Genomic DNA, 52,246 nt, shown 5'->3' on the forward strand with positions numbered 1-52,246 from the left:
CCGGTTTCGTACTGATAACGGATGGAGTTATGCAGCGTTACGACAGAACCGATATCGTCCGTTTCGCCGGAGAGACCATCGTCCCACCAGGAGTAGAAGAGACCAGCGCGGAAGCCCGCGACGTCGAGGTAAGCGGAGTCGAGGATCGTTTCCTGGCTGGATGCGTTGTCGGCATTGGCCTGGAGAACGATAACGCCGGTGAGCGGACCGTACTCGGTGTCGCTCTTAGCCGTGAACTGAACCTGACCACGGGTTACAGCATCCCAGCTCGAATCGTTGGTGGCAGGAGTGCCGCCAGCGTTCGGGCCAACGTTAACCTGGAAACGAATGTAGCCTTCGATCTTCAGGCAGGTTTCCGTGCCCGGGATGTAGAAGTAGCCAGTGCCGTAAGCGTCGCAGACGCGAACGTACTCAACCGGCTCCGGCTCGGCAGCAACGATTGCGTCTGCTGCAAGTACCGGGGTCGATGCAGCAAATGCTGCTGCCGACGCAAGCAATACCATCTTGATGTTCATTGTAGAATTCCACTCCTTTGTCGATCGGGGCTTTACCCTGTCTCCGAAGATCCAAAGCCGACCCGTTTGAACAGCCTCACGGCGTGCGGATCGATCGAACCGCCGAACGTTCATCCCACAGACATCTGAGTGTAGCAATTCGTGAAGGGCGCCAACTCACAGCCGGAGCATGCTTTCTGCGCCAAGCGTGGTTTTTATACAACAATTTCAAGGGGGTAAATAGTTAACGCAGAAATGCCGCCGCGGTAGCTATGGGCTATCGCAAGCGGCAAAAATAATCCTCCCAAAGCGCCGCGAAAAGGGAGCAGAGCTCAAACGCTTTTTGCGATGCAGCCAAACACTAGCGCCGGCTAACGACTATATAAAGGTCGGAGATTAGGACATAGTGTCCTGAAATCGAACCTAATGGTGCAGATAACGACCATTAGTCGATTTGAAGCCCACTTTTCGTTGCGAAAACAACCGAAAGCAAGGGTTTTGGCGCCGCTCAAGCGTTTCGCCAACCGCACAAAAAATCGTGTACAGCGCGATACTACACTGCACGGACATTATAATAAGTGCTCCAGATGCCCCCGGACCACCTCCTGAACCTGCTCCCGTGCCTCCCAACGGCTGAGCTGATTCATGACCTGCGTGAATTCGCATGGTTCCATGACAGGAAGATTACAATTTGGAAAGGTTTCGCGCTGCCGTCAAGTGGCTCCCGCTTCGGGATCACTGTCAGAAGTCACTGATGAACTCCTGATTCTCGCTGTGCAGCCTGTCTCCCGAGGAGCTTGTGCCTCCTCGCCGGGTGGGCGCGATTCGCTCGCGCCTGCCTTAAATCATATGCGCCGTCGCGAAGCGCCTGCCTTGCTCAGTCCTCGTTGGACTTCGCGTTTTCCAGAAGCATGTAGTCGAGCGGCAGTTGCGTCGAATACTTGATCTGCTCCATCGCGAAGGCCGAGGAGACGTCGCGAATCTCGATCTTGGCGATCATTCGCTTGTAGAAGGCGTCATAGGCAGCGATATCGGGCACGACGACGCGCAGCAGATAATCCACGTCGCCGCTCATGCGGTAGAATTCGACCACTTCGGGGAATTCCGCCACGACCTCGGAGAAGCGGCGCAGCCATTCGATGGAATGGGTCGCCGTGCGGATCGACACGAAGACCGTAACCTTGGTGTTGACCTTTTCCGGATCGAGAATCGCCACCCGGCGCTTGATGACGCCGTCTTCCTCCATTTTCTGGATACGCCTCCAGCACGGCGTCGTCGAAAGCCCGACCTTCTTGGCGAGGTCGGCCACGGCGAGCGTCGAATCTTCCTGGAGCAGGCGCAGTATCTTTCGGTCGAGGCGATCCATACGAAAACAAGTCCCTTTCGAATTATTTTCTTTGTATAGCGCGATTCCGGCCGACGAAAAGAATTTTGTTTCAGAATGCCAGCATTTTGATTCGCCGGCGAAGCTCGGGAAGCAGTTCCTCTTCAAACCATGGATGGCGCTTGATCCAGCCCGTATTGCGCCAGCTTGGATGCGGCAGAGGAAGAATCAAAGGCTTTCCCGGCGCGGCGAGGCTGTCACGCCAGGCCCGCACCGTCTCGGTCATGTTCTCGCGTCTGAAAGCGCCCATATGCCAGGTCTGCGCATAACCGCCGACGGCAAGCACCAGTTCGATCTGCGGCATGGCCGAGAGCACGCGATCCTGCCAGACCGGCGCGCATTCGCGCCGCGGCGGCAGGTCGCTGCCTGCAGTATCATAACCCGGAAAACAGAAACCCATCGGCACGATCGCGAATCGATCCCGGTCGTAGAAGGTCGGCCGATCCACCTCCAGCCATTGCCGCAACCGGTCACCGGAGGCATCGTCGAATGGCAGTCCGCTTTCATGCACGCGCAGCCCAGGCGCCTGGCCCGCGATCAGCACACGGGCGCGGGTCGAAAGCACGGCAACCGGACGCGACTCGTGCGGCAGCCGGTCCTCGATCCCGCGCAGCGGCGCGTCGCGACAGATCCGGCAGGCAGCGATCTCGGCCCGCAGTCCGTCCAATTGCTCCTCGTTCAATGCACTCTTGATTACCATCCCGTCCATCCGCCGATCAGCCGCCGGAGCCCGGAACTCTCATGCCGGGCCTGATCCCTGACATCGCGTGGCATCTCGAAATGACCGGCCCAGAGCCCAAGCTTTTGGCCCCTCGCCTTACCTTCCTCCTGCTGATAACCGCCATAGGAAACCGCCATCCCGCTAGCAACCATGCGTGCATTGATATTGCCAGTCTTGTTGCGGCAGGTGACAAGCAGCCTGTCGTAGCGATCGCGCTCGTTTCCGCCGCATTGGGTGGCCTCGTCAGAAACCAGTTGCTGCAGCGCATGTTGCGCCTGCCTGCCACAGGCCCAGTCCTGCCCCTGCCGCTCGCAAGTCTGCGACAGTTCCGGCGCGTCGATGCCATCAAGCCGCATGCGCTCGCCATCGAGAACGAGGCTGTCGCCGTCGGCGGCGCGAAAGGCGCCCTGGTGCCGGATGTCGGGCCTATCGTTTAGCTTGGCCGCGATTAATGCAACGAGAACAAGAAAAGCCAGAGCGGTTGCACCGTCCCGGGTCAAGACCAGAAGCCGTGCCACGCTTTTGCCTCCTTGAAAAACAAACCCTTGGCAAAGATGGCAAACATCTTCTTAAGAATTTCCGGTTAAGCTCTTATTCATCTGTGGGACAAGTTTCAACGTGCACATGAGTACCGGCGTCAGCACATCAACCGACAAGATCATTGTCGACAAATCGCGCGGCCACCGCAACAAGGCGGTTTCCAAGGCCGTCCGGCAGACGCGCGAACGCTTGCAGTCCGGCCATGCCTCCAGCTCCGCCTTTGATCGCGACGTGCTGCAGATGTATGTTGCAGCTGCCCTGCAGGGCGCGGCGATCATGCCGCCCTTCGTCATTATCGTTGCAGCACTCGGCACCTATTTCGCCGAGGATGCGAGCCTGTTCTTCTGGGCGTTGCTGACGCTGACTTGTCATGCTGCCAATATCCTCCTGGCCCGCCGTGCCAGAAAGCAGGAGATTACTGCCGATACGGTGCGCCGCTGGCGCAACCTGTTGCTGGCGGGCCAGTTCCTGATCGGTTGCTGCTGGGCGGTGTTCGCCTTGCAAGAGTGTTCGGCCTGCGAACCTTCGAGCTTCACGCTCTATAAGGGCGCTACACTCTTGATCGCGCTGTCGGTCGCGACCATGTCGAATTTCATGCTGACGCCCGCTGTGCTTGTCGGTTTTGCGCCTGCTGTCGTAGCGCTCGCGGCAAAAAGTGGCATTTCGCGCGATATTCTCGAACTTTGCCTGACCGGCGTCTTCACCACGACGGTCGTCTTCTTCAATTACATCAGCGACCGGCTCTTCCAGTCCAGCCTGAAGATTCTCTCCTTCCAGTCGGAAAAGGATGATCTGATTGCCGAACTGGAAGTGGCGAAATCCATGTCCGACGAGGCCCGCCGCCGTGCGGAGGAGGCAAACCTCGCCAAGTCGCGCTTCCTTGCCTCCATGTCGCATGAACTGCGCACGCCGCTGAATGCCATTCTCGGTTTCTCCGAGGTCATGTCGGCGGAAGTCATGGGGCCGCTCGCCAATCCGACCTACAAGGAATATGCCGGCGACATCCATCGCTCCGGCCAGCATCTGCTCGATTTGATCAACGAGATCCTCGACCTTTCCCGTATCGAAGCCGGCCGATACGAGCTCAGCGAAGAGGCGATCTCGCTGCTCGATATCACCGAAGACTGCATCGGCATGGTGCAACTTCGCGCCCGCGCCAAGAACATCACGATCCACGATCAGGTCGAGCGCCAGCTCCCGTCGATCTGGGCAGATGAGAAATCCATGCGCCAGGTCGTGCTCAATCTTCTTTCCAATGCCGTGAAATTCACGCCTCAAGGTGGAGAAATCAACGTCAAGGTCGGCTGGACTGCCGGCGGTGGTCAATACATCTCGATCAAGGATAACGGCCCCGGCATCCCCGAAGAAGAAATCCCGGTCGTGCTGTCGGCTTTCGGCCAGGGATCGATCGCCATAAAGAGCGCCGAACAGGGCACCGGCCTGGGCCTGCCGATTGTCCAGGCGATCCTTGCCAAGCATGACGGCCAGTTCATCCTGAAATCCAGGCTGCGCGAAGGCACCGAAGTCATCGCCATCCTGCCGGCCAAGCGCGTGCTGCAGAGCATCCCGGCCGTGGAAGAAGCGCAGCCCGTCACCAAGAAGCGCAAGAGCTTCGCCTAGTCATCTTATTCTTTTAGAAGAATAGATGCTTGATCACGACGAAGCCGAGATAGAGGCAGCAGGCGGCGATCATGCAGCTCACGGCAAAAGAGCCGAGATCCTTGGCATGTTTGCCAACGATGGAGATCTCGGGTGATATCCGGTCGATCACTTCCTCGACCGCTGTATTCATCGCCTCGATTGAAAAGAGTCCGAGGAACAGTACCGTCGTGATGACGAACTCTGTGGCATCCGCGCCGATCAGGAAAAGCAGGATCAGTGCCGCGACGAAAAAGCCGATCTCCTGCCGAAAAGCCGATTCCTTCAGAACCCGCTGCAAGCCGGCCAGTGAATAACCGGCCGCTGCCAGGAAATGGCGAAATCCTGTCTCCTTGGTCACCGCAGGTTTGGTCAACGGCCCCTCGTTTTCCCCGCGCCGATCCCCGAACCGGCGCTCTGTTTTTAAGCGAATACGCAGATACCGTGTCGCTGGCTCGCGTGCAAGCAATGTGCAAGCCGCCTTGACGGTTCCAGCCCTAGTGTTTTCCGGAGACACCGGCCTGGGCGAAGGTCGCCATGCCGGAATGGCAGGCGGCGGCCGCCTTGACGATGCCGGCGGCGAGGGCTGCTCCCGTACCTTCGCCGAGCCGCATGCCGAGCGCCAGAAGCGGCGTCTTGCCGAGCTGCTCGATGGCGCGCAGATGCCCCGGTTCGGCCGAGACATGGCCGATCAGGCAATGGTCGAGCGCCGACGGATTGGCCGCCCGGAGGATCGCGCCGGCCGCTGTCGCCGTATAACCGTCGATCAGCACCGGAATGCGCTCCATGCGCGCCGCAAGAATTGCACCTGCCATCGCTGCGATCTCGCGACCGCCGAGCCGGCGCATGATTTCCAGGGGATCGTCGAGGTGATCGCTGTGCAGCTCCACCGCACGCTCGACGGCATCGATCTTGCGTTCAAGCATCTCGCCTTCCGAGCCCGTTCCGGGGCCGACCCAGTCGCGTGCGGTGCCGCCGTAAAGCGCATAGTTGATCGCGGCCGCAATCGTCGTATTGCCGATACCCATTTCGCCAATGCAGAGCAGGTCGGTCCCGCCGGCGATCGCTTCCATGCCGAAGGCCATGGTGGCCGCACAGTCGCGCTCGGAAAGAGCGGCTTCCTCGGTGATGTCGCCGGTCGGATAATCGAGCGCCAGGTCGAAAACCTTGAGGCCGAGATCGTTGGCCACACAGATCTGGTTGATCGCCGCCCCGCCGGCTGCGAAATTCTCCACCATCTGCTGCGTCACCTCAGGCGGGAAAGGCGTGATGCCCTGCCGCACCACACCGTGATTGCCGGCAAAGATCGCCACCAGCGGCCGGTTGACGGCGGGCGCCCTGCCCGTCCAGGCCGCGAGCCAGAAGGCGATTTCTTCAAGTCGTCCAAGAGCGCCCGGCGGCTTCGTCAGTTGCGCGTCGCGTTCGCGGGCGGCGACCAGTGCACGGGCATCCGGTCCCGGCAGGTCGCGGATTAGGGCGCGAAAATCGTCGAACGGCAGGCCTGAAACGCTCATCTGGATGGCTTTCCTTGTATTCTTGTCTTTTCCCGGCAAATCGGGTTCTTTGCGTGGCGACTCTCTTAAAGCGACGGGCCAAGAGGAACAACCTCAAAAGCCGCAGCAAGACAAAGACGCCGGGAGAGACAGGGGACCGCAGGAATGATCCGGAAATGATAAAAGCCATCGTGGTCGATGCCGCGCGTGCCGTAGCTTTCCTGAGCCGTATTCCGATGCCGCCATGGCTCTTTGCCGGCTATGACGGCAAGCTTGGCCGGCTGGTGCGCGTCTTCCCGCTCGCCGGTCTCCTCATCGGTGCCTTGCCCGCGCTCGTCTTCCTGCTGATGCTGGCCTTCCGCGCCGACCGCCTGATGGCGGCGCTCGTCGCCCTCGCCGTGCTGACGATCCTCACCGGAGCGCTGCATGAAGACGGGCTTGCCGATACGGCCGACGGCATCGGCGGCGGCAAGTTGCGCGAGCAGAGCCTGATCATCATGAAGGACAGCCGCATCGGCAGCTATGGGGCGATCGCCCTGATCCTCTCCTTCGCTCTCCGGGCCTCCGCACTTGCCGCCATTGCCCGCGAGGCAGCACCCTTTGCTGCTGCCCTTGCCATTCCGGCCGTTGCCGCGCTCAGTCGCGGTGCAATTGCCTGGCACTGGCAGCGCCTTCCCGCTGCAAAGCCGGATGGCCTTGCAGCTTCGGCTGGCAGCCCCGTCGAGGCGACGATGCAGATCGCGCTCGTCGTGGCAGGCTTTATCACTGCCATGCTCGTCTGGCCCGCGCTCGGTCTGCTTCCCTTCGTCTCGGCTCTCCTCGCCGCCGGCCTCTCGACGCTTGTCTTCACCTGGTTTATCCGCCGCAGGCTCGGCGGCCATACCGGCGACACGCTCGGCGCCACCCAGCAGATTTGCGAGGTCGCAGCTTTCTGCGCCCTTGCCATGGCCCTCTGAAATCACGATATGACGCTCATGCGAACACCCTGCATCCGCATATGCTCCCTGGATCCTCTCACCGGTCTCTGCGCCGGATGTGGCCGCACAACGGATGAAATCGCCGGCTGGATGCGCTTTTCCGACGAGGAACGCGAAACCATCATGAACAGCCTGCCCGCCAGGCTCGCAGCACATGTTCCCGAATCGGCGAAACCTCTGGAGGCGACGGCCTGATGCGCCTCATCATCCTGCTTGCCGTCATCGGCATCGGCCTTGCCGTCCTGCTCTTCAACAGTGATCAGACTCGTATTTTTGGACTGGCAAGCGACGATTTCGGCCGCTTCGTCTACCTGCTGCCGATCGCCCTGATGCTGGCTGCCGGTATCTTGGGCAGCCGTCGAAACATAGGCCAGACCATGCGGCAGTTGATGATCTGGCTGGTCATCATCCTGGCGCTCGCCACTGCCTATCTCTACCGGCAGGATGCGCTCGGTGTCGGCAACCGCCTGCTTGCCGGCCTCGTGCCCGGGCGTGCTGTCGTCGTCACAACGAGCGAAGGCGGGCAGGAAGTCATCGTGCATAAGATGCTGAACGGCCATTTCGAGGCCGAGGTTTCCGTCAACGGTCAGTCCGTGCCGATGCTGGTCGATACCGGCGCCAGCATGGTGGCGCTCTCGCACGCCGATGCGTTGCGCATCGGCATCGATCCGAAGCAGCTCACCTACTCCATGACCGTCATGACTGCCAACGGCCGCGCTCGCGCCGCGCCCATCACCCTCGATCAGGTGGCGATCGGCCCCATCGTGCGTCACAACGTTGCCGCCACTGTCGCCGAAGATGGCAGGCTCGACCAGAGCCTGCTCGGCATGAGTTTCCTCGAAACGCTGGGCTCCCTGCAGATGCAGACGGATGAGCTGAGGATGCGGGACTAGCGGTCAATGGTGGCCATGATCCAGTCCGCATAACGGTTCCCGGATATCGTCCCGGTCACCAGTGCTGCATCGAGCCTCCGCATCTCCTCAGCGTCCAGGCGGATAGAGGCAGCAGCAACATTCTCTTCCAGATAGGATCTGCGCTTGGTGCCGGGAATCGGCACGATATCGTCGCCCTTGTGCAGCAGCCAGGCGAGCGCGATCTGACCGGGCTTCACGCCCTTGTTCGCGGCTATGTCGAAGACGATCTGCGCCGCCTGCATGTTGGAATCGTAGTTTGCGCCCTGATATCGCGGGTCGATCCGCCGCGTATCGCCTTCCGGATAGTCCTCGGCCCGCTTCACGCCACCGGCGAGGAAACCGCGTCCCAGAGGGCAGAACGGTACAAGACCGATCCCAAGCTCGCGCAGAACCGGAATGATCTCAGGTTCCAGGTTCCGCTCCCAGAGCGAATATTCGCTCTGCAGCGCAGAAACAGGATGGACGGCATGGGCGCGACGAAGATTGGCGATACCGACCTCCGAAAGCCCGAAGAAGCGCACCTTGCCTGCAATGACCAGATCCCTGACCGTGCCGGCCACGTCCTCGATCGGGACGCTCCTGTCGAGGCGGTGCTGGTAAAGCAGGTCAATATGATCGGTCTGCAGCCGGCTGAGGCAACCCTCGACAACCCGGATGATGTTCTCCGGCCTGCTATCTGTGCCGACGATCCTGTCACCGTCGAAGCGTGAGCCGAATTTGGTCGCGATCACCACCTTTTCCCGCCGATCCCTGAACGCCTTGCCAAGTAGAGCCTCGTTCTTGAATGGGCCGTAATTCTCGGCCGTGTCGAAGAAATCGCAACCCAGCTCGATGGCGCGGTGCAGGGTCGCGATCGATTCCGCCTCGTCGGCTGGCCCGTAGGACTGGCTCATGCCCATACAACCGAGGCCGATTGCTCCGACTTCCAGTCCCTGACTGCCAAGTTTTCGTCTGCTCAATGTCATGAAGCTTCTCTCTGTCCAACACCGCCAGTCCGGCGGCATGGATCAAAGTTAGAACTGTCAGGTCGGATTATGAATGCTTGAACGTGTGGAATACTTGCGCGATAGTGCGAGAATGCCTTCCGATCCCTTCTCCGATATCCTGAAATTCACCAATGCCGAAACGCTTGTCACGGGTGGGTTCACGGCTGGAGGTCCCTGGGCAATCCGGTTTCCGGTGCCGAAGACGATCAAGTTCTTTGCCGTGGTTAAAGGCAGCTGCTGGGTTGATATCGATGGTGAGCCGAAGCCGATGCTGTTCGAAGCCGGCGATGTCGGCCTTCTTTCGGCGCGGCGCTCCTTCGTGCTGTCGAGCGCACTTGATGTTCCCGCGGTCGATGCGATGAGCCTGTTTTCAGGTGCCGGCCGCTCGACCGCGCAGCTTGGCGATGGCGACGACTTTGCCCATATCGGCGGCCATGTGCTGCTCGATCCCGTCAGCGGCCGCTTGCTGGCCGATGTTCTGCCGCCTTGGATACACATCGGCGCAGCGTCCCGGCAGGCTTCGACTATCAGATGGATTCTCGACCAGCTCGTCAACGAGCGGGCTTCCGCAGAGCCTGGCGCTCGTCTTGCCTGCGAGCAACTTGCCCAGCTTCTCTTCATCCAGATCCTTCGCGCCCATCTGAAAACGGCGGCGCTCATGCCTCCCGGCTGGCTACGCGCGTTGTCGCATCCCCGCCTCGCACCCGCACTGCGCCTCATGCATGGTGACCCGACCCGTTCCTGGCATCTGGATGAGCTTGCCAGTGCCTGCGCCATGTCGCGCACGACCTTTGCTTTTCATTTCCGCACGATCTCGGGTGCGGCCCCTCTGACCTATCTCGCAGGATGGCGTATGCATCTTGCCGAACGGGCGCTCAGGGAGGAAACCACCCCTGTCGCCGTTATCGCCCGCTCGCTCGGCTATACGTCCGAGAGTGCCTTCAGCAATGCCTTCAAGCGCATGACGGGTAGCTCGCCGAGGGCCTGTCGCGATGCTGCGCGTTCACAGTCCGGCTTAAACCGGACCAATAGAGAGGCTGAGGAGATAACGAGCCTTTGAGACGCGGACCGAAGGCCGCACCCGCCTTGCGGCATCGGCCGTCCCGCCCTAATCTCAGTCCATCCCGCCAATGAGGTCTCTCCGCAATGTCCACCACAATCGCATTGTTCGGTGCCGGCGCCATGGGCAGTGCCGTCGGCCGCCGCCTCGCCGAGTCAGGCGCGAGCGTCATCACGTTTCTGGAGGGCCGCACTGAAGCCACAGTCGAGCGCGCCCGAGCCGCTGGCCTCATCGCCGCTCCGCTTTCGGCATTCGCCGAGGCCGATATCATCCTCTCCATCGTTCCCCCGGCAGAAGCGCAGAAGGTCGCGGCTCTCATCGCTCCGGTGCTGCGCGACAGCGGCAAAAAGCCATCCTTTGTCGATCTCAATGCCATCAGCCCGAAGACCATGGAAAAGCTGGCCGCAGGCCTCGCTTCCTCTGGCGCCAAGGTTATCGACGGCTCGATCATCGGCGGCCCGCCGGTTCCCGGTAAGGCCGGCCCGGTCGTCTGCCTCAGCGGTGATCTCGCCGGCGAACCCGATCTCCTCTCCCGCTTCGGCCTGAAGATCCGCCGCGTGAAAGGCCCCGTTGGAGCCGCCTCCGCGTTGAAGATGTGTTACGCCGGCATCAACAAAGGCATCACCGGGCTCTCCGCCGCCATGCTGCTTGCGGCCGGACGCTCTGGTGCCAGCGACGCATTGAAGGTGGAACTGGCCGAAAGCCAGAGCGAGCATCTGAAGCGGTTGCGCCAGTCCATTCCGGACATGTTTCCGAAGGCCTATCGCTGGGTGGCGGAAATGGAAGAGATTGCCGAGTTCCTGGGCGAAGACGATCCCGCCGCCCTCATCTTCAAAGGCATGGCCGGCGTCTTCCAGACAATCGCCGATGACCGCACCGGCAGCCGGGAACTGATCGCCACCCTCGAGCGGATGCTCGAAGACGGGCATTAATCTGGTCACAGGCCCCGCACGAAGTCGATGATCGCGCGGCTGACGATCTCCGGCCGCTCCTGCGGCAGCCAGTGGCCGGCGCCGGGAACGAACTGCGTCGCCCTGAGGTCGGGCGCGAGCTGCGGCATCGCGCCGATAATTTCCCGCATTCCGGGGATGGCAAGGCCCGTATCGCGTTCGCCGGCTATGAACAGCGCGGGGATCTCGATCTTCAGCCCCGCAAAAGCCTTCTGCAATTCCCAGTTCCGGTCGAGGTTGCGATAGTAGTTCAGGCCGCCGCGAAAGCCCGATGCCTTGAATGCGTCGACGAAAGTATCGAGATCGGATTTCGGAAGCCAGGCGGGAAGTGTATCGCATTCCGGCAGATCGGCGAGCAATCCGGAAGCGCGCGAGACCATGCCGAAGGGATTGGGCGTTCCGTCGCCCGGCAGCCGCGGGCCTGCTTCGCCGCTGGCAGAGCCATAGATCTTGCGAAGCGTGACCTCCACATTCCGCTCGAACTCGGCCTCGGCCAATCCCGGCTGCTGGAAGTAGAGCACATACAGCAGATGATCTGCCGTTGCCGGAAAGATCTTCGTAGGCGGTATCGGCGGCTGACCCATGAGAGGCACGCTCATCGCGACAACACCCCGGAACCTGTCCGGACGCATCAGCGCGGCTTGCCAGGCAACTGTTGAACCCCAGTCATTGCCAACGATGACAGCCTGTTCCGCACCAAGCGCATCGACAAGCGCCACCATGTCGGCCACGAGATCGACGACCGTATAGGCGCCGGCCTCATCAGGGCTTTCCGTTCGACCATAACCGCGCATGTCGGGCGCCACGGCATGGAAGCCCGCCCCTGCAAGTGCGGTGATCTGATGACGCCATGCATGCGATGTCTCGGGAAACCCGTGGCACAGCAGTACCAGCGGCCCCTCGCCCGCTTCGGCAATGTTCATCCTCAAGGTTGCTGTTTCGATCATGCGCTGCTGCATCGCTGCCTCCTCGACAATAGGCCCGTCGCCCTCGGAAAAATCGCATCCGGGCGACATCGAATCTTTAATTCCGTATCTTTTTACGTTACAGAAAATGGGAGTCAATAGACCGTAACACTATTTGTTACGCTATGGAGAGGCGCAGATGCGGCAAGACGGAAGACTGGCGCGAATGATCCATGTTCTCGTCCATATGGGATTGCTGGGCGGCAGGGAAACGAGCGAGCGCATCGCCCAGATGCTCAACACCAACCCTGTCGTCGTCCGCCGCACCATGGCCTCGCTGCGCCAATACGGCATCGTCGAATCGGAGGGCGGCCGCGGTGGCGGCTGGTCGCTGACAAGGCCGTTGGCAGAGATTACCATTCTGGATGTGCAACGCGCCCTGCAGGGCGAGACGATCCTTGATGCGCCGCTCTCCAACGATCACCCGTCCTGCCCCGTCGAGCGCGCCGCAAATGGCAAGCTGCAGCGCGCCTTCGAAAGTGCCGAACAGACGCTTGAGCGGGAATTCCAGAAGGTGACACTGGCGGAAATCGGCGACATCGCCATGGCTACCGCCCAGGCAGAAAAGCGGGCGTGACACTCATCCGGCCGCTTGCTCACGGCGCGTGAATCTGCCAACTTTCAGCAAAACAACAAGACCACAAAGAACAAGAAGAAACTCCTAGTCTGGTGGCACCACATCCCGATCGCCTTCCCTGAAGGTCTCAGCGTGTCCGGTGCGACAGGAGTTACATCATGACTGGATTCTGGCCCTTGTTCGTCGGCGGCGTGGTCCCCGCCATTCTCTGGGGCATCACCGCTGTTTTCCAGAAGCAGAGCGCCGTATCGGGCGTCGGCTCTTCGGCTTATCTCATCGCCTTCGGCCTGACGCTCGCTGTAGCGGGCGGGATCTCCGCCCTGATCTGGCGCCCCGCGCCCTGGACGGCAGAAGGCATCGGCTTTGCCGCCATCGCCGGCCTCTGTTTCGCCCTCGGCACCGGCCTCATCAGCTTCGCGCTCTTTGCCTACGGCGTACCGGTCTCCAAACTCGCGCCGATCTGGAGCTGCAACGTCCTGGTGACGCTCGCCGTCGGCGCGGTGTTTCTGGGAGAGGCTGCTGAGGTTGATATCATCAAACTCTCTGCCGGCACCCTGCTTATCATCGGCGGCGCTATCCTTGTCAGCAAGGCCTGACGCCTGCCTTACCGGCAGCCGTAGCTGCGGGTAACGACGGTCATCACCAGATCGTCGCCCTCAGCACTGCGGACGCCCGGATTCTCCTGCAGGAAGTGGCACAGCATTTCGCCGATAATGATGGGTGTCGTGCCCGGCGGCAGGCAGATATTCCACCCGACCGAATGGCCGAGACGGGTTATACTGACCATCGCCTGCGGATCCCCGGCCGCATCCGCGAACGAACGCCGCGCAAGAAACTCATCCCGGTTCCATTTGTCGAGCCAGCCGGAAACATAGCCGATGACGAACTGCCGCGAACCGCCACAATCCGAAAAGAGAAGGTCGCCGCTGGCATACTCCATCGGCGCCTTGGCCGAGACAGTCGCCAACAGGGTTGCAATGAGAATGCCCGGCATCTGATCCCCCGCCCGCATATCGATGCCGGAAACTCCAGCCCGAACATGTCGGAATTAAGCTGGAACTGTTACCGATCCATGACGTCGGAAAAGATGGTAAATGCCCGAACCGGAACGGAAATTTCTTCTTAACCGGGGTAAATAGCCTTCAATGCCCCTTGCCGTGCAGCAGCACGTCAAAGACCATCTGCTTGAATGTCTCGAGCGGGGCTCCGCTACGGTCCGCGCGCATGCGCAGAAGCGCCCCTTCCCAACTGTTCAGGATGAAATCGGCAAGTGCTCCGGCCGGCAGTTCGCCAGAGAGTGTGCCGTCTGTCTGCGCTTCGGACAGACATGCCGCAATCACCTCGCTCCAGCGGCCGAAATGCGCTGCCACATGCTGGCGGATCAACTCGCTGTGGTCCACCGTCTCGGCACTGAAATTGCCGAGCACGCATCCCTGCGTATGACCTCTCAAGGCAAAGGACGCGGTGCGATCGTCGAAAAAGGCCTTGAGGCGGCGAAGCGGCGGTTTGTCGTGATCGGCAAGGAAACTCGTGAGCCGGGCAAGCGCCTGCTCGGAGTAGCGATCGGAAACCTCCGCCCCGAAGGCCTCCTTGCTCTCGAAGTAATTGTAGAAAGAGCCCTTCGGTACCTTGATGTCGTCGACGATCTTCTGGATCCCGGTCGCGGCAAACCCATGAGCATGGATCTCCTTCAGACCTGCCTCGATAAGCTTCTCCCGCATGTGCATGTTCGGCTTGGGGCCGCGTCGAGCCGGCGTGTCTGCGTCCATTTTTCCCTCTTGAACAATTATAGACGACCGGTCATATATTTATTGTTTCGCAGCAAAAAATCAAGCTCGATCCCTCGCCCTGCCGCCAAAACTCAACTGTTCAAGGAATTACCGCCATGACCTCGAACCCCACCCCCAGCCTGCGCTACGATGTCCTGACAATCCGCCGCCCAGGCCTCAGCCGCGATGTGCCGGCTGGCGATCCCGCGCTTCGATGGGTCGCCAATTCCGCCACGCTGATCTCGGGCGAACGTGATGCCGTGCTCGTCGACACTTTCCTGACCGAACCGCAGACAAAGACGCTCGCCGACTGGGTGGAGGCGAGCGGCAAGCACCTGAAGGCGATCTACATCACCCACGGCCATGGCGACCATTTCTTCGGCATCGGCGCTCTGCTGAAGCGCTTCCCCGATGCGAAGGCTTATGCGGTCTCAGATGTGGTGGAGGCGATGCGCCGCCAGAGCGAACCCGACATGCTCGACGGTTTCTGGCGCAAACTCTTCCCCGGCGAGATCGCCGAGACCATGGCCGTCGCGGATGTGCTTGAAGCACCCGACCTGGAACTCGAAGGCCACAAGCTGATCCCGATCGATGCGGGCCATACCGACATGTCGCACTCGACCGCCCTGCACGTTCCCTCGATCGGGCTCATCGTCGGCGGCGACGTCGTTTATAACGGCATTCACTGTTACCTCGGCGAAACCACGCGCGAGAGCAGGCAACATTGGATCGAAACGCTGGACCGGCTGAAAGAGCTGAAGCYGAAGGCCGTCGTCGCCGGCCACAAGATCCCCGAAAATGACGACAACCCCGATATCATCGACCAGACGCAGCAATACTTGCGTGATTTCAACAGGCTTGAACTGGAAACGACGACAGCGCGGGAACTGTTCGACGCCATGCTGACGCTCCATCCCAACCGTGCTAATCCCGGCTCGCTCTGGGGCGCTGCCAAGGTCACCAAGGGCGCCTGACTTTCACGCCGCATCAGAGCGTGACGAGATCCGCGTGCCCGAACCCTTTGGAATAATCAAGCACCGAGATCACCTTCGGCATGACACGGAAGATGCAGATCTGATCCCGCGTCGGCATGGCGACCGCCAGATCCTGCTGGACGGGATATTTCTCCGGCATCATGCGGAGCACCCTGTCGGCCTCGTCAGGGTCTTCCACCTTCTCGGCAAAGGCCGCCATCGACAGGCCGGTGATCTGCATCAGCTGGGCTACATCCGGGTTGATCGTCAGCGACAACCTTTTGTCCCGCGCCAGATTGGCGGCTTTCTGGCTGTCCGGGCTGCAGAGAAAATAGAGCGTCAGCCCGTCATTGACGTAGCCCACCGTCGTCGTCTGCGGCCAGCCGTCTGGCCGGAGCGTCGCAACGCTCATGATCCGTTGCCCATCCAGGATCGCCTGGATCGTCTTCCTGATCGCCTCGTCCATGGCTCGCTCCGTTCAGTTTGCTGGCTGAAGCATGGTTTGCTGCTCGGCATTCCGCATTGATCCGTATCAAGGCGAATATCGATCTGGATTAATTCCAAATATTCCGTATTATTACAAAAATGATCAGGATAGAGAATAATACGGACCATGTCGGAAGAGTTCTACACCGCTGAACAGGCGGCCGAGCGGCTGAAACTGCACCCGAAGACCGTGCTGCGGCTCATCCGCGAAGAGCGCTTGCGCGCCACGCGCATCGGCAAATCCTACCGCATTCTGCGCTCCGACCTCGAATCCTTCGCCGGTGTCAGCAACAGCGCCCCGGCCCTGCAGGCCGAGGTCTATGTCACCAGCATCGTCGAAGTGCCCGATCTCTCCGCCGACATGTCGAGCCGCCTGACGGTGCTGATGCAGGCCATGCTGATATCGCGGCATCGCCGTCCGCACGCCCTGCAGTTCAACGCCGTCTATGACGCGGAACGGCAACTGCAGAAATTCATTCTGATCGGTACACCGTCGGACACGGCGGAACTGTTGAACAGCCTGGACGCTTATCTGAAGGCGCTCCGCTGACCAGAAGGAAGACATTCCGTGAGCAACGATATCAAGCTTCTGCACGGCTTTCGCGTGCTCCTGCGCAATCCCGATGGCAAGCCGTTATCGGCTGAAAGCGGCATCAACGATCTGATCGGCCACGCACTCGGCGAATCCGTCGATTGGGTCGCGCTTCCGATACCCCGACTGCCGGAGGGTTTCCTGACGCTCCGCTCGGGCATTGCCGGTGCTGCGATCCAGAAATTCGTCAACTACCGGGTTCGTGTCGCCATCATCGGCAGGATCGACGCGGAGCTTGCCGCAAGCAACGCGCTGCAGAGCTTCGTTCTTGAAGCCAATCGCGGCACGACCTGCTGGTTTCTCGATACGATGGAAGAGTTCGATGCCAGACTTTCAGCCTTCAGCACGCCGGCATAAATCACTGATCTATCGGGATAATGCCGGCTGTCGCGGCAGACTCACGCAGCGGCATGTTCAGCCTGTCGGCCGTCCCACCATTTCAGCACCCTGAGCGCCCTGAGCGTTACCCAGCGGGAAGGCTCTCCCTCGCCGTCATCCATGACGAACCAGGCCCTGCCGGACACGCGCCAGTCGAGCGGCCAGCGACCATCTTCCAGTCGCCGCAGCCGGAGGTATTCAATTGCCTCTTTCAGCCGCATGTCGGGAGCAGCCCCTGTCTGCAGGCTTGAGGCGCGAAAGTAATCGAGCGCCCGCAACACATCGAAGCGCCAGCGGTTCGGATGCAGGAACTGCATGAATTTTTCGTCGACCGGTTCGCCGGTGCTGAGGCGCCGCATCAGGTGCCGCGCCAGCAGATAATCCTCGCCTGACCGTCTTGCCTCGCGTGCTTCCTCGGTGCCGCCGGTCGCCCGCTCATATTCCAGAAGTCCTTCCAGCACATTGATAGTCGTGTGGAAGGAGGAACGCATCGAGCCATTCGCCCGCTCGCAGTTCCAGCCGCCATCCGACTGTTGCTCGCCGAGCAATCTTCTCACGATCGGCGATATATCGACGCCGAAATAAGCGCCGTCGCCAACGGTGCGGCCATTGATGCATTCCTCCACCTCTCCTTCCCAGAAAGGCTGTCCGCCCTCGTCCCAGCGGCAATTGGCGCCGATGAGTGCGACAGTTCTCCTTGCGCTTTCGGAGCGCGGGTCGAGGCCGAATTCGCGAAGCTGCGTCAGCGAGAAATTCGTTGCCGTCCAGGGCTGGCCGGTTGCCTGCCATTCCTCGCGCGTGAAATCGCTGGGCAGGAAGGAACCGCCCGCCCATTGCCCATCTGTATCCTGAAAGGACAATAGCTTGGCGCCCCATCCCTCGCGCTCGACCTTCTGCCGTTCGGCGGACCAGACAGGTTCGGGCGCGTCCAGAAGATCGCGCAGCACCTGCCAGCGGATGGCGGGGTCGGAGGCGAGCAGCCAATCGATCACGGATGTCTCAGATGGCATCGGCAAGGCTCCCGTCGCTTGCGAAGACGGTCTTAAGTTTGGCCAAGCATGTGTCTGCCGTCAATATTGCGAGGCTCGACGCGAGGATTCCAGCCAACCGGAGACTCCCTCGGAGCAAGGCCACCTGATATAGGAGTGCCTATCCTTGCCACGGAGCGCACGGAGCTCGCGATGAACCCACGCCAACTGAAGACCTTCCTTGCCGTCGCAAAGCACGGCAATATCACCCGTGCCGCAAGCGAGGCCAATCTCGCCCAGTCGAGCCTCAGCGACCAGATGCAGGCGCTCGAAGAGGAATTGGGCGTCCCGCTTTTCGAGCGTTCCCGGCAGGGCGTGACCCTGACACCGGCCGGTGACGTGCTGAAATCCTATGCCGAAGAAATCCTTGCCCTGACCGATGAGGCGAAGACCGCAATCCGCGCAGCTGCCGGTCTTGAGAAACAGGCACTGACGATCGGTACGCTCGAAACCATCGCAGCGGAAAAGCTCGCCGCCTTCCTGTCGCGTTTTCGCGGGACGCATCCCGATATCAGCCTGACGCTGAAGATCGGTGGCAGCGGTGAATTGCAGCGGCGGCTGGAAGATGGCTCGATCGACATCGCCTTCACCTTCGACCGCGGAGAGCAGGATGGACGGTTCCAGACGCGCCTCGTCTCGCGCGAGCCGCTGACCCTGATAGCAGGCCGCAATACCCGGGCGATGCCGCCCGGAAACCTCGCTGACCTGAGCCGCCTGCCCTTCATCGCCACCGAAACCGGCTGCGTCTATCGCCGGCTCTTCGATACTGCCTTTGCCGAGGCAGATATTGCCGCACCTGATATCGTCACCCAGGCGGACAGCGTCCAGACGATCATCCGCCTCGTCGCATCCGGCGCCGGTTACGGTCTTGTCCCGCGTTTGGCCGTCACTTCGGCCGCCGAGAGCGGCGATGTCGTGGAACTGCCCTGGCCAGGTGATACCCCTGCTGCGTCGCTGATCATGCTGTGGCGGCGCAGGCGGGTGCAGCCGCCGGCGCTTTCTTCATTGATTGCCATGGCAAGCGAGGACCTGCGGCCGGTCAGACCAGCCGATGCCCGCCTTCGACATGCAGGATAGTGCCTGTCGCAAAGCCGTTGCCGATGAGGAAGCGGATCGCGTCGGCAATATCATCAGGCCGACCGACGCGACCCGCAGGCAGCCGCTTCGCCATGGCCTCCAGCGTTGCCTGCTTGGCATCGCCGGCAACGAAATTCCAGATCGGCGTATCCACCCAGCCCGGTGACACGGCGTTGACGCGCAGAGGCGCAAGTTCGACCGCTAGCGCCCGCACCAGTCCCTCCAGCGCCGCATTGACCGCCGCAACGACGGAACCGCGCGCCGCCGGCCGATAGGCGGCAACCCCCGACGTGAAGGTGATCGAGCCAGACGGCGGCAGACGGGGCGCTCCATATTTGGCAAGCAGCAGCGGCCCGTAGAACTTGCTCTCGACGACCCGCTGGGCCGCCGCAAGCTGCAGATCCGGCAGCAACTGATAGGCTCCCTCGATATCCGCCGCCGTGCTGACGATATGGTCGACCGGCCCGCAATCGCGGAAGAAGGCCACAATCTCCTCTTCACGGGTGAGATCGAGGGCCGCCGTGTTCAGAGCAGCAGGATCGCCGAGCGTCTGCCGCGCCGCATCAAGCCTCTCCGCACTGCGCCCGGCAATGGTCACCCGCGCCCTTTCGGCCAGCAGCCGTCGCGCCAGCGCCAGGCCCATGCCGGAACTGCCGCCCACGATGATGATCCCGGCGCCTTCCAAATTGATGTCAGTCATCTGCGTCTCCTTCTTGTCTGGAAGAGCAGATGCCGCGGGCCGGGCAGCAAGAAAAACGGAAGAAACCGATGGCGCCATCGGTTTTTCCGATGATGCGGATTCCGGCAAGCCGTCGATGCTTCAAGTCGGCCAGAACATCCCGGCGACGGCACAGCCGAGCAGCACCGGAATGACCGCCAGCCTGAACCGGAAGATCGCGATCGCTGCCGCAAGGCTCAGCAGCAGCGATGGCAGCGACAGCGACGCCCAGACGGGCAGCTCGATCGAGAAGGGTCCGAGGCTGTGAACCGCGGCGCTCCTGAACAGGAAATGCAGGCCGAACCAGATCGCGAGATTGAGGATGACACCGACCACGGCCGCCGTGATGGCCGACATCGCACCGGCCAGCGCAGCATTGCCGCGCAGCTTCTCGATGAACGGCGCGCCGAGGAAGATCCAGAGGAAACAGGGAACGAAGGTCACCCATGTCGTCAGGATGGCGGCGAGCGTGGCTGCCGTCATCGGATTGAGGCTGCCGGGATCGCGATAGGCGCCCATGAAACCGACGAACTGGAGGACCATGATCAGCGGACCTGGCGTCGTTTCCGCCATGCCCAGACCATCCAGCATCTCGTTGGGCTTCAGCCATCCGTAGTGCTGGACGGCTTCCTGAGCCACGTAAGCGAGCACGGCATAGGCGCCGCCGAAAGTCACCATCGCCATCTTGCTGAAGAACACGCCGATCTGCGTGAAGATGTCGTCGGGTCCGAGAAAGAGATAGAGCAGCAGTATCGGCAGCAACCAGAGTGCCAGGAGCACCGCCGATATCTTCAGCGACCAGTGCAGGTTCGGTCGCGCATGCAGAGGTATCTCCTCCCCAAGCAGCGCATCGGCATCGGACAGAGCCGCGGCGCCGGCTGCCTTGTGCCCGCCGCCACCCTGGAACAGGCGGGAACCCGACTTCGATCCCAGGAAGCCGACGATGGCAGCGGCGAGGATGATGACGGGAAAAGGCACATGGAACACGAAGATCGCCAGGAAAGCGGCTGCCGCGATCCCGATCATTGCCCTGTTCTTCAGCGCGCGGCCGCCGACCCTGACGACCGCCTGAATGACGACGGCAAGCACCGCCGCCTTCAGGCCGAAGAACAGGCCCTCGACGGCATCGACGCTGCCGAGGCTCACGTAGAGATAGCTGAGCGCCAGAATGGAGAGGAAGCCCGGAAGCACGAACAGGATGCCCGCGACCAGACCACCGGCGGTCCGGTGCATCAGCCAGCCGATATAGATGGCAAGCTGCTGCGCCTCCGGTCCCGGAAGCAGCATGCAGTAATTCAAGGCATGCAGGAAACGCTGCTCGCCGATCCATCTCTTCTCATCGACGACGATGCGGTGCATCACGGCGATCTGCCCGGCCGGTCCGCCGAAGCTGAGTGCTGCAACGCGCAGCCAGACGCGAAAGGCCTCGCTGAAGGTGACGCCATGCGGGTTCGGCGACGCCCCGGTATCGGGCGTCGCATGGGTAACGGCACTGCTCATGTCAGCCTCCCTTTTTCGCGGAAGGCCAGTTGTGCGTTTCATCCGTGGCGTCGCGGCACCAGCGGTAGAAGGCATCATAGAGCAGCATGCCGGCATCGAGCTGCTTGAGATCGTCGACGAACATGCGCGACAGGCCGAGCGAGGCGGCGAGCAGCCCGGCCACTTCAGGGGCAAGGTCCGGCCGCGCGGTATCGGCGCCGCGAACGATCCTCGCGAGCCTCAACATCGGCTCTGAGGCAAGGCCGAATTCCTCGATCATCACATCGAAGGTGCAGAGCTCGCCGCGATGGCTCCAGAAGACCTCCTCGATATCGAACGGCACGGCGCCGAAGCGATCGGCAACCAGGGCGACGTCCGATGTCGGCACGAAGAGAAAGACCGCCGAGGGATCGACAAAACGCCGGATGAGCCAGGGACAGGCGATGCGGTCGATCTTCGGACGCGCACGCGTGACCCAGACGGTCCGCCCTTCCCGGTCGCGCGGCGGCAGCCTGTCGACGGGCACGGCCAAGCCGCCGGCCCTTATCCAGGCCTCGAAGCCGCCTTCCAGCACTTCCGCAGTGCCTCCGGCATGCCTGATATGGGCGGCGACCCCATGGCTGAGCTTGCCGCCCGCCTGGCAGACGACAACCACCGGCCCGGCAAAGCCGGCAGCCCATTCCGCGACATCGGTGTGAGATTTCCGGATCGAGCCCGGCACAAGCCGCGGATCGCGGGCGAAATCCTCCTCGATGCGCACATCGACGATGACAGGCGCATTGGGTGTGCCGACGATACGGTTCAATTTGTCTGAAGATATTTCGAGAAATGATGGCATGACGCGTCCTCCGGTGTTCGGTTTCATGGACGCGATTCTTCGGCATGTCGCCTCGTGGGGTGATCGCAACCCCATATGATTTTTATGCGCGCCGCCGTTTTTCGTGTCAAGCTTCGGGAGGGGAATGCCGCCCGGTCCGTCAGACCCTCTTGCGAGGTCATTAAACGGATGCCCGGTCGAGAATACGCCTCATAGGCTGTGCCCAGCCATTGACGATCGCGGTGGTCGTATTGCCTACTACTGACACCGAAGCTGGGGCGCGCATGGATCATGGACAATCTGCCTGATATCGTCAGCAAGCGCGATCCGGCGATCACCGTCAGGCGTATCCTCAAGGTCAATCATGCCGGCGAGTTCGGTGCCATCCGCATCTATGGGGCACAGATCTGGATGGCGCGCCGGCTGTTTCCGGATATCGTCCCGGCGCTTCAGGACATGCGGGAAGACGAGATCAGGCATTGCCGCCTGTTTCGCGAGGCCATGCCGCCAAGGAGCGCCAGGCCTTGCCGTGTGATGGGCTTCTGGAGCCTCGGTGGTTTCGTCCTGGGCTTTCTCACGGCCCTTGGCGGGCGCAACATGGTCTGGATCTGCACCGAGGCGGTGGAAAGTACCGTTCATCGCCATCTCGAAGATCAACTGGCCTTCGTGAAGAACCGAGATCCTGAGCTTCATGCGCTCATCGCTTCGATCCAGGACGAGGAACTCGCGCATCTGCGCGAGGCCGAGGAAAAGCAGACAGGGCGCGGGCTCGCCCACAAGCTGCTACTGCCCGTCATTGGCGCGCTCACCGATCTGATGATCTGGCTGTCGACCTGGGGCGATTCGAGCTGGATGCGCGCGGAGATCGCGCGCTCCGGAAAGGCCTAGCGCCTATCAATTCCGCCCGCCATTCGCCCTGATCACCTGCCCATTGACCCAGCCGCTCTCGGCACTCGCCAGAAACGACACGATCTGCGCAATATCCTCGGGCTGCCCGAGCCGGCCGAGCGGGATTTCATTCGTCAGGCGCTGGATCAGCTCCGGGGATCGGCCCGAGAGCAGCAGTTCGGTCGCGACCGGGCCGGGCGCCACGGCATTGACCGTGATGCGGCGGGGGCCGAGCTCCTTTGCGAGGATATGCGTCATCGCTTCAACCGCCGCCTTGGTCGCGGTGTAGACGGCATTGCCCGGCGAATAATGGCCGATGATGCTGGTCGACAGATTGATGATGCGGCCGCCCTCGCGCAGGCGTCTTGCGCCCTCGCGCATGCCGTTGAAGGTACCGGTCAGGTTGACGGCGACCAGGCGCTGGTAGTCTTCATCGCTCACCTCTGAAAGCGGGCCAAAGGTGGTGACGCCGGCATTGTTGACGAGCACGTCGACGGTTCCGAATTTCCCCTCTGTGTGTTCGAAGAGCTCGGCAACTGCCTGCGGGCTGGAGACATCTGCGCCAAGCGCCAGCGCCCGGCCGCCGGCTGCCGTGATGGCGGCGACTACTTCCTCTGCCTGCGCAGCGCCTGCCGCATAATTGACGACGGTCTGGAAACCATCGGCTGCGAGCCGTCTGGCAATCGCCGCGCCGATCCCTCTGGATGCGCCGGTGACGATGGCGGTTTTGATCTCGTTTGACATGGACAATTCTCCGTTCTGTTCCGGCGCGGTCGATCGCAGGCACGGCAAGGGATATGCGCGTCACCGCTCCCGGTGATGCGTTCAAGTTTCCAAATCCCTTTGCTGAGCGACCGCTTGTGCGCTTGATCTGACGGATCTAATGTGAGCGATAACTCGCCTTCCCGCTACTCGCATTTCAAGGCCCGTTCCAGCAATGTCCGAAAGCCCCTACAAGAGCCGATCCTCGCCCAGAAAAGCGCCCAGACAGGCCCGCTCGCTTGCGACGGTCAGCGTGATCGTCGAGGCCGCGGCTCGCATTCTGGAGGAGCGCGGCCACGAAGGTTTTTCCACCAATGCGGTGGCGGAAAAGGCCGGCGTCAGCATCGGCTCGCTCTACCAGTATTTCCCACGCAAGGATGCGCTGATCGGAGCGCTGATCCTGCGGCAGACCATGTCACTGATTGGAGAGGCAGAAAGCGCTGCCGGCGGGCCGACGGGGGAAGCGGCGCTCTCCGCCCTGATCGACCCCTGCGTCCGCCAGCAGCTTGAACGCCCTGCCCTTGCCCGCCTGCTCGATTACGAGGAGGCGCGACTGCCGCTCGATGCGCAAACCGATCGCATCAAGCACCGCTTCCTGGAACTCACCCGCAATACGCTGGCGCGCCCGGACATGCCGCCGCAGCCCGATATCGATATCGCGGCACGCGATGCAGTGGCAATCATCAAGGGCATGATCGATGCCGCCGGCGAGCATGGGGAAGAAGACCGGGACGGGCTGGCGCTGCGTGTCAGACGCGCCGTGCTCGGGTATCTCAGAGCCTCCTCGGAAGGCAGATAGTTCCGGAACCTGATTTCGGTCGGCAAAAAGAACCCTCGGTCCGGGAGTGGAACCGAGGGTTTTCATTTGCAGGAGTGAACGCAGCGATCGCTGGGAACGATGAGCCTTCGAGTGGGGGACAAGGCTGCCGCGTTGGATAAGAAACGAGCCGTGTCGAACTTGGTTCCTTAAAAAGTCACAGCTCCGGCAGCTGGCTCAACAGAAAGTCCGCTCGCGCCGGGACATCGACCTTCGGCAGGATGACGACCTCGTAGCCCATCTCGGGATAGGCCGTGGTCAACCGGTCATATTCGGCAACCGCCTCTTCGAAACCATGCCGCCGCTCGGGGTCGTGGACATAGATTTCCGGCCAGGGCGGCGTCAGAAACACCATTTGGTGATAAGGGCGTTGATCCCGCAGCGTCTCCCGCATCGCCTCCCCGGTCGTGGCCTGCAAGGCAGAAGCGGCGTCGATCAGGCCGCGATCGAAAAACGTCCATCCGGGCTGGACCTCCGCGAGCTTCCGATCCTCAAGCGTCATCGCGATCGCCCGCCGGGCAAATGCCGCCGCGTCGACCCAGGGCAAGGCAGCACCCTGCCCGGCCAGTTCCTCCCTCACGATGCGGCGTCCCGGCTCCTCAACGGTGGCGTAGCCGCGCCGGGAGAGCTCTTCGAGCAATGTGGATTTCCCGCCGCCCGAGCAGCCGGAAATAACAACGCATTTGATCATGAAACTCTCCGATGAACGGATGATGAGAAAAGGAGCGCGGTGCGCAGACGCGGCTATGTGCCGATCTCCAGGTCGAAGACATGACCCTGCCTGCCGGCAGAGCAGCGAAGCGAACCCCTGTGTATCGCAGCGATGCGCGCCACGATATCAAGCCCGATGCCCATCCCGTCGGCGCGTGCGGCGACATCGGCGCCCTGCCTCACGCCTGCCGGATGCCGGTCCTCGACGCGGATCAGATCATTGCTGACCCGCACGACGATGCCGGTATGGGCAGGCGTGTGGCGAACGGCATTGTCGATCAGGTTGCGAACGGCGTCCTTCAGCAGGGCCGGCACACCCTGCACGATGGCGGCATCGACCTGCGCCGAGAATTCCAGCGAGTGATTGTTTTCGTAAACCCAGGGCGCCAGCTGTTCCACCACGCTGGACGAAAGCTCGACAAGATCGACCTCCTCGAACATGCCGTGATCGAATGTATCGAGCCGTGCCAGCGCGGTGATCTGGCTGACGAAACGCACGAGATCGTCGAGATCCGCCTCAGCCTTGCGCGCCCGCGGATGGTCGATATGGCCGAGCTCCAGCTTGATTGCCGCAAGCGGCGTGCGCACTTCGTGCGCGATGCCCGATGTCAGTATCTTCTGGGATTTCATCAGCTCGCCGACACGCTCGAAGGCCCGATTGACGGCCTCGGCAAGATGGGCGACTTCGCGCGGCATCTCCTGGAATTGCAGATGCGAGCGCGAATCCATCGGGTCGATCCGTTCGGCCGCCTCGGCCGCAATCCGCACCGGCTTCAGCGCCTGTCGCACGGAAAGCAGGGTGGCGCCGAGCACGAGCACCAGCAGAATGCTCATCGGCACGATCATATGTTCGATCACCTCGTTCCACAGGACGTCCGACACCACATCCTGCGGATCGCCCATCGTCGCGACATCGACGACGAAGCGCCGCTCCCCCACCATGAAGGCCCTTCCGCCTACCAGCGTCAGCGGTTTGCCGGGCTCGAGCGACCGCAGCCAGAAATCAGGCGGGTTGACATCAGGCGGCAGGAAGCGGCTCTCGCAGGCAGCGTCGCAGGACTGGAAGACGAACCCGCCGTCGGCCTCGCGGATCCGAGCCACATAGCCTGTCTGCGCCTGCCCGTAACGCCCCTCGACAGCATCGGGAAGCCGGTAGCGGATGGTGCCGTCCTCCACCGCAATGCCGGAGGCGAGCCGTTCGGTTTCCTGCTCCACGAAGAGCCGCGAGAGCTCCCCGACATTCCAGTAATAGTCGGAAAAGATCACGGCGAGCTGCAGCACCATGGCCAGCACCGCAAAGAAGGCGATACGCCGGGTCAGGATCGCGCCCAGTGTCGGCGATGAGAGCCTCATGCGCGCACCTCCCGCATCATGTATCCGACACCCCTGACGGTCTCGATCAGCACCTGTGTCGGATGCCCTTCAAGCTTTTTACGCAGCCGGGAAACGGCAAGTTCGACGGCATTGCTGCTGCGTTCGTCGCCGAATTCCGAGAAGGCATGCTCGATCTTCGGTTTGGGCACCACTTGCCCGCCGTTGCGCATCAACAGTTCCAGAAGGCCCTTTTCGGAAGGCGCGAGCGCAATCTCGTCGCCGGCGCAGATCACCTGGCGCGAGGCGAGATCATATTGAAGGGCGGCGAATTCCAGCACCGGCATGACGGTTGACGGCGCGCGGCGCGTCAGCGCGCGGATGCGAGCGATCAATTCGCCGTTGTGAAAGGGTTTTACGAGGTAATCATCCGCGCCGGCATCGAGCCCTGCGATGCGCTCGTCGACCGCGCCCCGCGCCGTCAGCACCAGAACCGGCATCTGGACCTTCGCGGCCCGGAGCGATTTCAGAAATGCGATCCCGTCCTCATCAGGCAGGCCGAGGTCGAGAAGCAGCAGGTCATAGTCCGCTTCCTGCAATGCAAGCCGCCCCTCCTGTGCCAGGGCAAAGGCATCGATCTTCCAGCCGGCATCGTGGATGGCTTCGCAAAGCAGCTCGCGAAGCCGGGAACTGTCCTCGATCAGCAGTATCCTCATGCCCTCTTTCGACCCGTGACCATCGACCAGACGAGATTCTCCCTGTGCCTCCAGCTTTCGATGATGGCTGCGCCCGCGTGGACGAAGGCAAGCACCATGATGCCGTTTGCGATCGTGCCGTGCAGTTTCTCCAGCCATTTCTCGCCCCAGAAGGCATCGAGCGTCGTCATCCAGCCGGTCAGCACCGTTGCCGCCAGCAATGCCATCAGCAGCAGCATCATGACCGATGCCAGCGGATTGTGACCAAGATAACGTCTTTCACTGCCGTCGATCATATCAAAGATCTGCTCCATCACCCTGCGCGGCGTCGGCAGGAAATCGGAAAAGCGAGCATGTTTTGTACCGACGAACCCCCAGAGGATGCGAATGACGATTGCCGTAGCGACGACATAACCCGTGATGCGGTGCCAGTATTTGCCTTCTTCGAGAATGAAGAGGTTGAGCGTGCAGGCCGCGACGATGGTCCAGTGGAACAGCCTGACGACCGGGTCCCACACCCTGATCGTCTGCCCGGCGGCATCGGAGGGCACCTGGCCCTCCTTCTTCGACGAGATGGCTGTCATCGCTCAATCGCCCTTCTGGACGATATCGCCGGAAACCGGATTGAAATAGACCTCGGCGCGTTCGCCGTTCTTGTCCTTGCCGTAGATCTCGTAGCAATTGCCGGTGATTTCGAAAGTCTTGACCTTGTAGCCCATGGCCTCGATCTTCGCCTTCATGGCGGCCTCCGGCATCCATCTGGATTTCGGCTCCTTCGTGCAGCTCGGGCTTGCAAGCGCCAAGGCGGGCGAGAGCGACAGGATTGTGAGAGCGGCGACCAGTTTCAGCTTCATGATTTTACCCTTTTGCAGAAGCCCCTTGCGGGCGACGGCAAACGGGTAGCGCGGCGAAGCTGTCTGTTTGCTGTCGGGGCAGGAAGACGAGTTCCTGCCGCCGACAGCTGCCCTCGCCGTCTATTCGCCGCGCGGCAACGGTCGCAGAAACAGGCGCTCGTAGCTCTTGAACGGAGGATCGGCCCCGAAGCGCGCATTGGCCGCGATACTGTCCGGATCGGCGGCGACGCTGGCGCGGTAGCCGAGATAGGTCGGCTCGTCCGGAAAGGTGAAAAGAGCGATCGCGATATTGCCTGCCCCATCCGCCCCTGCACCCGGAAAGCTCAAACCCGCGCCTTCCGGCTTTTCGCGCGGCATGAAATAGCCGTGATGTGTTCCGCCGTAACGCTCGATCAGCCGAACCCAGACCTCGGCATAGGCTTCGAATTCCATACGTTTCTTCGGGTCGAGGCGGTAACGCACCTCGCAGGTGACTGGCATGCTCGACATCAAGGACATTCCTCCCCCGTCACATATAGTTCACGAGCGGATACCTGCCATGGACACGCCAACGGATCTGAGGGAATTCCGGCAAGCGCGGCCGGTAGTTGGAGGGGATCGAGCCGACGAGCGGGCCGCTTGCCCGTGCACAGGCGCGATGCGGTTCAAGTTCACTCAGGAGGACGATGCGAGCGCGAAGGAAGCAAGCGCCCGAAACACCGCTGAATTTTCCAGCTTGCCGCGAATCGCGCCGCTCGCTACCTCTTGGGCAAGGCTCGACCCAAGCCTCCTCCCTCCATCCGGGAAAGCATCGTCCATGCGGGGCAATCCACCATCGAACCATCTGTTCGAGCACCGCATAAGGAGGGGTTGCGTTTCCGGCTCGCAATGGAGGTTTGAATGAAACTGTCTGCACCCATCTATCAGCTGAAGCGCCGGGCGAAATTGCTGGCGCGTACGGATACGATCCCGCTTCATCAGGCGCTCGATCGTATCGCGCAGGAGGAAGGTTTTACCGCCTGGAGCCTGCTTTCCTCCCAGCATGAGCCATCTGCATCATCCATGCTGTCGCAACTGGCAGATGGCGATCTGCTTCTGATCGCTGCCCGTCCGGGCCACGGCAAGACCCTGCTCGGCCTGCAGCTTCTGCTCGATGCCGTCAGCCAGGCACGAAGGGCAACCTTCTTCACGCTCGAATATACCCATCAGCAGAGCATGAACCGCATCCATGCCCTGCCCGAAGGCGAAGCGATCGGGGACAGGATCGAGATCGTCACCTCGGATGAGATCAGTGCCGACTATATCATCCGGCATCTCGCGGGCGCGCCGCGGGGAACAGTCGCCGTCATCGACTATCTGCAGCTTCTCGACCAGCAGCGCAGCAAGCCGGCCCTGTCGGAGCAGGTTTCGGCCCTTCAAAGCTTCGCCCGGGATACAGGGGTTGTGCTGGCCTTCATCTCTCAGATCGACCGGTCCTTCGAGGCCGGCGGCAAGGGCTTGCCGGATCTTGGGGATGTGCGTCTGCCGAACCAGCTCGACCTCGGGCTCTTCGCCAAGGCCTGCTTCCTGCACAATCGCGAAGTCCAGCTTCAGCACATAGCCTAAATCATCGCGGGGGCCGTTATCCGTCAGTTGCCGGCCTCCGGCTTTCTCGTGACTGTTGACGTTTCAGCTCTCAGCCGCGATAGCGCAAGGAATCCACCACTATGGCGAAGGCCGGCGTCTGATGGCGCCGGCTGGGATAGTAGAGGTGGAAGCCGGAAAAGGGTGGACACCAGTCTGCAAGCACGCGGGTCAGGCGGCCCGCCTCGAGATCGTCGCGGACGCGGTCCTCCAGCACGAAGGCGAGACCGGCACCGGCAATGGCCGCCTTGACAGCCAGCGCGCCGCTGTTGACCGCAAGCTGGCCCTCCACCCGCACGCGCAACTCGCGCCCGCCCTGCTCGAATTCCCAGGCATAGAAACCGCCCGCTGTCGGCAGCCGCAGATTGATGCAATTGTGCTCCGTCAGCTCATGCGGTGTGCGCGGGCGGCTTCGCTTCTCGAAATAGTCGGGGGAGCCGACGACGGCCATTCTGACATCCGGGCCGATCCGCACGGCCACCATGTCCTTCGCAACCTGTTCGCCGAGCCGCACGCCGGCGTCGAGACGCTCGGCGACGATATCCGTCAGGCCGTTATCGACAACGATTTCGATCGCGATATCGGGATATTGCGGCAACAGCTTCTGCACGGCCGGCATGAGGACCAATTCGGCTGCCTGTTCGCCCGCCGAAATGCGCACGCTACCCGAGGGTTTTTCACGTAGCGCCGATAGCTGCGCGAGTTCCGCACTGATCTCCTCAAGCCGAGGCCCGACAGATTGGATCAGACGCTCGCCTGCATCCGTCGGCGATACCTTGCGCGTCGTGCGGGTGAGCAGCCGCAGACCCATGCGCTCTTCAAGGGCGCGCACCGTCTGGCTGAGAGCCGATTGCGAAACGCCGAGCAAGGCGGCTGCCCGTGTGAAACTTCCTTCGCGCGCGACGGTCAGGAAAGCGGAGATATCGTCAAGATTGGTTCGGGTCATTCATAAGCTACCCTAATAGGTTCATGCGGATTTTAGCTTCTAATCGCAGAACTGCGTAGACGCTAAATGAAGATCGGCAGGAAAGGATACGCCCATGCAGATCAAGCGCAGCGGCTTCGCACCCTCGGTTCCGGGGCCTGAAGCCTTTTTCACCGGGATAGTGCGGCTCGACGCCCGTTTCGACAGTGACGATCCCGACCGGGTCGGCGGTGCCACCGTGACCTTCGAGCCGGGCGCACGCACCGCCTGGCACACGCATCCGCTCGGCCAGACGCTGATCGTCGTCTCCGGCCTCGGCTGGGCACAGCGTGACGGCGGCCCGATCGAAGAAATCCGGCCGGGCGACATCGTCTGGTTCGCACCAGGCGAAAAGCATTGGCACGGTGCCACTGCAACAACGGCCATGAGCCATATCGCCATTGCCGAAAAGCTCAACGGCAGTCCGGTCGACTGGATGGAAAAGGTCACGGACGACGAATATCACCGGATGGAGACACGATGATGCAGAAACGCAAACTCGGAACGCATGGTCCCGAAGTCTCGGCCCTCGGCCTTGGTTGCATGGGCCTGAGCTTCGGTTACGGCCCGGCAACGGAAAGGCATGCGGCGATTGCTCTGATCCGCACAGCCTTCGAGCATGGCGTCACTTTTTTCGATACGGCGGAAGCCTATGCCCAGGGAGCCAATGAAGAACTGCTCGGCGAAGCACTCGAACCATTCCGCGGAGAGGTGGTGATCGCCACGAAATTCGGCTTTCGGGACGGCGATTCCAGCAAGGGTCAGGACAGCCGCCCCGAGCGCATCCGGCAGGTCGCGGACGCCGCCCTGAAGCGATTGCGTACTGACAGGATCGATCTCTTCTACCAGCATCGCGTCGATCCCGAAGTGCCGATGGAAGAGGTTGCCGGCGCGGTGAAGGAGCTGATCGCTGCCGGCAAGGTCAAGCATTTCGGCATGTCGGAAGCGGGGGTGGATTCGATCCGCCGGGCCCATGCCGTCCAGCCGGTCGCCGCCCTGCAGAGCGAATATTCCCTCTGGTGGCGTGAGCCCGAAAAGGAGATCCTGCCGCTGCTCGAAGAACTCGGCATCGGTTTCGTGCCCTTCAGCCCCCTCGGCAAGGGTTTCCTGACGGGCGCGATCAGCGAGAGCACCAGTTTCGACAAGACGGATTTCCGCAATGTCGTGCCGCGCTTTTCGGAAGAGAACCGCAAGGCCAATCAGGGCCTCGTTGCGGTGCTGAGTGGGATCGCCGCCGGCAGGCAGGCGACACCGGCGCAGATCGCGCTCGCCTGGCTGCTCGCCCGCAAGCCATGGATCGTGCCGATCCCCGGCACCACCAAGCTGCACCGGCTGGAGGAGAATATCGGCGGCGCAGCGATCGAACTCACGGCACAGGATCTGCAGGAAATAGAGACCGCATTGTCTGGTGTCACCGTGCAGGGAGATCGCTACCCGGCCCACCTGCAGGCCCGCGTCGGCCGATAGGCTGCCAGCACTGAAAGGAACGACCATGACTGACAATATCAAGGGAAAGACAATCGTCATCACCGGCGCCAGCAGCGGCCTCGGCGAAGCGACCGCCCGTCATCTCGCCAATGCCGGCGCCAAGGTGGTGCTCGGCGCCCGCCGGATCGACCGCCTGAAGGCGCTGTCCAGTGAACTCGGCCTCCCCGAGGGCTCCGCCATCGAAACCGACGTGACCGAGGCCGGGCAGGTCAAACATCTCGTCGATCAGGCCGTGCGCCTGCACGGGCGGATAGACGTGATCGTCAACAATGCCGGTCTGATGCCGCACTCGCCTTTGGAGCGCGGCAAGATCGACGATTGGGACCGGATGATCGACGTGAACCTCAAGGGCGTGCTCTATGGCATTGCCGCCGCCCTTCCACACATGACGGCGCAGAAGAGCGGCCATATCATCAACGTCTCGTCGGTCGCGGGACACAAGGTCCGCCCCGGAAGCGCGGTCTATGCGGCGACCAAGACAGCCGTGCGTGTCATCTCCGAGGGCCTGCGCCAGGAGGTGAAGCCTTACAATATCCGCACGACGATCGTCTCGCCCGGTGCGGTAGAGTCGGAACTGCCGCAGAGCATTACCGAGGCCGATGTCGCCGCCGGCATCGCCGATTTCTATGAACGCTATGCCATCCCCGCTGACAGTTTCGCGCGGGTCGTCGCCTTCGCGATCTCCCAGCCCGAGGAGGTTGATATCAACGAAATCCTCTTCCGCCCGACGGCGCAGGAGCTTTGATAGGGCTTCAGCGGGAAGTTGCAGAAATGCAGCATGGGGCAGCGTTCGTCTCTGCCATGCGTCGTACGTCTCCCTCTCCCGCCGATTGTTTGCTATTGATCCGCTCGAAGAGCATTGGCGCATCGAGGTAGACTTTGCCTAAGTAAGAACCGGTCTCAACCCAGTTTCACCCGTACGGCCTGGCGGCTATGGCTGCCGGCGTATGAATACGTTCATCGGGTGGCGGCAAGAGACCGGTTTGGCATTGTTCCGATCGCCAGCAACAGCCCCGCTGTCTCTGCTCTTCAGCCACCCAAAAGCATCGCCACGCCGCGCCCGATAGGGCTTTCTCTCGCGCCATCTTGGTGAACTTCCGAACGGAAGACCAAGACTTATGTGCGATACCCTACGGGTCCGATGGACCGTAACGCCGAAAACCGCTCCCCAGCCCTGGATTGCCTGTGGCGGATGCGGTGGATTGAGAGCCTTTCGATCCAGCGACAAGATCCGGCTCAATGCCAATGGCCGCCGGCTGGATGCCTGGCTCATCTACAAATGCCTGGCCTGCGACAAGACCTGGAACCGGCCGCTCTTCGAGCGTCAGAATGTCCGCGATATCGATCCGGCTATTCTGCACGCGCTGCAATCCAACGATCCCGAATGGATCCGGACGGAGAGCTTCAAGATCGAAGCCCTGAAACGCAAAGCTGAGCGCATCGACGAATTTCCGGAATTCGACCTCGTCAGGGAGGTGCTGCGCGAGACTCCCGGCTGGACACGGGTGGAGATCGAGCTCGCTGTGCCGTTGCCTTCCGGCATACGCCTCGACCGCCTGCTGGCCTCCGGGCTGGAGATGTCGCGCACACGGCTGCAGGCGCTCCACGAGAAAGGCCTGCTCCAGGCGCATCCGGATCGCGCCGGCCTCCTGCGGCGGCGCATCAGGACCGGCGTCGAGGTGATGGTCGACCTTTCAGCCGTCCCTGACCGTGAGCTCTCCTGGGGGCCTCTTGCAACCGGCAGTCCCCGCTAGTCTCTTAACGCAAAGGCCCGCAATGGCGGGCCTTTGCAACTGCGCCTGCCCGCCAGGGCGGCGGCGATCAGGTCAATCCTGGCAATGAGGCGAGCGACACGGCTGCATCGGCCCGCGGCCGCCGTCCATGGATGCGATGGGGTTTCAGTCGGTCCTGCGACGTCAGCGGATTGTCCGCATCGATTGCGCGGAAGATCTCCTGCAGTTCGGGCTCATCGACGAGAGAGGCCGCGTCCGCCGGCGAAATCCAGATCTTCTGCCTCTCCCCATATTCGCGGAAATGCGTGGTCTCGCTCTCCAGCCGCAGCAGATGCACCGAAACCGTCAGCGGCTGCTCCTGGTCCTTCAGATAGCTGTAATAGCCGAGCGGCTTCTTCCTGACCTTGCCCCTGACGCCGGCCTCTTCGGATGCCTCGCGCTGGGCGCAGCGATAGGGCTTTTCCTTTTTCTGGAGATAGCCTTTCGGGATCACCCATCGTCCGGTATCGCGGCTGGTGACGAGCAGGACGCTCAGCCTCCCGCCCCTTTCCACGCGGCAGCAGATGACACCGCACTGGTCGACCCCGCGGCGGCCTGTCCTTGCCGGAGTTTCCACATTCAATTCCGATAAATGCCTGTATGGATGCATCTTTCGCTCGTCTTCGCCTTCTCCTTGCATGGAGAATAGAGCGCAACATCGGATCGAAAATAGTAGCCCCTAAAATTAAGGTATCCGGTGCATCCGGCGGCTGTTGACCTCAGGCAAACAGGCTTGCAATTCCATAGCAGGCGGCAGCGATGGCAGCGGCAGCCGGCATTGTGATGACCCAGGCGATGACGATATTGCCGGCCACACCCCAGCGCACGGCCGAAAGACGCCGCGCTGCTCCCACTCCGATGATCGCGCCGGTGATCGTATGCGTCGTCGACACGGGAATGCCGAGCCAGGTCGCCGCAAACAGCGTCAGCGCGCCGCCGGTCTCGGCGCAGAAACCCTGCATCGGATTGAGCCTTGTGATCTTCGAGCCCATCGTATGCACGATCCGCCAGCCGCCGAAGAGCGTGCCGAGCGCCATCGCCGACTGGCAGGAAATGACCACCCAGAGCGGCACATGGAAGCTCGGGCCAAGCTGACCCTGGCTGAAGAGAAGAACGGCGATGATGCCCATCGTCTTCTGCGCGTCGTTGCCGCCATGGCCGAGCGAATAGAGCGATGCGGAGACGAACTGCATGAAGCGGAAGGTGCGATCGACGGCAAACGGTGTCTGGCGCACGAAGAGCCAGGAGACGACGAGGACGAAGAACAGCGCCAGCAGGAAGCCGATCGCCGGCGACATGAAGATAGCGCCAACCGTCTTCAACAGGCCGCTCCAGACGATGGAGCTGAAGCCGACCTTCGCCCACCCTGCCCCGACGAGCCCGCCGACCAGTGCATGCGAGGAGGAAGAAGGAATGCCGAACAGCCAGGTGACGATGTTCCAGACGATCGCCCCCATCAGCGCCGCAAAGATCACCTGCGGGGAAACGATGGCCGGATCGATGATGCCGGTGCCCAGCGTTTCGGCGACATGAAGGCCGAAGAACAGGAAGGCGATGAAATTGAAGAAGGCCGCCCAGCCGACGGCATATTGCGGCCTGAGGACCCGGGTGGAGACGATGGTCGCAATCGAGTTTGCCGCGTCATGCAAGCCGTTCAGGAAATCGAAGAACAGCGCGACACCGATGAGCCCGATCAGCAGCGGAAGGGAGAGAGAGGCTTCCATCAGACGTTCTCGATGACGACGCCGCTGATTTCATTGGCCACGTCCTCGAACCGGTCCACGATCTTTTCCAGATTGGAATAGATCTCGCTGCCGATCATGTAGGCCATGGCATTGCCGCTGGCCCCATGCCGGCGATAGAGGTCTTTCAGCCCCTCGTCATGCAGCTCGTCGGAACGCCCCTCGACCCGGGTGATCTCCTCGGCGATGACGGCAAGCCGCTGCGCATTGGCGCCCATCTTGTTGAGAAGCGGGATCGCCTCCGCCATCAGGGCCGCCGCCTTGACGATCTCCCCGCCCATGTCCTGCATCAGCGGGTCGAAACTCGTCCGCTCGAACAGGCGGATGATCTTCACCGTCTTGTGCATCATGTCGATGGCATCGTCCATGGACTGGATCAGGTCCTTGATATCGCCGCGATCGAAGGGTGTGATGAAGCTGCGCCTGACGGCCACAAGCACTTCGCGGGTGATGTCGTCGGCCTGGTCCTCGAGCGCGATGATCCGATCGCAATTTTCCTGAACCGCCTCGCCTTTCAGCAGCCTTTCCATCGCATGGGCGGCAGCGACGACCGTTTCCGAATGCCGGCAGAACATGTCGAAGAAGCGGTCCTCCCGCGGCATCATCTTGCGAAACACGCTCATCATCTCGGGCGATCCTTCCTGAAGCGGACATGGCAGTCACAAGAGACTGTCACAAATCTGTCATAAAACGTCGCAGGCAATTGATCGAAAATGCAGAAATTGACAATGCTTGATGTCATGAAATCCAGCAAAAAAGGCGCAAAACCTCGCGCCGCCACCCCAAAGCCGCTACTGAAGCAACTTGCCGAAAGGCCCGAGAAGCTTTTCTCCGGCGCCTTTCGCCAGCAATATGGCGCTCTCTGCTTCCGTTATCGAAACAACGATCCCGAAAGCGATCATCGCGAAATCGAAGTCCTCGTGGTCACCACCCGCGACAGCGGCCGCTGGATCATTCCCAAGGGCTGGCCGATGAAAAAGAAGAAGCCGGATGAGGCGGCCGCCATCGAGGCCTGGGAGGAAGCCGGCGTGCGCGGGACGGTCAGCAAAAAGCCGGTCGGTCGCTACACCTATCTCAAGGAACTGGACGACGGCGACGTTGTTCCCTGCATCGTCGATATCTTTCAGATCGAGGTAGACCGCACGCAGGGGCAGTTCCGCGAGGTCGGCCAGCGCGTGCTGGACTGGGTGAGCCCGGATGAAGCGGCCCGACGCGTACGCGAACTGGAACTGAAGTCTTTGCTTGTCGATTTCCGCCCGCGGTACGGCAAGCGGCAGGGCAAGAAGAAGGGCTGACCGGCAGACATCCGGATTTTGTCAGCCCTTATCGATCCGCAATGAGATACCACCGATCCAGCCCTACTCCCGGTCGCCCCGCTTCTCCTGCGACATGAGTCGGCTGAGCGTGGCCGCCGGGATCGCCTCGGCCGCATAGTCAAAGGTCCCCGATGATTTCACCTCCTCGGCCGCCCGCAGTAGTGCGCCGAGCGCCGCGCGAGCAAAGGATCCGCCCACGCTCACCCGGCGCACGCCCGCCGCCGAGAGTTCGGCAACGCTATAGCGCGGCCCCTTCAGCCCCATTACCACATTGACCGGCTTGTCCACGGCAGCGCAGACGGTTCGGATGGCGTCGATATCGGGCAGTCCTGGTGCGTAGAGCACATCGGCGCCTGCTGCCGAGAAGGCATGCAGCCGCTTGATCGTGTCATCGAGATCGGGCCGCTCCCAGAGAAAATTCTCTGCCCTCGCCGTCAGCAGGAAAGGCAGTTTCCGCGCCGCTTCAGCCGCCGCCTGGACCCGCTCGACGGCGTGCGAGAGATCATAGATCGGCCTTGCCGGATCGCCGGTGGCATCTTCGATCGATCCGCCGACCAGCCCCGCCGCAGTGGCCAGCCGGATCGTTTCGGCGCAGATCTCAGGTGCTGCGCCGAACCCGTCCTCGAGATCGGCGGATACGGGAAGATCGCTCGCCTCGACGATCTCAGCGGCATTGTCGAGGATCTCGCCGCGCGTCAGGCTCGCAAAGGAATCCCGCTTGCCCTTCGAAAAGGCATAGCCAGCGCTGGTCGTCGCCAGAGCCTCGAAACCAAGGCCTGTCAGGATCCGCGCCGAGCCGGCATCCCATGGGTTCGGAATGATAAATGCCTCATCCCGATGATGCAGCGCCTTGAACCGCTCAAACTTTGTCTGTTGCTCCGCCACGACTCTCCTCCTCCGCATGTAACAGCGAGGTCAGACTAACAGTCGCGAACAAAATGTGAACAACTTTGTTCCGCCTCTGCGGATTTTGCGGACGGCGCTCCCCGGTCAGTTCCGCAGCCTGTACCCGGTCTTGAAGATCCACCCGAGCGTGCTCAGGCAAACCACCAGAAACAGCGAGATCATCCCGAGGCTGACCAGCGGGTTCACATCCGCAATCCCGTAAAAACTCCACCTGAAGCCACTGACCAGGTAGAGCACCGGGTTGAAATGGCTCACCGCCTGCCAGAAGGGCGGCAGCATGTTGATCGAGTAGAAGCTGCCGCCGAGGAAGGTCAGCGGTGGCACGACCAGCATGGGGATGAGGTTCAGCTGCTCGAAATTCGTCGCCCAGATGCCGATCATGAAGCCGAACAGGCTGAAACTGATTGCCGTCAGCAGGAAGAACAGCACCATCATGAACGGGTGCTCGATGCGGACGTCGACGAAGAGATTGGCGGTCAAGAGGATGATGACGCCGATGATCAGGCCCTTGGTCGCCGCCGCCCCGACATAGCCGATCAATATTTCCGTCATCGCGACGGGTGCCGAGAGAATCTCGTAGATCGTACCGGTGAATTTCGGGAAATAGATGCCGAATGAGCCGTTGCCGATGCACTGGCCGAGCAGCGTCAGCATGATAAGGCCGGGCGTGATGAAGGCACCGTAGGAGACGCCCTCAACCTCCTGGATGCGCGAGCCGACGGCAGCGCCGAAGACGATGAAATAGAGCGAGGTGGAAATGACGGGCGAAATGACGCTCTGCAGCAGCGTGCGCCGCGTGCGCGACATCTCGAAATAATAGATCGACTTGATCGCCTCGAAGTTCATTTTGCGGCTCCTACCAGCGATACGAATATGTCTTCGAGCGAGCTTTGCCGCGTCGAGAGATCCCGGAAATGGATGTTGTTCTGGCCAAGCCGCGTCAGAAGTGACGCCACGCTCTCGTGCTCGTTGCGGGTGTCGAACTCGTAGACGAGGCGATTGCCCTCGGCCTCGATCGACAAGCCGTTGCCGGCAAAGCAATCGGGGAGCTCCTCAAGCGGGTCGTTGAGTTCGAGGATCAGCTGCTTTCGGCCAAGCTTGGCCATCAGCGCCTGCTTGTCTTCCACGAGTAGCAACTCGCCGCCGTTGATGACGCCGACGCGATCGGCAATCTCCTCGGCCTCTTCGATATAGTGCGTCGTGAGGATGATGGTGACGCCCGAGGCGCGCAACTGCTCGACGACATGCCACATGTCCTTGCGCAGCGTCACGTCGACGCCCGCCGTCGGCTCGTCGAGGAAGAGGATGGAGGGCTCGTGCGACAGCGCCTTGGCGATCAGCACGCGCCGCTTCATGCCGCCCGAGAGCTGGCGCAGCGTATTGTCTTTCTTGTCCCAGAGGGACAGGTCGCGCAGCACCTTCTCGATATGGGCCGGATTGGCCTTCTTGCCGTGCAGCCCGCGCGAAAAGCTGACCGTATTCCACACCGTCTCGAACTGGTCGGTGGTCAGTTCCTGCGGCACCAGGCCGATCAGGGTGCGCGTGGCGCGGAAATCCTTGACCACATCATGTCCGTCGACCACGACCGTGCCGCCGCTCGGATTGGCGATGCCGCAGATGATCGAGATCAGCGTCGTCTTGCCCGCCCCATTCGGCCCAAGCAGCGCCAGGATTTCGCCGCGCTCGATTTCGAGATTGATGCCCTTTAGCGCCTGGAAGCCATTTGCATAGGTCTTGGTAAGATTTTGGACGGAAATGATCGGTGCCATAGGGGCTCTTTGCGGATTTCGTGCGATTTCGGCCGCTATATAGCCCCTTTGTGWAAGTTTGACATCCCGGGCGGGCCGAACACTGAATTCACACCATCAGCCTATCCGCCGACAATGCCGGGACGCCCATCCACAGCGCAGATCGGACGATCAAAAGAAAATCGTCTGCCGGAGGCCCATGTCATCAAGCGGTGATGTTCGTCCTTCATAAGGAAGCCCGAGGACAGCACCGGTCTCCGCCCGCCGCCCACCCCTTTGCGGAGCCGCCCTCATGGCGATCTCGTTACGCCTTTGCTGCCCTCGGCATTGCAGTGAAAATTATTGTCAGTCACGAAATGCAAGGAACCGGCTCAGTATCCCCTGTTTAGCCGCGTTCGTCTAAGCCGGCCTTGGGCCGGCTTTCTTTTTTTCAGCAGACGAGAACCGATCCGCGAAAAAAGGTCTCCGGCCCACAGCGCCCTGCCCGTCTGCCGCCTGCATTTCTGGTAGCAGGACACTTCAACCCGCCGCCAAAAACCTCTACCCTGACCCCAGCGCAACCTGGATTGGCCGAACCGTCATGAACGAGCTGCACACCATTTCGCCGTCAGGACAAAAGCTCGTCTCCATCGAAGAGATCGTCGACATCAAGCCGCGAAGGCCGCTGGCGACGACACGGGACCGGGGATGGAGCGGAGTGACGGTCGATCTCTATCGGCCGCGGCTCGATTGTTCACAGACCTATCCGGCTCTCGATCACCATCTGATTTCCTATTGCCCCTCCGGCCGCGCCCGGCTGGTTCAGCGGCGCGATGGCGTGGTCCATGAGGCCACGATTTCGGCCGGCATGTCGCTTTTGATGCCGGCGGGCTGCGTATCGACCTGGGAGGGCCGCGCGCCGACATCGGCGCGGCTGCGGGTTCCGGCCCGACTGGTCGCCGCGGCTGGCGAGGAACTTGGGTCGCGCGCGGCGGCAGGCGTTGAAATCAGGAATATATTCGAAACCCGCGACAGGTTGATCGAGCATATGGCGCTCGTACTGCTCGCCGAACTGGAACAGCAGGCCCATCCTGCCCAGGCGCTGATCGTCGATCAGGTCTCCGCCGCCCTCGCCGCGCATCTCCTGCGGGCCTATAACGCCTTTGGCATTGCGGAGCGCCGTACGCTGCCCGGCCTCGGCAAGGCCGAGATCGAGCGCATCACCAGCTATGTCGAGGACAACCTCGACCGGATGATCGGGCTTGCGGAACTGGCCGCCCTCGTCAATGTCAGCCGCTTTCACTTCGCCCGGCTTTTCAAGCAAAGTACCGGCGTCAGCCCGATCGGCTTCGTCGAGCAGCGCCGGATCGAGCGCGCCCGGACGCTGATTGCCGAAACCGATACGTCGCTGGCGGAAGTGGCCCTTGCGACCGGCTATTCGGACCAGAGCCATTTCACCCGGCGTTTCCACCGCCTGACGGGCGGCACGCCCGCTGCTTTTGCGCGCGAGCACGGACGTCGGCTGCGGCGGCGCCCGCCGAACTAGGACTCTACTTTGCTTGCAGCATGCGGCCGTCTGGACGTTCGGTCCGTGTTTCGCTCCAGCGCACGAAAGGTTACCTTAAGGCGAAAAATAAACGGGTCGCCTGCCTGCCATTGCCGACCTATTGTTGTTCTTCTCGGCCCCGCTTTTCGGGCCGCATTCTGATAGGATGAGCGATGCCTGATATAGCCAACCGCGTCATGGCCGTGCGCCAGCATGTCGAAGAAACCGTTGCCGCCGCGATGGCGCGCCTTATTGAGGAAGCGCCGGATTTTGGCCTGAACCGTGTCAATCCGCTGGCCTTTGCGCGCACGAACGGGCTCGGCGAGCAGGAGAGCATCGCCGCCTTCCTGCATGCCACCCAGCACGGCCTTTTCGAACTTTCCTGGAACGTGGTCTGCCAAAGCTGCGGCGGCGTGCTTTATCAGGCGGAGTCGCTGCAGGGCATCGACCAGCACCACTATAATTGTTCCTTCTGTGCGCTCGATTGCGAACCGACGCTCGACGAGACCGTGGAGATCACCTTCACGGTCGATCCGCGCATCCGCCACATCGCCGCCCACGATCCCGATAGCCTGCCGCTCTGGGACTATACGCGACAGATTTTCTGGAGTTCAGGCAGCGATCTGCCAGAGCATCTTGCGCCCATCGTCAGCGAGGTCGTCCTCGACGCGTTCGAGATTGCGCCGGGTGCGCGCATGGGCCGCCAGGTTCAGATGCACGAGGGCGTGGCGATCCTCTTCGATCCCGTGACGCACAGCTCGCGATTCCTGGAAGTGAGCGGCGATCCGGCCGAAGGCCAGCGCCTGTCGATCGAGCTCGACGATGCGCACCAGGCCGGCGAAACGCTGCGGGTGGCACCGGGCCCCCTGATGCTCGATCTCGAAAACCGGACGAACCGGAGGACAATGCCGATCCTCTGGATCGCCGGCAAGACGCTGGAAGCGATCCTGACGCGCCGCATGCCCGTCCTGACCGCCAAGCGGCTGCTCACGCACCAGACTTTCCGGGATATCTACCGGACCAATGTTCTTGATCTCAACCAGCGCTTCAGGATCACCAGCCTGACCTTCCTGTTCACCGACCTGAAGGGATCGACCGAACTCTATGAGCGGATCGGCGACCTTGCCGCTTTCGATCTGGTACGATCGCATTTCCAGCTCATGCATCAGGTCGTCTCCGCCCATGGCGGCGCGGTGGTCAAGACCATCGGCGATGCGATCATGGCAACCTTTCCAACCCCGGCGCAGGGCGTGGCCGCCGCACTCGACATCCGCAAGGTGATCGATGAACTCAACCGGCGCGACAGTCGCGACGACCTGTTCCTGAAGGTCGGCCTGCACAGCGGCCCGTGCCTTGCCGTGCTGATGAACGAGCGGCAGGATTATTTTGGTCAGACGGTCAATCTGGCATCGCGCCTGCAGACGATCGCCACCCCGGACATGATCTTTGCAACGACACCGGTGGTCGAGGATGAGGAAGCGCGCACATTGCTTGCCGCGCGTGGTCGCAGCCTGCACGGCACAACCGCTTTTCTACGGGGGCTCAGCGGCGAAATACCGGTCTACGGCATTCCCGCCTGAACTGAACGTCAGGCGGCAGCAAGCCGGCACCAGAAACCGCAACACCCTTCAATACTGACCCGGATTTTTCACCCTTAATGGCTCGGACGGGCTACTGAGGGGAATCTACGATGAACGAACTTGCCGCCGTCATTCCGTTCCGCGCCAGGAGCGGAAGCGGAGAAGAGCTTGCGCGCCTGATTGCAGACGCGCTGCCGCATGTCGAAACCGAGGCCGGCACGACGACATGGCTCGTGCTGCGCTCCGAGGCCGATCCCGACCTGATCTTCCTCGTCGATCTCTTCGCTGATCCTGAAAGCCGCGATGCGCATATGAGCGGGCAAGCAGCAAAGCTGATCCTTGCGAGCGTGCCGCCGCTGCTTGCCGAGCCGCCCTCCATCCATCCGGCAACGGTCGTTGCACGCAAACTCGCCTCTGGCAAAGGCAAAATGTGAGCATCCTGGCGCGGATCAGAACAGCCGCTCGGCACAGGTAACCTTTCTGCCGCCAGAGCGAACTTCAAGACAGGCGGGTCACACCGCCCAGACGACTGAACAGTCCTCTGTCCATCATCGAAAACCGGAGAATAACAATGTCCAATCGCATGTTGTCCACGCTTGTCGTCGGCGCCTTCGCCAGCGCCATCGGCGCCCTCTCGACCCTGCCGGCCGGTGCGGAAGAATTCACCGACGCGCAGAAGAAGATTCAGGCGGAACACACGGCCCTGGTCAAATCCGGCAAGGTCGAGCCCTGCTTCGGCACGGCGCTGAAGGGCCAGAACGATTGCTATGCCGGCGCCGGCACGACCTGCGCAGGCACGAGCACCGTCGATTATCAGGGCAATGCCTTCAAGCTCGTTCCGAAGGGCACCTGCACGACGATGTCAACGCCGAAGGGCGCCGGCAGCCTCACTCCCAAGGTCTGATCCGACGCCGATCCGGGAGGCCTGCTCGGGCAGAACCGGATGACCGCCCGCCGGAACACTGCCCCGAGGACCGACATCCTCCGAAGACTTGCCTCCCGAAAAGACCGGCCCGCTTCAACGCGGGTCGGTCCCATCCAGACCGATGCCAGGTGCCCCATGCAAAATCCAGACCTTGCCTTCCCTGACAGAGAGATACCGCCCCGCGCCGGTATCGGCCTCAAGGCAGAGCATTACCGCCATATCATCGAGACCTTGCCCGATATCGGTTTCTTCGAGGTGCATGCGGAAAACTACATGGGCGAAGGCGGCCCGCCGCATCGTTATCTCGCCGCCGTGCGCGAACATTATCCGCTGTCGCTGCACGGCGTCGGCCTGTCGATCGGCGCCGACCGGGCGCTCGACAGGAAGCATCTTTCGCGGCTGAAGGCGCTGAACGAGCGCTATCGGCCCGCACTCTTTTCCGAGCATCTTGCCTGGTCATCGCATGATGCCGGCTTCCTCAACGATCTCCTGCCGCTGCCCTATACGAATGAGACACTCTCTCGCGTCGCCGGCCACATAGACGAGGTACAACAGGTGCTCGGCCGGCAGATGCTGCTCGAAAACCCTTCGACCTACCTGGCCTTTGCCGAAAGTACCTGGTCGGAGATCGATTTCATTGCCGAGATCGTGCGTCGCACGGGCTGCGGCCTGTTGCTCGATGTCAACAATGTCTATGTCGCCTCCACAAACCAGCTTTGGGACCCCATCGCCTATATCGATGCCTACCCGCTGCATCATGTCGGAGAAATCCATCTGGCCGGCCATGCGCGTGAAGCCGACGAGGAAAACCGGCCGCTGCTGATCGATACCCATGACCGCCCCGTCGATACCATCGTCTGGGATCTTTACGCCCATGTGCTCTCCCGCATCGGGCCGGTGGCGACACTGATCGAATGGGATGCCGACCTTCCGGAGTGGCCGGTTCTGGCCGGTGAAGCAGCCCGCGCCGAAGCCCTGATGCGTGAGGCCGCATCCGGAGAGATACGCTCGGCCGCCGAATGAGGGTTGATCCATGACCGGCCACCGAGTTGCTGTCTACTACGCCTGGGACCGCTCGCGGGAAATCGAAGCGCCCTTGGGCATTATCGAAAACCGCTTCCCGGCCCTCTTCGAAAGCCGCCGTATCCTCTATCCGCACTATGAGGAGCTTTCCGACCCCGAGCGTTTCGACCAGGGCATCGCCGGCTTTCTCGACGAAATCCTGCGCAGGAATTTCGAGGCCTTCGTCGAGCAGGCAGAGGCCGAGACCGGCCATGCAGTGCTGGAAATGCAACGCGGCGGCGAGGAAGGCGTGACCGTCAGGCTCGACGCCCGGATTCTCGAAAGTGCCGACACGGTCATCGTCATTTCCTTCGATTCCCAGCGCACAGGCCAGCGGGCCGACAGCAGCGAGATCGAGGCGGTCGCAACCTTTCTTTCGAAGCCCGGCAACATGCTCTTCATCTGTCCGCATCACGATATCGGCAATGTCGAAGATGCAGCGGCGGCTGACCGCACCGAAATCCAGACGGAACATTTCCTGCATCATGGCGACCGCACCATTCCGCCGCAGCAGCGCTTCGGCGGCTTTGCCCGCTCGCTTCTCTCCGGCCTCGGTCTGCCCGTCGAAAACCGCTTCGGCCTCCACCCGGCAAGCGAACCGGATGGATCGCCGAGCCCGATTGCAGTCGAGCATGATCTCGACCGACATGGGCTGCTTGCGGGCGTGACGAGCTTCAACCTTCATCCGCATTTGCCGCATTTCGAGCGGCTCCGCGAAGCGGTTGACAAGCTCGATGTGATCGCCTGCCAGAAGATAGATCCTGATGCTCCCTCGCATCGCTTCACGCGGGATGGCCGCTCCACYTTCGATGCGATGCTGCAATCCCGTTCCGGCCTTTTCGGCGGCGATCTCCTCATCGCCGACGCCACGCTCTGGAGCTCCACCGCCGGCGGTCTCGATAACCTGCGCCGGCTCTGGCGCAATGTCGTCACACGGGGGACCTGATGATGCCGACGACACCTTCGACCGCCAAACGCCAGCATGATTTTGCCGCTGCTCTTCTGGACCCCGCGCAGCCCCTGCCCGAAGGTCTGGTCGGGCCAGACGGCCGGCCCAGCCTGAAGCGCTTCAACGTCTATCGCAACAATGTGGTCGCCGGCCTGACGGCAACGTTGAAGGATGCGTTTCCGGCCGTGGCGCGCATCGTCGGCGAGGAATTCTTCCTCGCCATGGGACGCATCTATGTGGCGCTCGATCCGCCGGCCTCGCCGATCATGCTCGACTATGGCCGCGGCTTTGCCGATTTCATCGAAACCTTCGAACCGGCTGCAAGTCTGCCCTACCTTGCCGATGTGGCGCGCATCGAGCGGGCCTGGGCCGAGGCCTATCATGCAGCCGAGGCCGAACCGATCGGGAGCGCCGCCTTCACGCGGATCAGGGCGGGCGACCTGGCATATATGCGCGTGACGCTGCATCCGTCGTTGCGCATCGTGCGCTCCTCCTTCCCGGCGCTGACGATCTGGCAGATGAACATCGCCAATGGCGAGCCGGCGGAAGTGGATATATCGGCAGGCGGCGAAGACACCCTGCTCCTTCGCCCCGGTCCAGATGTCGAAGCGCGCGCGCTGCCGCCGGGCGCCGCCGTTTTCATCACCGCTCTCGGCAAGGGACGGACGATGATCGACGCCATGAAACAGGCGCTGGGCGACAGCCCCCGTTTCGATCTGCCGACATGCCTTTCCGGCCTGATGGCGGCCAGCGCCTTCACCACCTTTGCCATCACATCCGGGAACGGCAGCGCATGACGGACAAGAGCTTTACGCCCACAGCACTTTACCTGCGGCTTCTCGACATCGTCGGCCTGATCGGCATCGCCGTCGCGCCGCCGGTTGCGCGCATCGCGCTTGCCCTGCCCTTCCTGCGTTCGGGACTGACCCGCTGGGATGGATTCCTGCAGCTCTCGATCGGCACCCAATTCCTCTTCGAGGAGCAGTTCAAGCTGCACATCCTTGGCAATCTCTTTGGTTTCCCAGCCCCCGATACGGTCGCCTTTCTCGTCGGTTGTGCGGAGATCGTGCTGCCGGTCCTGCTGCTAGCCGGTCTCGCCACGCGCCTCGTCGGCCTTGCGCTCCTGATGATGACCGGAGTGATCCAGCTGGTCTTTCCGGACGGTTGGGTGAATTTTCACCTCTACTGGGCAGCCCTTGCGCTCGCAGTCATCGCACTCGGCCCCGGACCTCTGTCGCTCGACTATCTCGTGTCACGCCTGTTTGCCCGCCTGCGCGAAAGGCGCGCGCCTGCATGAGCGAGGAGCGCGGCGACCGGCTGAAACTCGTCTCCTCCCGGCCGGCGGGCTCCGACATCAGGAGCACACGCCACCGCGATCTCGACTGGACGATCCTGATGGCCCGTGCCCAGGATGGTGATGGCGCCGCCTATCTTCGCCTGCTGCAGGAGATCACGCCCTATCTGCGCTCGCTGGCGGTGCGCTATCATCGCGATCCGAGAGACGTCGAGGATACGGTTCAGGATATCCTGCTGACCCTCCATTCGATCCGCGAAACCTATGATCCGACCCGGCCCTTCGGCCCCTGGCTCGTCGGCATCGCCAACCGCCGCGCCTTCGACCGGCTGCGCCGGCAGGGCCGCCAGCGCGCCCATGAATTTCCGCTTTCGAGCGAACATGACGCTGTTGCCACCAGCGACAATATCGAGGAAGCTGCCAACCGGATTCATCTCGAAGGCGCAATCAGCGACCTGCCGCCGGCCCAGCAGCAGGCGATCAACATGCTGAAACTGAAGGAAATGTCGCTGAAGGAGGCTGCGAGCGAAAGCGGAATGTCGATCACGTCGCTGAAGGTCGCGACGCACCGGGCGCTGAAGAGCCTGCGCAAGATCCTGCTTGATCGTGGTGAGCCGTAATGGAGACCGCCGATCTTATCCGTTCTCTCGCCGACAATGTCAGCCCGGTCAAACGACTGCGGCCGCCGCTGCTGCGCGCCGCCCTCTGGCTTGCACTCGCCTTCGTGCTGATGGGCATCCTGACCATGATCCATGGCCTGCGGCCGCAATTTGCCGAGCGCATGACCGATATCGTTTTCCTGACGGGCATGCTGTCATCGCTCGCCACGGGCATTCTCGCCGCCATCGCCACCTTCATGGTCAGCCTTCCTGATAAATCGCGCCGATGGATGCTGCTGCCACTCCCAACCCTCGTCCTCTGGATGGCCAATATCGGCTATCAGTGTTTTGCCGGCTGGGTGGCGCTGCCACCGGGCGCCGTTACCGTGGAAGCCGCGTCCGGCTGCCTGCTGACGCTAGTGGTCACCAGCATTCCGCTCACATTGTTGATGCTGATTATGCTGCGCTATGTCGCCTTCCTGCGGCCGGTCTCCGTCGCGCTCATTGGCAGCCTCGCCGTCTCGGGTATCACATCCTCGGCGCTCGCCATGTTTCATCCGCTGGACGCAACGATAATGGTGCTCGGCTGGAATCTCGGCACTGCAGTGCTCTTCGTGGCGATCGCCGCGTTTGTCGGGCGCAACGCGTCGCGGCGCGGCAGGCGCACGCTTCCCTGATCAAAGGCTGACGTGTAAAGCGCGCCCCTCGTCAAAGATCCCGGTACATGACGAGCGCGTCGACAAAGCCAAGGGTCGGATGCCGGAACGCCCCGGGCAGCCGGCCGACCACCTGAAAGTCGAGAGACTGCCACAGCCGTACTGCCCGCTCGTTGGAACTGACGACGAAATTGAACTGCATGGCCCGGAAGCCGCGCTGGCGTGCATGGGCAAGCGAATGCTGGTGCATGATGCGCGCCACACCCTGCCCCGCCGCCGCGGGTGCCGTCATATATCCGCAGTTGCAGACATGGTTGCCGCCGCCCGCCTGATTGGACCTGATGTAATAGGTGCCGATAATGCTGCCGCCGTCATCGGCGACGAAGGTTTCCTTGCCGGGGTCGAGCCAGTAGTCGAGCGCATCGGCCTCGCTCATGTCGCGGTCGAGCGTATAGGTTTCGCCTGCCCGGATGACAGGTTCCAGGATCGTCCATATAGCGCTGCGGTCTTCCGCTCTGGCAGGTCGGATCAACATGGCCGGATGTTGGCATGAGCAGATGATGCTCCGCAACTGCGGCATGGTGCCTGCAGGGCTGCGGCGGAACAAGAAAACGTGACGGCAGATGCCTCAGTCGTGGATGCTGTCGAGGATATCGTCGAGAAGACGCTCGGCATAACGCATCGTTTCGAACTGCTCGTCCGGCGACAGCTTATGCGCGACGCATTCCGCGCGGATGGCGGTCCTCAGCTTCGCCAGCAGGGCCGCCTGTTCATAGGGCGTGAACGCGCTGTCGCGCACGGTGATCTTCGCGATCGTCTCCAATATCGCGATCCGCCCTTCCACCTGCCTCGCCGAGCCGACATAGTATGGGTGGTGCGACCTCAGGTTCCGGCGCGGGAATGTCACGACATTGCTCATCGGCCGCTCACAGGGCCGGTGTCTTGAAATCGGAGCCTGACAGCGAGGTGTGCAGCTTGTATTCGCTGTCGGCACCCTGCCGGTAAAGGTCGATTGTCACACGCGCGAGTTCACGTGCCTCTGTGCAGTCGCGCGACAAGCCGCGTTCCGCGCAAAGTCTGTCGAAAGCCTTCTGCACGATCGCAAGCTCCACGGCACCGATCCAGCGGTCCGCAGGGGCATCCGTTCCGATCTTCGGTTGCATGATCTCCTCCCGATCGCTCCATAAAGATGCTGCCAAACGCGCGAGGTGGCAGAGAGTTCCACACAAAAAACAGGACGCAAAAATATTCCTCGAGACCGCTCCCCAGGGCCGGAATCACGGGTTGCAAGCCAGCCCGCAAGCGCCTCGGAAGGAAAAACAAACGCATTGAAACTTTCTGCGTTTCCCTTTCCCGGGCCCCTACTGCCCGGCGCCAAAGAAGGCGAGCCGGGTGAAGATCGTATAGTCCGCTTCCGAAACCATCAGCGTCACGAAGACAAGCACCAGCAGCGGCGGCAGCAGGATGGCGTAGACCAGCGCCAACCGTTCCCAGGCCATGTGCATGAAGACGGCGACGATGAGCCCCGCCTTCAGCATCATGAAGAGCAGGATCAGCGTCCACCTGAGATGGCCCTGGATGCCGAGATAATCGACCATGTAGGAAAAGGCGCTGAGCACGAACAGCAGGCCCCAGACCACCAGATAGAGCCGGATCGGGTGCTGCTGTCCGTGTTCCTGTGCCTGTACCGTCGGGCTTTGCGCATGTGCCGTTGTCTCGCTCATGACGACCTCACCACAGATAGAAAAACGCGAAGATGAAGACCCAGACCAGGTCGACGAAGTGCCAGTAGAGGCCCATGATCTCGACGGCCTCGTAGCGACCTTTCCGGCTGGTGAAGAAACCGCGCCGCTCCACATCGAAATCACCCCGCCAGACCTTGCGGGCAATGATGAGGAGGAAGATGACGCCGATGGTGACATGCGTGCCGTGAAAGCCCGTGATCATGAAGAAGGTCGATCCGAACTGCGCCGCCCCCCATGGGTTTTCCCAGGGGCGCACACCTTCGGTGATCAGCTTCGTCCATTCGAAGGCCTGCATGCTGACGAAGGTTGCCCCGAGAAGCGCCGTCAGCAGCATCAGCGCCGCCGTCCTCCCGCGTTCGCGGCGATAGCCGAAATTGACCGCCATCGCCATGGTGCCGCTGCTCGAGATCAGCACGAAAGTCATGATCGCGATCAGGATCAGCGGAACGTCCTCGCCACCGATATGCAGCGCGAAGACCTCGCTCGGATTGGGCCAGGCCACAGGGGTAGACATGCGGGCGGTCATGTAGGCGATCAGGAAACAGCCGAAGACGAAAGTATCGCTGAGCAGAAAGATCCACATCATCGCCTTGCCCCAGGAGGCGGTCTTGAAGGCGCGCTGGTCCGAGCTGAAATCGGCCGCGACGCCGCGCAGGCCTGATGGTCTGAGGCTTGTTTCGTCGTGTGTCCCGATAGTCTGTGCCATCTGCACCTCCTGAGCAGCCTCTGGTTCTAGTTAAGCAATGTGCGGCAGAGATCGACGAAGTCATTCGCCCAGCCGGCAAAGAGCGCGAAAAGCAAAAGCCAGACGGCGAGCATGAAATGCGAATAGATGGCCGAGAGATCGACGCTGAGCTGCAGCCTGTCGGGTTGAACCTTGGCTGAAAATGCTCTGACCGTCGTATGTGCGAGCACGGCAAGCCCGCCGAGAATATGCAGGCCGTGCAGGCCGGTCAGCATGTAGAAGAAGCTGTTGGCGGGATTGTCGGTCAGCACATAGCCGGCTGCGGTCAGCTCCCGCCATGCCTGGATCTGCCCGATCAGAAAGAAGACCGCAAGCGCAAGCCCGGTCACGAGCGCCGGCCGCAGGCTTTCCATGCGCCCATGCTGCGCTTCACGTTTGGCCCATTGCAGCGCCAAACTGCTGAGCGCGAGCGCTGCGGTATTGATCCAGAGCAGCCGCGGAACAGGCATTCCCCACCAGTCGGACGACGCCATGCGCATGAAATAGGCGCTGACGGCGAGACTGAAGAGCGCGCCGACGACGCCGAGGAACACGAAGAGGCCGAGCTTGACCGCCGGCACCGGTGACTGCTGCCGGCCGGTATCGTCATGTGCCGGCAGCTGCACAGACCCCGTTTCGAGCCAGGGCTTCGAGGTCAGCCGCTGCCCGGAAAGCCACCAGATGATGATGGCGGCCACCGCGGCAAGGAAGATCAGCATGACGTTCATGCCGGAACCTCCCGTGTGACGCCGCCGCTTGCCGGCACATTCTGCGGAATGAAATCCTCCGCCGCTCCCGGCACGCTGTAATCATAAGCCCAGCGGTAGACGACAGGCAGATCCTTGCCCCAGTTCCCATGCGCCGGCGGGGTCTGCGGCGTCTGCCATTCGAGCGTCGTCGCCCGCCACGGATTGCCGCCCGCCTCCCTGCCCCGGAAAAGGCTCCAGACCAGGTTGAACAGGAAGACGATCTGTGCCGCCCCGACGATCAGCGCCATCACCGTTATGAAGACGTTCAGCGTATGGGCCGAGGGCGGAACGAAGGCCGTCTCCCCCATCTCGAAATAGCGGCGCGGCACGCCGAGCAGGCCGAGATAATGCATCGGGAAGAAGATCGCATAAGTGCCGAGGAAGGTGATCCAGAAATGGATCTGGCCGAGAGTCTCGTTCAGCATGCGTCCCGTCACCTTCGGATACCAGTGATAGATCGCCCCGAAGATGACGAGGATCGGCGCCACACCCATGACCATGTGGAAATGCGCGACGACGAACATCGTATCCGACAGCGGTACGTCGACGACGACATTGCCGAGGAAAAGGCCCGTCAGGCCGCCATTGACGAAGGTGACGATGAACGCGAGCGCAAAGAGCATCGGCAGCGTCAGGTGGATGTCGCCGCGCCAGAGCGTCAGCACCCAGTTATAGACCTTGATCGCCGTTGGAACGGCGATGATCAGAGTCGTGGTGGCGAAGAAGAAGCCGAAGGCCGGGTTCATGCCGCTGACATACATGTGGTGCGCCCAGACGACGAAGCTCAAGGCTCCGATGATGACGATCGCCCAGACCATCATGCGGTAGCCGAATATGTTCTTGCG

At 61.8% G+C, this 52,246-nt stretch carries 66 protein-coding genes (1 of these 66 cut by a window edge); 30 read left to right on the forward strand and 36 right to left on the reverse strand.

Features of this window, described 5'->3' with window-relative positions; genetic code table 11:
- The 4 genes from AC1DF8_RS29920 to AC1DF8_RS29935 all read right to left on the reverse strand — a co-directional run.
- Window positions 1-515: porin (locus AC1DF8_RS29920; RefSeq protein WP_478156168.1), on the reverse strand; the 515-nt coding region annotated here is incomplete at its 3' end.
- 856 nt (window positions 516-1,371) lie between these two features.
- Window positions 1,372-1,860, reverse strand: coding sequence for an Lrp/AsnC family transcriptional regulator (locus tag AC1DF8_RS29925; protein WP_007816294.1), 489 nt, complete (start codon window positions 1,858-1,860; stop codon window positions 1,372-1,374).
- Window positions 1,861-1,930: 70 nt separating this feature from the next.
- Window positions 1,931-2,578 (reverse strand): uracil-DNA glycosylase family protein, encoded by a 648-nt coding sequence (locus AC1DF8_RS29930; protein WP_478156170.1) that lies wholly within the window; start codon window positions 2,576-2,578, stop codon window positions 1,931-1,933.
- The gene (locus AC1DF8_RS29935; protein ID WP_478156172.1) at window positions 2,572-3,117 is read right to left on the reverse strand and encodes a thermonuclease family protein; all 546 of its coding nucleotides are present in this window, start codon (window positions 3,115-3,117) and stop codon (window positions 2,572-2,574) included. Before AC1DF8_RS29935 ends, AC1DF8_RS29930 begins: the two co-directional genes overlap by 7 nt.
- Window positions 3,118-3,223: 106 nt before the next feature.
- On the opposite strand from AC1DF8_RS29935, the gene AC1DF8_RS29940 reads away from it, so the two are divergent.
- Window positions 3,224-4,759 (forward strand): sensor histidine kinase, encoded by a 1,536-nt coding sequence (locus AC1DF8_RS29940; RefSeq protein WP_113116895.1) that lies wholly within the window; start codon window positions 3,224-3,226, stop codon window positions 4,757-4,759.
- Between the two features lie 13 nt (window positions 4,760-4,772).
- On the opposite strand, the gene AC1DF8_RS29945 is transcribed toward AC1DF8_RS29940, so the two are convergent.
- Both AC1DF8_RS29945 and cobT read right to left on the reverse strand, forming a co-directional pair.
- Complete coding sequence (locus AC1DF8_RS29945; protein WP_478156174.1) at window positions 4,773-5,153, reverse strand: diacylglycerol kinase; 381 nt, start codon at window positions 5,151-5,153, stop codon at window positions 4,773-4,775.
- A gap of 121 nt (window positions 5,154-5,274) precedes the next feature.
- Window positions 5,275-6,291: a nicotinate-nucleotide--dimethylbenzimidazole phosphoribosyltransferase gene (gene cobT, locus AC1DF8_RS29950; protein ID WP_112968315.1), complete on the reverse strand. Its 1,017-nt coding sequence runs from the start codon at window positions 6,289-6,291 to the stop codon at window positions 5,275-5,277.
- A 155-nt stretch (window positions 6,292-6,446) separates the two neighbouring features.
- Between cobT and AC1DF8_RS29955 the strand changes: the two genes are divergently transcribed.
- From AC1DF8_RS29955 to AC1DF8_RS29965, 3 genes are read left to right on the forward strand one after another with little or no spacing between them, the layout of a single operon-like run.
- Complete coding sequence (locus AC1DF8_RS29955; protein ID WP_478156176.1) at window positions 6,447-7,226, forward strand: adenosylcobinamide-GDP ribazoletransferase; 780 nt, start codon at window positions 6,447-6,449, stop codon at window positions 7,224-7,226.
- Between the two features lie 18 nt (window positions 7,227-7,244).
- Complete coding sequence (locus AC1DF8_RS29960; protein ID WP_183879221.1) at window positions 7,245-7,442, forward strand: DUF1289 domain-containing protein; 198 nt, start codon at window positions 7,245-7,247, stop codon at window positions 7,440-7,442.
- Entirely contained in the window at window positions 7,442-8,140 is a 699-nt protein-coding gene (locus AC1DF8_RS29965) for a TIGR02281 family clan AA aspartic protease (RefSeq protein WP_478156178.1), read from the forward strand. Before AC1DF8_RS29960 ends, AC1DF8_RS29965 begins: the two co-directional genes overlap by 1 nt.
- Here AC1DF8_RS29965 and AC1DF8_RS29970 read toward each other — a convergent pair.
- Window positions 8,137-9,126, reverse strand: a complete 990-nt coding sequence (locus AC1DF8_RS29970) for an aldo/keto reductase (protein ID WP_478156180.1) — start codon at window positions 9,124-9,126, stop codon at window positions 8,137-8,139. The genes AC1DF8_RS29965 and AC1DF8_RS29970 overlap by 4 nt on opposite strands.
- 112 nt (window positions 9,127-9,238) lie before the next feature.
- Between AC1DF8_RS29970 and AC1DF8_RS29975 the strand changes: the two genes are divergently transcribed.
- Both AC1DF8_RS29975 and AC1DF8_RS29980 read left to right on the forward strand, forming a co-directional pair.
- A complete protein-coding gene (locus AC1DF8_RS29975; RefSeq protein WP_478156299.1) occupies window positions 9,239-10,207 on the forward strand; it encodes an AraC family transcriptional regulator in 969 nt (322 codons plus the stop codon).
- Window positions 10,208-10,293: 86 nt separating this feature from the next.
- Window positions 10,294-11,139, forward strand: coding sequence for an NAD(P)-dependent oxidoreductase (locus AC1DF8_RS29980; RefSeq protein ID WP_478156182.1), 846 nt, complete (start codon window positions 10,294-10,296; stop codon window positions 11,137-11,139).
- A gap of 5 nt (window positions 11,140-11,144) precedes the next feature.
- On the opposite strand, the gene AC1DF8_RS29985 is transcribed toward AC1DF8_RS29980, so the two are convergent.
- Window positions 11,145-12,116: an alpha/beta fold hydrolase gene (locus AC1DF8_RS29985; protein WP_478156184.1), complete on the reverse strand. Its 972-nt coding sequence runs from the start codon at window positions 12,114-12,116 to the stop codon at window positions 11,145-11,147.
- Window positions 12,117-12,261: 145 nt separating this feature from the next.
- On the opposite strand from AC1DF8_RS29985, the gene AC1DF8_RS29990 reads away from it, so the two are divergent.
- Window positions 12,262-12,699, forward strand: a complete 438-nt coding sequence (locus AC1DF8_RS29990; RefSeq protein WP_112968321.1) for an Rrf2 family transcriptional regulator — start codon at window positions 12,262-12,264, stop codon at window positions 12,697-12,699.
- Between the two features lie 158 nt (window positions 12,700-12,857).
- Window positions 12,858-13,295 (forward strand): hypothetical protein, encoded by a 438-nt coding sequence (locus tag AC1DF8_RS29995; RefSeq protein ID WP_478156186.1) that lies wholly within the window; start codon window positions 12,858-12,860, stop codon window positions 13,293-13,295.
- 8 nt (window positions 13,296-13,303) lie between these two features.
- On the opposite strand, the gene AC1DF8_RS30000 is transcribed toward AC1DF8_RS29995, so the two are convergent.
- Both AC1DF8_RS30000 and AC1DF8_RS30005 read right to left on the reverse strand, forming a co-directional pair.
- Entirely contained in the window at window positions 13,304-13,693 is a 390-nt protein-coding gene (locus tag AC1DF8_RS30000; protein ID WP_112968323.1) for a Rap1a/Tai family immunity protein, read from the reverse strand.
- A gap of 148 nt (window positions 13,694-13,841) precedes the next feature.
- Window positions 13,842-14,468: a TetR/AcrR family transcriptional regulator gene (locus tag AC1DF8_RS30005; protein ID WP_183846085.1), complete on the reverse strand. Its 627-nt coding sequence runs from the start codon at window positions 14,466-14,468 to the stop codon at window positions 13,842-13,844.
- 116 nt (window positions 14,469-14,584) lie between these two features.
- Between AC1DF8_RS30005 and AC1DF8_RS30010 the strand changes: the two genes are divergently transcribed.
- On the forward strand, window positions 14,585-15,442 hold the full coding sequence (locus AC1DF8_RS30010; RefSeq protein ID WP_478156189.1) for an MBL fold metallo-hydrolase: 858 nt from the start codon (window positions 14,585-14,587) through the stop codon (window positions 15,440-15,442).
- Between the two features lie 13 nt (window positions 15,443-15,455).
- Here AC1DF8_RS30010 and AC1DF8_RS30015 read toward each other — a convergent pair whose 3' ends face one another.
- Entirely contained in the window at window positions 15,456-15,908 is a 453-nt protein-coding gene (locus AC1DF8_RS30015) for a pyridoxamine 5'-phosphate oxidase family protein (RefSeq protein ID WP_113116903.1), read from the reverse strand.
- 147 nt (window positions 15,909-16,055) lie between these two features.
- On the opposite strand from AC1DF8_RS30015, the gene AC1DF8_RS30020 reads away from it, so the two are divergent.
- Window positions 16,056-16,478, forward strand: coding sequence for a helix-turn-helix domain-containing protein (locus AC1DF8_RS30020; RefSeq protein ID WP_113116904.1), 423 nt, complete (start codon window positions 16,056-16,058; stop codon window positions 16,476-16,478).
- An 18-nt stretch (window positions 16,479-16,496) separates the two neighbouring features.
- On the forward strand, window positions 16,497-16,877 hold the full coding sequence (locus AC1DF8_RS30025; protein WP_183885017.1) for a DUF4180 domain-containing protein: 381 nt from the start codon (window positions 16,497-16,499) through the stop codon (window positions 16,875-16,877).
- Window positions 16,878-16,918: 41 nt separating this feature from the next.
- On the opposite strand, the gene AC1DF8_RS30030 is transcribed toward AC1DF8_RS30025, so the two are convergent.
- Window positions 16,919-17,908, reverse strand: coding sequence for a squalene cyclase (locus AC1DF8_RS30030; protein WP_478156192.1), 990 nt, complete (start codon window positions 17,906-17,908; stop codon window positions 16,919-16,921).
- A gap of 171 nt (window positions 17,909-18,079) precedes the next feature.
- Here AC1DF8_RS30030 and AC1DF8_RS30035 point away from each other — a divergent pair, with 171 nt between their 5' ends.
- Window positions 18,080-19,003 (forward strand): LysR family transcriptional regulator, encoded by a 924-nt coding sequence (locus tag AC1DF8_RS30035; protein ID WP_478156194.1) that lies wholly within the window; start codon window positions 18,080-18,082, stop codon window positions 19,001-19,003.
- Here AC1DF8_RS30035 and AC1DF8_RS30040 read toward each other — a convergent pair.
- From AC1DF8_RS30040 to AC1DF8_RS30050, 3 genes are all read right to left on the reverse strand, one after another.
- On the reverse strand, window positions 18,966-19,703 hold the full coding sequence (locus tag AC1DF8_RS30040; protein WP_478156196.1) for an SDR family oxidoreductase: 738 nt from the start codon (window positions 19,701-19,703) through the stop codon (window positions 18,966-18,968). The two genes, AC1DF8_RS30035 and AC1DF8_RS30040, sit on opposite strands and share 38 nt — an antisense overlap.
- 120 nt (window positions 19,704-19,823) lie before the next feature.
- Complete coding sequence (gene chrA / locus AC1DF8_RS30045) at window positions 19,824-21,221, reverse strand: chromate efflux transporter (RefSeq protein WP_478156198.1); 1,398 nt, start codon at window positions 21,219-21,221, stop codon at window positions 19,824-19,826.
- Between the two features lies 1 nt (window position 21,222).
- The gene (locus tag AC1DF8_RS30050; RefSeq protein WP_478156200.1) at window positions 21,223-22,038 is read right to left on the reverse strand and encodes a chromate resistance protein ChrB domain-containing protein; all 816 of its coding nucleotides are present in this window, start codon (window positions 22,036-22,038) and stop codon (window positions 21,223-21,225) included.
- Window positions 22,039-22,308: 270 nt separating this feature from the next.
- Here AC1DF8_RS30050 and AC1DF8_RS30055 point away from each other — a divergent pair, with 270 nt between their 5' ends.
- The gene (locus AC1DF8_RS30055; RefSeq protein ID WP_113147486.1) at window positions 22,309-22,905 is read left to right on the forward strand and encodes a demethoxyubiquinone hydroxylase family protein; all 597 of its coding nucleotides are present in this window, start codon (window positions 22,309-22,311) and stop codon (window positions 22,903-22,905) included.
- A gap of 6 nt (window positions 22,906-22,911) precedes the next feature.
- Here the strand turns inward: AC1DF8_RS30055 and AC1DF8_RS30060 are convergent, their stop codons facing one another.
- Entirely contained in the window at window positions 22,912-23,649 is a 738-nt protein-coding gene (locus AC1DF8_RS30060) for a glucose 1-dehydrogenase (protein ID WP_478156202.1), read from the reverse strand.
- 193 nt (window positions 23,650-23,842) lie between these two features.
- On the opposite strand from AC1DF8_RS30060, the gene AC1DF8_RS30065 reads away from it, so the two are divergent.
- Complete coding sequence (locus AC1DF8_RS30065; protein ID WP_478156204.1) at window positions 23,843-24,466, forward strand: TetR/AcrR family transcriptional regulator; 624 nt, start codon at window positions 23,843-23,845, stop codon at window positions 24,464-24,466.
- Between the two features lie 175 nt (window positions 24,467-24,641).
- On the opposite strand, the gene AC1DF8_RS30070 is transcribed toward AC1DF8_RS30065, so the two are convergent.
- From AC1DF8_RS30070 to AC1DF8_RS30095, 6 genes are all read right to left on the reverse strand, one after another.
- A complete protein-coding gene (locus AC1DF8_RS30070) occupies window positions 24,642-25,175 on the reverse strand; it encodes an AAA family ATPase (RefSeq protein ID WP_478156206.1) in 534 nt (177 codons plus the stop codon).
- Between the two features lie 53 nt (window positions 25,176-25,228).
- Window positions 25,229-26,548 (reverse strand): ATP-binding protein, encoded by a 1,320-nt coding sequence (locus AC1DF8_RS30075; protein ID WP_478156208.1) that lies wholly within the window; start codon window positions 26,546-26,548, stop codon window positions 25,229-25,231.
- Window positions 26,545-27,222 carry a response regulator transcription factor gene (locus AC1DF8_RS30080; RefSeq protein WP_478156210.1) on the reverse strand — a complete coding sequence of 226 codons (678 nt, stop codon included), beginning with the start codon at window positions 27,220-27,222 and terminating at the stop codon, window positions 26,545-26,547. The genes AC1DF8_RS30075 and AC1DF8_RS30080 overlap by 4 nt, the downstream gene beginning before the upstream one ends.
- Entirely contained in the window at window positions 27,219-27,785 is a 567-nt protein-coding gene (locus AC1DF8_RS30085) for a cytochrome b/b6 domain-containing protein (protein WP_113209258.1), read from the reverse strand. Before AC1DF8_RS30085 ends, AC1DF8_RS30080 begins: the two co-directional genes overlap by 4 nt.
- A 3-nt stretch (window positions 27,786-27,788) precedes the next feature.
- Window positions 27,789-28,055: a PepSY domain-containing protein gene (locus tag AC1DF8_RS30090; RefSeq protein WP_113211623.1), complete on the reverse strand. Its 267-nt coding sequence runs from the start codon at window positions 28,053-28,055 to the stop codon at window positions 27,789-27,791.
- 120 nt (window positions 28,056-28,175) lie between these two features.
- Window positions 28,176-28,544, reverse strand: coding sequence for an NIPSNAP family protein (locus tag AC1DF8_RS30095; protein WP_210299178.1), 369 nt, complete (start codon window positions 28,542-28,544; stop codon window positions 28,176-28,178).
- A 390-nt stretch (window positions 28,545-28,934) separates the two neighbouring features.
- Between AC1DF8_RS30095 and AC1DF8_RS30100 the strand changes: the two genes are divergently transcribed.
- Window positions 28,935-29,639: a DNA helicase gene (locus tag AC1DF8_RS30100; RefSeq protein ID WP_478156213.1), complete on the forward strand. Its 705-nt coding sequence runs from the start codon at window positions 28,935-28,937 to the stop codon at window positions 29,637-29,639.
- Window positions 29,640-29,709: 70 nt separating this feature from the next.
- Here the strand turns inward: AC1DF8_RS30100 and AC1DF8_RS30105 are convergent, their stop codons facing one another.
- Complete coding sequence (locus tag AC1DF8_RS30105; RefSeq protein WP_112547553.1) at window positions 29,710-30,603, reverse strand: LysR family transcriptional regulator; 894 nt, start codon at window positions 30,601-30,603, stop codon at window positions 29,710-29,712.
- 94 nt (window positions 30,604-30,697) lie between these two features.
- Here AC1DF8_RS30105 and AC1DF8_RS30110 point away from each other — a divergent pair, with 94 nt between their 5' ends.
- From AC1DF8_RS30110 to AC1DF8_RS30125, 4 genes are all read left to right on the forward strand, one after another.
- A complete protein-coding gene (locus tag AC1DF8_RS30110; RefSeq protein WP_478156215.1) occupies window positions 30,698-31,105 on the forward strand; it encodes a (R)-mandelonitrile lyase in 408 nt (135 codons plus the stop codon).
- Window positions 31,105-32,088, forward strand: coding sequence for an aldo/keto reductase (locus tag AC1DF8_RS30115; RefSeq protein WP_478156301.1), 984 nt, complete (start codon window positions 31,105-31,107; stop codon window positions 32,086-32,088). The genes AC1DF8_RS30110 and AC1DF8_RS30115 overlap by 1 nt, the downstream gene beginning before the upstream one ends.
- A gap of 25 nt (window positions 32,089-32,113) precedes the next feature.
- Complete coding sequence (locus AC1DF8_RS30120) at window positions 32,114-32,854, forward strand: SDR family oxidoreductase (protein WP_112968342.1); 741 nt, start codon at window positions 32,114-32,116, stop codon at window positions 32,852-32,854.
- Between the two features lie 373 nt (window positions 32,855-33,227).
- Entirely contained in the window at window positions 33,228-33,863 is a 636-nt protein-coding gene (locus AC1DF8_RS30125) for a DUF1062 domain-containing protein (protein ID WP_478156217.1), read from the forward strand.
- Between the two features lie 67 nt (window positions 33,864-33,930).
- Here the strand turns inward: AC1DF8_RS30125 and AC1DF8_RS30130 are convergent, their stop codons facing one another.
- The 3 genes from AC1DF8_RS30130 to AC1DF8_RS30140 all read right to left on the reverse strand — a co-directional run bounded on the left by AC1DF8_RS30130 (window position 33,931) and on the right by AC1DF8_RS30140 (window position 36,249).
- Window positions 33,931-34,458, reverse strand: a complete 528-nt coding sequence (locus tag AC1DF8_RS30130; protein WP_478156219.1) for an NUDIX hydrolase — start codon at window positions 34,456-34,458, stop codon at window positions 33,931-33,933.
- Window positions 34,459-34,600: 142 nt separating this feature from the next.
- Window positions 34,601-35,605, reverse strand: coding sequence for an inorganic phosphate transporter (locus AC1DF8_RS30135; RefSeq protein ID WP_112547558.1), 1,005 nt, complete (start codon window positions 35,603-35,605; stop codon window positions 34,601-34,603).
- Window positions 35,605-36,249, reverse strand: a complete 645-nt coding sequence (locus tag AC1DF8_RS30140) for a DUF47 domain-containing protein (protein WP_183846105.1) — start codon at window positions 36,247-36,249, stop codon at window positions 35,605-35,607. Before AC1DF8_RS30140 ends, AC1DF8_RS30135 begins: the two co-directional genes overlap by 1 nt.
- A 114-nt stretch (window positions 36,250-36,363) precedes the next feature.
- On the opposite strand from AC1DF8_RS30140, the gene AC1DF8_RS30145 reads away from it, so the two are divergent.
- Window positions 36,364-36,918: an NUDIX hydrolase gene (locus AC1DF8_RS30145; protein ID WP_478156303.1), complete on the forward strand. Its 555-nt coding sequence runs from the start codon at window positions 36,364-36,366 to the stop codon at window positions 36,916-36,918.
- A gap of 63 nt (window positions 36,919-36,981) precedes the next feature.
- Here the strand turns inward: AC1DF8_RS30145 and AC1DF8_RS30150 are convergent, their stop codons facing one another.
- From AC1DF8_RS30150 to AC1DF8_RS30160, 3 genes are all read right to left on the reverse strand, one after another.
- Entirely contained in the window at window positions 36,982-37,824 is an 843-nt protein-coding gene (locus tag AC1DF8_RS30150) for an isocitrate lyase/PEP mutase family protein (protein WP_478156222.1), read from the reverse strand.
- Between the two features lie 105 nt (window positions 37,825-37,929).
- Window positions 37,930-38,691: an ABC transporter permease gene (locus AC1DF8_RS30155; protein ID WP_112547561.1), complete on the reverse strand. Its 762-nt coding sequence runs from the start codon at window positions 38,689-38,691 to the stop codon at window positions 37,930-37,932.
- Window positions 38,688-39,614, reverse strand: coding sequence for an ABC transporter ATP-binding protein (locus AC1DF8_RS30160; protein WP_112547562.1), 927 nt, complete (start codon window positions 39,612-39,614; stop codon window positions 38,688-38,690). The genes AC1DF8_RS30155 and AC1DF8_RS30160 overlap by 4 nt, the downstream gene beginning before the upstream one ends.
- A 559-nt stretch (window positions 39,615-40,173) precedes the next feature.
- Between AC1DF8_RS30160 and AC1DF8_RS30165 the strand changes: the two genes are divergently transcribed.
- The 10 genes from AC1DF8_RS30165 (at window position 40,174) to AC1DF8_RS30210 (ending at window position 48,204) form a co-directional block, all read left to right on the forward strand.
- The gene (locus AC1DF8_RS30165) at window positions 40,174-41,118 is read left to right on the forward strand and encodes a helix-turn-helix transcriptional regulator (protein WP_478156225.1); all 945 of its coding nucleotides are present in this window, start codon (window positions 40,174-40,176) and stop codon (window positions 41,116-41,118) included.
- 173 nt (window positions 41,119-41,291) lie between these two features.
- The gene (locus tag AC1DF8_RS30170; protein ID WP_478156227.1) at window positions 41,292-42,698 is read left to right on the forward strand and encodes a DUF5939 domain-containing protein; all 1,407 of its coding nucleotides are present in this window, start codon (window positions 41,292-41,294) and stop codon (window positions 42,696-42,698) included.
- Between the two features lie 110 nt (window positions 42,699-42,808).
- Window positions 42,809-43,132 carry an antibiotic biosynthesis monooxygenase gene (locus tag AC1DF8_RS30175; RefSeq protein WP_112547565.1) on the forward strand — a complete coding sequence of 108 codons (324 nt, stop codon included), beginning with the start codon at window positions 42,809-42,811 and terminating at the stop codon, window positions 43,130-43,132.
- A 137-nt stretch (window positions 43,133-43,269) separates the two neighbouring features.
- Entirely contained in the window at window positions 43,270-43,602 is a 333-nt protein-coding gene (locus AC1DF8_RS30180) for a BufA1 family periplasmic bufferin-type metallophore (protein WP_113015689.1), read from the forward strand.
- Between the two features lie 156 nt (window positions 43,603-43,758).
- A complete protein-coding gene (gene bufB / locus AC1DF8_RS30185) occupies window positions 43,759-44,646 on the forward strand; it encodes an MNIO family bufferin maturase (RefSeq protein WP_478156229.1) in 888 nt (295 codons plus the stop codon).
- Window positions 44,647-44,656: 10 nt separating this feature from the next.
- Window positions 44,657-45,631 (forward strand): hypothetical protein, encoded by a 975-nt coding sequence (locus AC1DF8_RS30190; RefSeq protein WP_183885057.1) that lies wholly within the window; start codon window positions 44,657-44,659, stop codon window positions 45,629-45,631.
- Window positions 45,631-46,431, forward strand: coding sequence for an HvfC/BufC N-terminal domain-containing protein (locus AC1DF8_RS30195; protein WP_478156231.1), 801 nt, complete (start codon window positions 45,631-45,633; stop codon window positions 46,429-46,431). The genes AC1DF8_RS30190 and AC1DF8_RS30195 overlap by 1 nt, the downstream gene beginning before the upstream one ends.
- Window positions 46,428-46,931, forward strand: coding sequence for a DoxX family protein (locus AC1DF8_RS30200; RefSeq protein ID WP_478156233.1), 504 nt, complete (start codon window positions 46,428-46,430; stop codon window positions 46,929-46,931). Before AC1DF8_RS30195 ends, AC1DF8_RS30200 begins: the two co-directional genes overlap by 4 nt.
- The gene (locus tag AC1DF8_RS30205) at window positions 46,928-47,548 is read left to right on the forward strand and encodes a sigma-70 family RNA polymerase sigma factor (RefSeq protein WP_113147469.1); all 621 of its coding nucleotides are present in this window, start codon (window positions 46,928-46,930) and stop codon (window positions 47,546-47,548) included. Before AC1DF8_RS30200 ends, AC1DF8_RS30205 begins: the two co-directional genes overlap by 4 nt.
- Window positions 47,548-48,204, forward strand: a complete 657-nt coding sequence (locus tag AC1DF8_RS30210) for an NrsF family protein (protein ID WP_478156235.1) — start codon at window positions 47,548-47,550, stop codon at window positions 48,202-48,204. Before AC1DF8_RS30205 ends, AC1DF8_RS30210 begins: the two co-directional genes overlap by 1 nt.
- 31 nt (window positions 48,205-48,235) lie before the next feature.
- Here AC1DF8_RS30210 and AC1DF8_RS30215 read toward each other — a convergent pair whose 3' ends face one another.
- The 7 genes from AC1DF8_RS30215 to ctaD all read right to left on the reverse strand — a co-directional run.
- On the reverse strand, window positions 48,236-48,718 hold the full coding sequence (locus AC1DF8_RS30215) for a GNAT family N-acetyltransferase (protein WP_112968347.1): 483 nt from the start codon (window positions 48,716-48,718) through the stop codon (window positions 48,236-48,238).
- 93 nt (window positions 48,719-48,811) lie between these two features.
- Window positions 48,812-49,102, reverse strand: coding sequence for a hypothetical protein (locus tag AC1DF8_RS30220; RefSeq protein ID WP_112547572.1), 291 nt, complete (start codon window positions 49,100-49,102; stop codon window positions 48,812-48,814).
- Window positions 49,103-49,109: 7 nt separating this feature from the next.
- On the reverse strand, window positions 49,110-49,346 hold the full coding sequence (locus AC1DF8_RS30225; RefSeq protein ID WP_112547573.1) for a hypothetical protein: 237 nt from the start codon (window positions 49,344-49,346) through the stop codon (window positions 49,110-49,112).
- A 198-nt stretch (window positions 49,347-49,544) separates the two neighbouring features.
- Window positions 49,545-49,907: a cytochrome C oxidase subunit IV family protein gene (locus tag AC1DF8_RS30230; RefSeq protein WP_478156238.1), complete on the reverse strand. Its 363-nt coding sequence runs from the start codon at window positions 49,905-49,907 to the stop codon at window positions 49,545-49,547.
- A gap of 7 nt (window positions 49,908-49,914) precedes the next feature.
- Complete coding sequence (locus tag AC1DF8_RS30235; protein ID WP_113015684.1) at window positions 49,915-50,634, reverse strand: heme-copper oxidase subunit III family protein; 720 nt, start codon at window positions 50,632-50,634, stop codon at window positions 49,915-49,917.
- 26 nt (window positions 50,635-50,660) lie between these two features.
- Window positions 50,661-51,380, reverse strand: coding sequence for a cytochrome c oxidase subunit 3 (locus tag AC1DF8_RS30240; RefSeq protein ID WP_478156240.1), 720 nt, complete (start codon window positions 51,378-51,380; stop codon window positions 50,661-50,663).
- Window positions 51,377-52,246: the 3' portion of a cytochrome c oxidase subunit I gene (ctaD, locus tag AC1DF8_RS30245; protein WP_112547577.1), read on the reverse strand. The gene runs 900 nt beyond the window's last position; only the last 870 of its 1,770 coding nucleotides appear in the window; its start codon lies off the right edge, out of view — the gene reads right to left on this strand; its stop codon occupies window positions 51,377-51,379. The genes AC1DF8_RS30240 and ctaD overlap by 4 nt, the downstream gene beginning before the upstream one ends.

It is taken from the genome of Rhizobium sp. 05N49 (assembly GCF_056396805.1).

Excerpts from the sequence above, each read along its gene's own strand:
- AC1DF8_RS30195 (WP_478156231.1), top strand. The coding sequence starts at position 45,631 with ATGATGCCGACGACACCTTCGACCGCCAAACGCCAGCATGATTTTGCC.
- AC1DF8_RS29970 (WP_478156180.1), bottom strand. The coding sequence starts at position 9,126 with ATGACATTGAGCAGACGAAAACTTGGCAGTCAGGGACTGGAAGTCGGA.
- AC1DF8_RS30215 (WP_112968347.1), bottom strand. The coding sequence starts at position 48,718 with ATGTTGATCCGACCTGCCAGAGCGGAAGACCGCAGCGCTATATGGACG.
- AC1DF8_RS30055 (WP_113147486.1), top strand. The coding sequence starts at position 22,309 with ATGGACAATCTGCCTGATATCGTCAGCAAGCGCGATCCGGCGATCACC.
- AC1DF8_RS30235 (WP_113015684.1), bottom strand. The coding sequence starts at position 50,634 with ATGGCACAGACTATCGGGACACACGACGAAACAAGCCTCAGACCATCA.
- AC1DF8_RS30050 (WP_478156200.1), bottom strand. The coding sequence starts at position 22,038 with ATGCCATCATTTCTCGAAATATCTTCAGACAAATTGAACCGTATCGTC.
- AC1DF8_RS29995 (WP_478156186.1), top strand. The coding sequence starts at position 12,858 with ATGACTGGATTCTGGCCCTTGTTCGTCGGCGGCGTGGTCCCCGCCATT.
- AC1DF8_RS30090 (WP_113211623.1), bottom strand. The coding sequence starts at position 28,055 with ATGAAGCTGAAACTGGTCGCCGCTCTCACAATCCTGTCGCTCTCGCCC.
- AC1DF8_RS30220 (WP_112547572.1), bottom strand. The coding sequence starts at position 49,102 with ATGAGCAATGTCGTGACATTCCCGCGCCGGAACCTGAGGTCGCACCAC.
- AC1DF8_RS30205 (WP_113147469.1), top strand. The coding sequence starts at position 46,928 with ATGAGCGAGGAGCGCGGCGACCGGCTGAAACTCGTCTCCTCCCGGCCG.
- AC1DF8_RS29990 (WP_112968321.1), top strand. The coding sequence starts at position 12,262 with ATGCGGCAAGACGGAAGACTGGCGCGAATGATCCATGTTCTCGTCCAT.
- AC1DF8_RS30065 (WP_478156204.1), top strand. The coding sequence starts at position 23,843 with ATGTCCGAAAGCCCCTACAAGAGCCGATCCTCGCCCAGAAAAGCGCCC.
- AC1DF8_RS30060 (WP_478156202.1), bottom strand. The coding sequence starts at position 23,649 with ATGTCAAACGAGATCAAAACCGCCATCGTCACCGGCGCATCCAGAGGG.
- AC1DF8_RS30200 (WP_478156233.1), top strand. The coding sequence starts at position 46,428 with ATGACGGACAAGAGCTTTACGCCCACAGCACTTTACCTGCGGCTTCTC.
- AC1DF8_RS30140 (WP_183846105.1), bottom strand. The coding sequence starts at position 36,249 with ATGATGAGCGTGTTTCGCAAGATGATGCCGCGGGAGGACCGCTTCTTC.
- AC1DF8_RS30035 (WP_478156194.1), top strand. The coding sequence starts at position 18,080 with ATGAACCCACGCCAACTGAAGACCTTCCTTGCCGTCGCAAAGCACGGC.
- AC1DF8_RS30095 (WP_210299178.1), bottom strand. The coding sequence starts at position 28,544 with ATGTCGAGCATGCCAGTCACCTGCGAGGTGCGTTACCGCCTCGACCCG.
- AC1DF8_RS29985 (WP_478156184.1), bottom strand. The coding sequence starts at position 12,116 with ATGCAGCAGCGCATGATCGAAACAGCAACCTTGAGGATGAACATTGCC.
- AC1DF8_RS29965 (WP_478156178.1), top strand. The coding sequence starts at position 7,442 with ATGCGCCTCATCATCCTGCTTGCCGTCATCGGCATCGGCCTTGCCGTC.
- AC1DF8_RS30210 (WP_478156235.1), top strand. The coding sequence starts at position 47,548 with ATGGAGACCGCCGATCTTATCCGTTCTCTCGCCGACAATGTCAGCCCG.
- AC1DF8_RS30080 (WP_478156210.1), bottom strand. The coding sequence starts at position 27,222 with ATGAGGATACTGCTGATCGAGGACAGTTCCCGGCTTCGCGAGCTGCTT.
- AC1DF8_RS29980 (WP_478156182.1), top strand. The coding sequence starts at position 10,294 with ATGTCCACCACAATCGCATTGTTCGGTGCCGGCGCCATGGGCAGTGCC.
- AC1DF8_RS30170 (WP_478156227.1), top strand. The coding sequence starts at position 41,292 with ATGCCTGATATAGCCAACCGCGTCATGGCCGTGCGCCAGCATGTCGAA.
- AC1DF8_RS30175 (WP_112547565.1), top strand. The coding sequence starts at position 42,809 with ATGAACGAACTTGCCGCCGTCATTCCGTTCCGCGCCAGGAGCGGAAGC.
- AC1DF8_RS29925 (WP_007816294.1), bottom strand. The coding sequence starts at position 1,860 with ATGGATCGCCTCGACCGAAAGATACTGCGCCTGCTCCAGGAAGATTCG.
- AC1DF8_RS30075 (WP_478156208.1), bottom strand. The coding sequence starts at position 26,548 with ATGAGGCTCTCATCGCCGACACTGGGCGCGATCCTGACCCGGCGTATC.
- AC1DF8_RS29975 (WP_478156299.1), top strand. The coding sequence starts at position 9,239 with ATGCCTTCCGATCCCTTCTCCGATATCCTGAAATTCACCAATGCCGAA.
- AC1DF8_RS30015 (WP_113116903.1), bottom strand. The coding sequence starts at position 15,908 with ATGGACGAGGCGATCAGGAAGACGATCCAGGCGATCCTGGATGGGCAA.
- AC1DF8_RS30180 (WP_113015689.1), top strand. The coding sequence starts at position 43,270 with ATGTCCAATCGCATGTTGTCCACGCTTGTCGTCGGCGCCTTCGCCAGC.
- AC1DF8_RS30100 (WP_478156213.1), top strand. The coding sequence starts at position 28,935 with ATGAAACTGTCTGCACCCATCTATCAGCTGAAGCGCCGGGCGAAATTG.
- AC1DF8_RS30115 (WP_478156301.1), top strand. The coding sequence starts at position 31,105 with ATGCAGAAACGCAAACTCGGAACGCATGGTCCCGAAGTCTCGGCCCTC.
- AC1DF8_RS30020 (WP_113116904.1), top strand. The coding sequence starts at position 16,056 with ATGTCGGAAGAGTTCTACACCGCTGAACAGGCGGCCGAGCGGCTGAAA.
- AC1DF8_RS30165 (WP_478156225.1), top strand. The coding sequence starts at position 40,174 with ATGAACGAGCTGCACACCATTTCGCCGTCAGGACAAAAGCTCGTCTCC.
- AC1DF8_RS30240 (WP_478156240.1), bottom strand. The coding sequence starts at position 51,380 with ATGAACGTCATGCTGATCTTCCTTGCCGCGGTGGCCGCCATCATCATC.
- AC1DF8_RS30230 (WP_478156238.1), bottom strand. The coding sequence starts at position 49,907 with ATGAGCGAGACAACGGCACATGCGCAAAGCCCGACGGTACAGGCACAG.
- AC1DF8_RS30110 (WP_478156215.1), top strand. The coding sequence starts at position 30,698 with ATGCAGATCAAGCGCAGCGGCTTCGCACCCTCGGTTCCGGGGCCTGAA.
- AC1DF8_RS30145 (WP_478156303.1), top strand. The coding sequence starts at position 36,364 with ATGAAATCCAGCAAAAAAGGCGCAAAACCTCGCGCCGCCACCCCAAAG.
- AC1DF8_RS29960 (WP_183879221.1), top strand. The coding sequence starts at position 7,245 with ATGCGAACACCCTGCATCCGCATATGCTCCCTGGATCCTCTCACCGGT.
- AC1DF8_RS30040 (WP_478156196.1), bottom strand. The coding sequence starts at position 19,703 with ATGACTGACATCAATTTGGAAGGCGCCGGGATCATCATCGTGGGCGGC.
- cobT (WP_112968315.1), bottom strand. The coding sequence starts at position 6,291 with ATGAGCGTTTCAGGCCTGCCGTTCGACGATTTTCGCGCCCTAATCCGC.
- AC1DF8_RS30120 (WP_112968342.1), top strand. The coding sequence starts at position 32,114 with ATGACTGACAATATCAAGGGAAAGACAATCGTCATCACCGGCGCCAGC.
- AC1DF8_RS30070 (WP_478156206.1), bottom strand. The coding sequence starts at position 25,175 with ATGATCAAATGCGTTGTTATTTCCGGCTGCTCGGGCGGCGGGAAATCC.
- chrA (WP_478156198.1), bottom strand. The coding sequence starts at position 21,221 with ATGAGCAGTGCCGTTACCCATGCGACGCCCGATACCGGGGCGTCGCCG.
- AC1DF8_RS29955 (WP_478156176.1), top strand. The coding sequence starts at position 6,447 with ATGATAAAAGCCATCGTGGTCGATGCCGCGCGTGCCGTAGCTTTCCTG.
- bufB (WP_478156229.1), top strand. The coding sequence starts at position 43,759 with ATGCAAAATCCAGACCTTGCCTTCCCTGACAGAGAGATACCGCCCCGC.
- AC1DF8_RS30030 (WP_478156192.1), bottom strand. The coding sequence starts at position 17,908 with ATGCCATCTGAGACATCCGTGATCGATTGGCTGCTCGCCTCCGACCCC.
- AC1DF8_RS30160 (WP_112547562.1), bottom strand. The coding sequence starts at position 39,614 with ATGGCACCGATCATTTCCGTCCAAAATCTTACCAAGACCTATGCAAAT.
- AC1DF8_RS30125 (WP_478156217.1), top strand. The coding sequence starts at position 33,228 with ATGTGCGATACCCTACGGGTCCGATGGACCGTAACGCCGAAAACCGCT.
- AC1DF8_RS30085 (WP_113209258.1), bottom strand. The coding sequence starts at position 27,785 with ATGACAGCCATCTCGTCGAAGAAGGAGGGCCAGGTGCCCTCCGATGCC.
- AC1DF8_RS30135 (WP_112547558.1), bottom strand. The coding sequence starts at position 35,605 with ATGGAAGCCTCTCTCTCCCTTCCGCTGCTGATCGGGCTCATCGGTGTC.
- AC1DF8_RS30105 (WP_112547553.1), bottom strand. The coding sequence starts at position 30,603 with ATGACCCGAACCAATCTTGACGATATCTCCGCTTTCCTGACCGTCGCG.
- AC1DF8_RS30225 (WP_112547573.1), bottom strand. The coding sequence starts at position 49,346 with ATGCAACCGAAGATCGGAACGGATGCCCCTGCGGACCGCTGGATCGGT.
- AC1DF8_RS30000 (WP_112968323.1), bottom strand. The coding sequence starts at position 13,693 with ATGCCGGGCATTCTCATTGCAACCCTGTTGGCGACTGTCTCGGCCAAG.
- AC1DF8_RS30155 (WP_112547561.1), bottom strand. The coding sequence starts at position 38,691 with ATGAACTTCGAGGCGATCAAGTCGATCTATTATTTCGAGATGTCGCGC.
- AC1DF8_RS29940 (WP_113116895.1), top strand. The coding sequence starts at position 3,224 with ATGAGTACCGGCGTCAGCACATCAACCGACAAGATCATTGTCGACAAA.
- AC1DF8_RS30005 (WP_183846085.1), bottom strand. The coding sequence starts at position 14,468 with ATGGACGCAGACACGCCGGCTCGACGCGGCCCCAAGCCGAACATGCAC.
- AC1DF8_RS29930 (WP_478156170.1), bottom strand. The coding sequence starts at position 2,578 with ATGGTAATCAAGAGTGCATTGAACGAGGAGCAATTGGACGGACTGCGG.